Here is a 54,846-nt window from a genome sequence, read left to right on the forward strand (position 1 = left end):
TATGGAGAGCTCTGTTTAATGGACAGGGAATTTTAAACCATTTACTGTTCATGCTGTCCCTGAAAAACGTGGACTGGATGAATACAGGCGCCTCCTTTGGCGTGCTTGTGATCAGCTATATCTGGAGAAACCTGGGGTATGACATTGTTCTCTGGCTGGCGGGGCTGTCTGCCATTCCGGAGTCCCTTTATGAGGCTGCCCATGTGGACGGGGCAGGAACCTGGAAATGCTTTACCTGTATCACCATGCCAAACCTTCTCCCCTCCCTTTTTACCATTGTGGTACTGTCTCTGCTAAATGGCTTTAAGGTGTACCGCGAGGCCTATCTGGCAGCAGGAGACTATCCACAGGAAAAAATGTATCTTCTTCAGCATCTGTTCGATAACTGGTACAGAGACCTTTCCATAGACAAAATGTCCGCGGCAGCTGTGATCACGGGACTTGTGATCATGGCACTGATCCTGCTTTTGCAGAGGGCCTGGGAAGGGGATGCATAAGGATGAAAAAGATAACCGCATTTTTGCTTACCCTTTTGGCCCTTGTTTTCGTATTCCCGGTTCTGTTCCTTGCAGTGGGCTCCCTGATGGGAAAAAACGAGCTTACGGATCTGCTTCTTCCTGTTTTAAAAACAGGAAGCACAGGCTATGCCTCCTGGAAGCTGTTCCCGGAGTATCCTACTTTAAGATCCTACGTGGAGGTGCTATTAGATTCCCCGGAATTTTTCGTCATGTTCTGGAATTCCGTGAAGATCACATTAGGAGCACTTGCAGGCGAGCTTCTTGTAGGAATGCCTGCGGCTTGGGGATTTGCCAAGTTTGATTTTCCAGGAAAAAAAGGATTGTTTACTTTGTATATCGCACTGATGATGATGCCATTTCAGGTTATGCTTCTTGGCAATTATCTGGTGCTGGATGATTTACGGCTTTTGGACTCGCTTTTGGGGATTATTTTCCCGGCGGTTTTCTCTACATTCCCCGTATTTATTATGTACCGCTTTTTTGAGGGAATCCCTCTGGCGCTTCTGGAAGCGGCAAGACTTGACGGCGCAGGTGAGCTTCGGCTGTTTTTTATGATTGCCATCCCCTTAGGTTCACCTGGCGTCATTTCTGCCATGGTTCTTGGATTTCTGGAATACTGGAACCTGATCGAGCAGCCTATGGTATTTCTGAAGACAAAGGAGCTGTGGCCCCTGTCTTTGTATCTGCCAAATATTGACATGGATCATGCAGGCACTGCTTTTGCTGCGTCTATGGTTGCCCTGATTCCGGCTGTACTGGTGTTTTTTGCCGGGCAGGATTATCTGGAGCAGGGAATTGTCTCTACGGCTGTGAAAGAATAAAAATGGAAAAGGAAGATTGGAGATTGACATGAAGAAAAAATTGATTGGTGCGGCGGGGATGTATTTTGCCGTGATGCTGATTTTTACTATATTATCAAGAGCGGCGGATTCTGTGAATGTGATACAGATCCAGGTAAAAAATCCCCAGAATCAGATGGTGACCCATGAGGTGACAGGCACCGGAAAAGTGGAGGGCAGCCAGGAGATGGCTGTATTTGTCCAGGAAAACCTGCAGGTGGAGCAGGTTTTGGTCCATGCCGGGGAAACGGTGAAAAAAGGGGATGCCCTTATGAAGCTTTCAGGCGAGAGCATTTCATCTGCCGCAAAGGAACTGGAAAATAAGATCAAAACCCTGGAAGGCCAGGTGAAGGATCTGGAAAGCCAGAAAAGTGTGGATAACCAGAAACAGGCGTCTGAGCAGTCCTGGGCGGAGAATTCTTATGCGCTTGCTGCGCAGAGCGGAAATGTTTCTGTGGATAATGCCAGGGCGGAGGTGAATGTTGCCAGACAGCGCCTGGAGGAATTTTATCAGGAGAGAGAAGCAGCTGCGCAGGAAAAAAATGAAATGGCAGGCTTTACCTCCGGCGATACCGGGGAGGCAGAGGACGGGGCTAGAGAGTCAGAAGCTTCTGTAAATAGCTTTGAGAGCGGAGGCGAGACGGAGACCGCTCGGGAAGAAGCACAGCAAGATAATACCGATTATAGCATCGCGGCGCAATCTGGCAATGAGACTTTAGATGGCAGTTCACAGCTATCGGATAACGGCGAGTTAGAGGAAAACTCCGGGACAAGTTCAAGCTCCGACGCTGCTTCCACCCAGGATGATTCCGCCACAGAAAAAGCCCTCCAGGACGACCTTCGCGGGAAACAGGAGGCTTTAAACGAGGCAATCGCAGGAAGAAACCAGACTCTTGCCAGTGCCGGCAAAAATATATCCGATGCCAACGCACCCCAGGCCTCTGACAGTACTCTGGAAAATACAAAGCGGGAGCTGGAAAACACAAAGGAAGATCTGGAAAAAGTGACCCTGCTTCAAGATACGGGAGGAATCATAACATCACCCTCCGACAGTGTCCTGAAAAGCCTGTCCGTACAGACGGGAGACATTACCGGGCAGGGCGCTGCTGCAGTCCTCTATCTTCTTGACGATGATTTCCGAATGACCGGAAGCATTTCCAAAGAAAACCTGAAATACATTGATACCGGCATGGATGTTCAGATTACAGATAATAACAATAATGACATATCTGGTGCATCTGTGGAGAGTATCACAGAAGATGAAGAAGATTCTGATATTCGGAAGCTTTCCATTTTACTTCCAAAAGACAGCTTGTCTATCGGACAGACTGCGCAGTTTTTCATATCAAAGGACGCTGGCCCTTATGACTGCTGCGTTCCGCTGACTGCACTTTATGAGGAAAACGGCCAGAATTACGTGTATGTGACAGACACGGAAAACACCGTGCTTGGAACTGTGATGGTTGCCCGGCAGGTTTTTGTGACGGTCAAGGACAAAAACCAGACAACAGCAGCCCTGGAGAGCGGAAGCATATCCTCCGGGCAGCAGGTGATCGTTTCTGCAAATCGGGAGCTGAAGGATGGCAGCCGTGTAAGGCTGGTGGAAAATTAAAGAAGGAACGAAAGTGAATAAAGGAAAAATTAATTTTAAATACTGGAAAAACATCTGCCTGTGGATCATCGCAGCCCTGCTTTTTTATTCGGGAATTCAGAATTATGCATCTATGGAAGAAAGCAATGCAGCTGTGATCGAACTCTACGGTACATACCCCGATCAGAAACGGGCAGAAGAAATCCTTTTGTCCGGTGCAAAAGCAGAGGAGTTCACAGATCTTTGTTTTGTATGGAATGGCGGAATGACAGATCTGCAAAATCCCGAATACGTTCGCCAGACACAGGTGGCAGTTACTGGTGTTCTTGGAAAGGCATCTCTGTACGACCGGGAGGGCATGGCCCTGGATGAGAACGACCAGGAAGGCTGCATTATAGATGAAAAAACAGCAGTGGAGTTATTTGGAAGCAGAAACTGTGTTGGCGGAGCAGTGGTTTTGAACGACAAAACCTATCTGGTTCGCCAGGCGGCATCCTGGAATATGCATCGGATTCTCATTCACCCCGATGCAAAGGACACCATTTACACCCAGGTGCTGGTCCGTCCGGCAAAAGGACAAAGTAAGGAAAATGCAGCTTCCGGATTCCTCATGAGCAACGGCTATTTTGGAACACTGGTGGATGACGGCTGGCTTGAAAATCTGACTCCATGGTTTCCCGCCGCGTTTGTTCTGCTTGCAGCCTTTTGTATTCAGGGAATCCTTGGCAGGCTGGTAAAAGGCAGCCGCTATTTAAGATGGATCCTGACAGCTTTTTTGTGGGGAGGATGCCTGTTCTTTCTCTCAGGCTGGATTACCTTTCCCTACGACTGGCTGCCGGATAAATGGTCCGACTTCTCTTTCTGGCCGGAAAAAATCCAAAAAGAAATGGAACTTTTCCGGTGGTATGTGATGCTTCCCAAAACAGCTGCCCAGGCAGAGCGTCTGTGCGCAGGCATGGGATGCATGCTAAAATGTGCGGCAGCAACTGTGATCATGCTGATTGCGGGCGTCTGGTAGGGCATACACAAAATGCTGTACCAGACGTCCTTTTCCTGTTTTGTCAAAAGAATTTTCCTGGAAAAGGAATATTTTGGTACATTTTTTCGTGAGAGATTTCTCTAAAGTATTTGCCAGAAGGGACCAGAGGTATTATAATGGAATGTAAGACCCTGGATCCCTTTTCAAACAGGCTTCAGCAGGGATGAGGATTTACAGTTGCTGTTTTATCTGGAAAATCAGAGCCGAAAGGGCAGGACAGTGACGACTTTTTATAAGAGATAAGGAGAGATTGAATGAGTAAAATTGCCATTGTAACGGACAGTAACAGCGGCATTACGCAGGAGGAAGGACGCAGACTTGGAGTGTCTGTGATTCCCATGCCTTTTTTTATTAATGAGAAAATGTACCTGGAAGGAATCACCTTAAGCCAGGAGGAATTTTACCAGTGGCTGAAAAGCGACGCCTCCATTTCCACATCCCAGCCAAGCCCGGGAGAGACTATGGGACTTTGGGATACCCTTCTGAAGGAATATGATGAGATCGTACAGATCCCTATGTCCAGCGGACTTAGTGCTACCTGCGCCACTGCAATGGGACTTGCCCAGGAATATGAGGGCAGAGTGCATGTGGTAGATAATCAGCGAATTTCCGTAACCCAGCGCCAGTCTGTGGAGGACGCCATTGCCCTTCGTGAGGCAGGCAGAAGCGGTGCAGAGATTAAGAAGATCCTGGAGGAGGAGAAATTCAATTCCAGTATTTATATTACCCTTGAGACTTTGAAATATCTGAAGAAGGGCGGAAGAATCACCCCGGCGGCAGCCGCAATCGGTACGGTTCTGAACCTGAAGCCGGTACTGCAGCTCCAGGGAGAGAAGCTAGATGCTTTTGCCAAGGTAAGAGGCAAGAAGCAGGCCAGACGTACTATGCTGAAGGCCATGAAGGCAGACTTCGAGGGACGTTTTGCCCAGTTTGTCCAGAATGGAGAGATGTGTCTTCAGGCTGCTTACACCGGCAACCCGGAAGAGGCACAGGAGTGGAAGCAGGAGATGCAGGAGGCATTCCCGGGAATGGAGATTCACATGGATCCGCTGTCCCTTAGCGTGGCATGTCACATTGGACATGGTTCCCTGGCAATTGCATGTTCACGTAAAGTGACCGTGTAATATACAGACAGGAGTTACAGAGTCAGAAATAGTTCTGTGAATGAACTTTTTTGAACTGCCGGGTGACAGAAATTGCAGAAATGATAACAGAAATAACATCCCCTCGGGGAATTTAGGAGGATTTATGAAAAAACTTACAGACTATATGGCGGAAGAGCTTTCTTCTGCATTCGAGAAAGCAGGATATGATCCGTCCTACGGAAAAGTAGGCGTATCCAACCGTCCGGATCTTTGCGAATACCAGTGCAACGGTGCCATGGCAGGAGCTAAAGCCTATAAAAAAGCACCGTTTATGATCGCTGACGACGTAGTAGCCAACCTGGCAGACTCCAAAGTCTTTTCCATGAAAGAAATGGTAAAGCCTGGATTTATTAATCTGAAGGTCAGCGAGGAGTTCCTTGCAGATTATCTGAAGGAGATGGAGAAGGACGAGAAGCTTGGTGCAGACACAGCCAAAGAGCCGAAGACCATCGTGATCGACTACGGCGGACCAAACGTTGCCAAGCCGCTCCATGTAGGACATCTTCGTTCTGCCATCATTGGCGAGAGCATTAAGAGAATCGGCCGTTTCGTGGGACACAAGGTGATCGGTGACGTTCATCTTGGGGACTGGGGACTTCAGATGGGACTGATCATCACCGAGCTGAAGCACAGACAGCCGGAGCTTGTATATTTTGATGACAGCTTTACAGGAGAATATCCAACAGAAGCGCCATTTACCATCAGCGAGCTGGAAGAAATCTATCCATGTGCAAGCGGCAAATCCAAAGAGGATGAGGCATACCGCCAGGAGGCACTTGAGGCCACTCACCTTCTTCAGCAGGGCAAGCCAGGATACATGGCTCTGTGGAACCACATTATGAATGTTTCTGTTACAGACCTTAAGAGAAACTATGCCAACTTAAACGTATCCTTTGACCTCTGGAAAAAGGAATCCGATGCCCAGCCATACATCCCGGATATGGTAGAGATGATGAAGGAAAAAGGCTTCGCATACCAGGATCAGGGCGCACTTGTTGTAGATGTAAAGGAAGATACCGATACCAAGGAAATTCCGCCTTGCATGCTTCTGAAATCTGACGGAGCTTCTCTTTATACAACTACAGACCTTGCTACCATTGTAGAGCGTATGAAGCTGTTCCACCCGGATGAGATTCTTTACGTTGTAGATAAGCGTCAGGAGCTGCACTTCATCCAGGTATTCCGCTGTGCAAGAAAGACCGGACTGGTAGAGGATGACACCAAGCTTTCCTTCCTTGGATTTGGTACCATGAACGGTAAGGACGGCAAGCCGTTTAAGACAAGAGAAGGCGGCGTTATGCGTCTTGAGAACCTGATCGCAGACATTGACGAGGAAATGTTTAATAAGATCGTGGAGAACAGAAGCGTCCGTGATAAGGATGCCAAAGATACTGCCAAGATCGTAGGTCTGGCTGCAATCAAATACGGTGATCTTTCCAACCAGGCAACCAAGGATTATATTTTCGATGTAGACCGTTTCACTTCCTTCGAGGGAAATACAGGTCCGTACATCCTTTACACCATCGTTCGTATCAAATCCATCCTGAACCGCTATGTGGAAGCAGGCGGAAACCTTGAGGCTGGAGAGCTTCTGAAGGCTTCCAATGGAAGCGAGAAGAACCTGATGCTTCAGCTTTCTGGATTTGGCAGCATGATTGAGAGTGCATTTGAGGAGAAGGCACCTCACAAGATCTGCGCTTATATTTACGAAGTATCCAATGCATTCAACAGCTTCTATCACGAGACCAAGATTCTCAGCGAGGAGAACCAGGCACAGAAGGAATCCTATATCCGCCTGCTCCAGCTGACCAAGAGAGTGCTTGAGACAAGCATTGATCTTCTGGGATTTGAAGCACCGGATAAGATGTGATGGGATTTGTAAGGAAAATTTCCTGAGATTATTTCGCATAAAGAAAACGTATTTTACAGGGCTGTGTATCTGCCAAGTTATTTCGGCAGGGCACAGCCTTTTTCAGACAGGCTCTAGTTCTTGACAGAATAATTTAGTTGTACTGTCATCTAACTGGTTGAACATACAACTAATTAATTTGAAATAAGTAATCGGGAAAGGAGAAAACCATGGACAGCACGCAGCGTAAAATGACAAAAATTGCCCGTGAGATCAGCAAATTCACCGTACAGATGATGAAGGAAGACGGCATCGGGACAGCGGAATTTGATGTGATACATTTTATCCGGCACAATCCAGGAGTGACCCAGACTGTGATGAGAGAGTCCCTGAAAATTGACAAAGGGGCAGCAGCCAAGCGGGTGGCAAGCCTGGAAAACAAAGGCTACCTGATCCGAAAGCACAATCCGGAAGACGGAAGAAGCCAGCTTTTATACGCTACACCCAAGGCAGAAGAACTGAAAAATTCCAAAGCACAGATCGAGACCATTTTTTATGAATGGCTTTTATCAGAGCTTCCAGAAGAGGAAAAAGAAGCGTTTTGCAAAACTTTAGATACCCTTTACTGGAAATCAAAGCGGCAGCGCCAGGCTGGATTCCCGGATGTGACACAAAAGGTAATGGAACACAAAGATGAGGGAGCAGAAGATGGAGAAAAGTGACAAAACCTTTCAGCCGGACAGAGTGCTTTCCTATTTCAAAAAAGAATGGAAGGTTCTTCTGATCGTGACCATTTCCGGCCTGATCTATAACCTGGGACTTCTGGCAGGCCTCTGGTTTGAGGGAAAAATGACCGGCTGTCTGGTTGAAATTCTGAGAGGGCTGGGACAGTTTTCCGACATGCTGGTTCTGGTGCTTGGATATGTGACAGCCATTGCGGTTGTCCAGATTGCCAGATACATCAAACGATTTTATGTGCGGCGTTTTGCCAACAATGTAAACCGCCGGATGAAAGAAATCCTGTATGCAGGCCTGGTAAGGAAAAGCCGCGCAAGCCTTCGGAAAGAGGGCGAGGGAAGCATTATGACCAAGGCAATCCTGGACGTAGATGACTGCGTGGAAGGAATGCGTAAGTTTACCACGGAGATTTTTGATACAGGAGTGGCCCTGGCTGCTTATGCGGGAATGCTTTTGTGGTATGATTTCCGGCTGGCACTGCTTTGCATGATTTTCCCGCCAATTTCCTATATGACGGCGGAAAAGATGAAAAAGATGATTCAGAGGACAGGGGCTGCATACAAAGAGCAGTCCGGATATCTGAGCAATGCCACTTTGGACAGGGCAGAAAATGCCATTACATACCGTGTTTTTGGATGTGAACAGGAGCGGCAGCTTGCATACGAAGAGAACCTCACTTCTTATGAAAAATCAGCAGTAAAGGCCAATATCTGGAATTCCGTAATGCCGCCGGTGTATCGGATTATTTCCATGGTCGGAGTTTTGTTTATCCTGTATTTCGGCCAGAAAAATGTTCTTGGAACAGGCTGGAGCACCTGGACCATTGCGTCCTTTACGACTTTCCTGGCATGTTTTGTGAAGATGTCCGTAAAGTCCTCCAGTGCGGCGAAGCTGTTTAATGCAGTGCATAAGGCACAGGTTTCCTGGAAAAGAATCAAGCCGCTTTTGACAAAGCAGGAAGAAGAGAACGGGGCCAAGGCAAGGGAAAATTCTGAAAGACAGGATACAGAAGGAAAAGAAGCTGGTTTAGAAAATGTAACTCAATTACAGATCGGCCATTTGAAGTTTGCTTACCCGGATGGTAAACAGATTTTGAACGATATTTCCTTTCAGATCAAAAAAGGCCAGATGATCGGAATCACCGGTCCGGTGGCCTGCGGAAAATCTACTTTGGGAAAAGCTTTTTTGTGCGAATATCCCTATGAGGGACAGATCCTGGTGGATGGCGAAGAACTTCAAAAGATGACACCATCAAAGCGTACGGGTATCATAGGCTATCTTGGTCATGATCCAGAGTTGTTTAATGACAGCGTGGAAAATAACGTTCTTATGGGAACAAAGAAAAATGCAGAAGATTTCCTTAAAATGGTTTGCATGGATGAGGAAGTAAAGGAAATGGACAACGGCATACAGACTTTGGTTGGAAATGGCGGGGTACGTCTTTCCGGCGGTCAGGGAAAACGTCTTGCCCTTGCCAGAACCCTTTGCTATCAGAAGCCTGTGCTGATTCTGGACGATCCTTTTTCTGCCCTGGATAAAAGCACGGAGAAGCAGATTTTTGCAAATCTGAAAGAGCAGTCTAGGGAGAATATGGTTCTGTTGATTTCCCACCGTCTGTATCTGTTCCCACAGATGGATCAGATCATCTGGATGGAGGATGGAAAAACAGTGACAGGCACCCATGAGGAACTTCTGAGAAAGGTGCTGGAATATGAAAAATTGTTTATGGAGGAAGGAGGCGCAGGCAATGAAGAAAAATAAGGAAGCTATGGGAGCCCCAAAAAGACAGGTAAAAACCGTCATCTGGCAGACTGTGAAAAAGCAGAAATGGCTGTCCCTTGGAATTATTCTGGCCGTTGTCGGCGCTGTTGTGACTGCGCTTATCCCGCCTCTGATCCTGGCCCGGATCGTGGATACCATCACAGGCGGAAATAAGGCAGCCGTTTATATCCTGGTCCTTTATTTTGCAATGCTTGCATTTACCGGGTTTATGGAATCTGCAAGGGAAGGGCTTCTGACTGTATTCGGACAGAAGATTACCCATGCTCTTCGAAGCAGTCTTATGGAAAAATTCGTAAGCCTTACCTCTGATAACCTGACCAGGCAGGAACCCGGCACCCTGGTTTCCCGTTTTGTAGGGGACGTTGATACGGTAGAGAATCTTTTTACATCAGGAATCATTAGTATGTTTGCAGATGCCTGCAAGATTATCAGTATCCTGGTGGTAATCTGGTTTGAAAATAAGGGACTTACAGTGGTGCTTCTTGTAATGCTGCCCTTCCTGTTTGGGTTCACCAGACATGTGCAGAAAAACATGCTGACCGCTCAGATTGAAAACCGAAAAGCAGTGGGAAGAGCTTCCGGCCATGTTCCTGAGACCCTGCACAACATCCGCACCATCCACTGTCTTGCCAGGGAAAAATATATGGAAGAGCGTTATGACACCTATATTGGTGAGAGCTATCAGGCAATGGAGCGGACCAATTTCTATGATGCGGTGTATTCTCCGGTAATTCTGATCTTGAATGCGATTGTGGTTGCGGTTGTGATGCTGCTTTCTGCGTCCGGAAATCAGTCTGTACTGACCTTCTTTGGAATGTCCGCGGGAACTGCTGTGGCTGTGATCAATTACATTTCCCAGATTTTTACTCCGGTAGAAAGCCTTGGAATGGAGATTCAGACCATTCAGTCGGCTGTGGCTGGTATTCACAGGATCAATGAATTTCTGGCATTGGAAGAGAAGAGCCAGGTTGCGGCTGAAGGAAATATGGAAGTGCTGAAGGATGAGAAATTTGCAGAGCATGCAGGAGATAGGGAAAACCTGTCAGATTTTTCAAAGAAGTCTGTTTCTAAGAGTGGAGTTCCATTCGTAGAATTCAAAGATGTGACCTTTGGCTATGATGAGCATGTGGTGCTGGAACACCTGAATTTTAAAGTTATGGACACCGACCAGGTTACGCTTCTTGGCCGTACCGGTGCAGGAAAAAGTACCATATTAAAGCTGCTGCTTGGACTTTACCAGCCGGATCAGGGAGAGGTGCTGATCCACGGTATGCCGGCAGCTGCAGTGCGGGCAGAGGAAAGACGAAAGCTTTTTGGCTATGTGGAGCAGTCCTTCCACATGGTTCCAGGAACGGTTCGGGATCAGATCACTCTGTATGATAACCGGATTTCTGACCGTCAGGTGAAAGCAGTTGCAGAGCTTACCGGATTAAAGGAGGCAATTGAAAGACTGGAAAATGGGTATGACACGATCTGTACACCGGAGATTTTTTCCAAGGGCCAGTGGCAGCTGCTGTCCATTGCCAGGGCAGCTGCGGCCGAACCTAAAATGCTGCTTCTGGATGAGATCACCGCAAACCTGGATGCCGAGACGGAGAAAAGTGTGCTGGCGGCACTGAAGCGTGTGGCAAAGGATCGCACGGTGATTTCCATTTCCCACAGAACATCGGCGGAGTTGGGAAGAACTATCAGTATTTAAGAGAAAGCTATAACTGCTGTATGAAAACAGAAGTTAAGGAAGAGCTTATTCTGTGATCATATAGCAGTTTTTTATGGAAAAATAGTTGGAAAGGAATGTATAAATGGTCGGTTGCTGAGATTTTATGCAGTTCTGAAATTTTTATAAAGTACTTTTCAGATGAGGATTCTAGTGTTATAATTTCGATTACATTCTTAAATGCCCAGATGGAAAACGCGGGCATTTCATAATCTCTAATTTTATCTGATTTATCATTGGTTTTATTCACTTAATTTTTATTTCCAGACAGTTTTTTACATAAAAAAGAGGTGGTCATGATCAGTCTTACAGGCATGATTTTAAAAATGCGTTACTGCGTTGTGGAGGAAATCGGCTCCGGGGGAGAGGGACATCTGTACCTTGCCAGGGATATGGAGCTTGGAAATTACTGGGCAGTGAAGGAACTTCCCATCTCCAAAAAACGGGAAGCAAAGCTTTTGCGTCTGCTGGAACATCCTTTTGTTCCAAGGATGGTGGACTATATTGAGACAGAAGAAGCCTGCTACCTTGTGATGGAATTTATCCGGGGAAAGTCCCTGGGACAGTTGCAAAGAGTGGGGCATGTATTTACAGCAGAGGAAATCCTGAGTTATTCAGATACGGTGCTTCAGGTGCTGGAATATCTACATAATCAGAAGCCGCCCATTTATTATGGGGATTTGAAGCCGGATAACCTGATGCTGTCGGAGACTGGCAGGCTGTATCTGGTGGATTTTGGAAGTGCAGTACTGGGATTTGGAAATGAGCCCAGAATCTGTATGGGAACGGAGGGCTTCGCCGCGCCGGAGCAGTATCAGGGAAAAGTCAGTGAAAGAAGTGATCTTTTTGCTCTTGGAAAAACCATCCGCTCTTTGGCCGGGCAAAACTGGGGGAGAATTTTGTGGAAGATTCCGGGGCTGTGGCTGTTTGTGCATCGCTGTGTGCAGCCGCAGGAAGAAAAACGTCTGCAAAGTGCGGCACAGGCAAAGAAAATGCTTCTTAACATAGGGAAAAGAAGAGGGCGGACCAGAAAGAATATGGCAGTAGTGCTGGGAACGGCCGCAGTTCTGCTTGCTGGCGGCATGTTTTTTGCAGTGCGGGAGAGAAAGCCTTCCTTTAAGGAAGCGCTGACAGAAGTAACGACGCTTTATTATGACACTTTGGCAGAAAAAAACACTGATGAAAATGCGCAGGTAGGCAAATCCTGGGAAAATTTGTGCCAAAGGGCTGAGACAGAATTGCAGAAAATACAAAAAGAATATAAAGAAGACAGAGAGCAGAGGCGTATTTTACTTTTGCTGGCGGCGAATGCAGAACTGCAGAAAGAGTGGGAACGGGCAGCGGTATATTATGAACAGCTGCTTTTATACGCACCGGAATATGCAGAAGGCTATGGAAAATATGGCCTGTTTCTTCTGCGAAGAGGCCAGCGAAGCTCCAGCAGAAAGCTTCTGGCTTTATACAAAACAAGCGGGGCAGACGGAACGGACTGTCAAAGCGTGAAAATATGGGAAACGCAGCTGGAAATTGGTTGAAGCGTGAAGCTATGGAAAAATAACTGGAAGGCAGTTGAAGTGTGAAGATATGAGAAAAACGGTTGAAAAGAAAGTGAAACGGTGGAGAACTGGAGCGATTGTGATTATTATGGCTGGTATCATATGCGGCGGTATTCACAGCCAAATCTATGCAGGAGAGTTCGGCGGATTCGATATTGACATTGGAGGGGATGGGGGTACATTTGATGACTGGACAGAAGAATCGGAAGCGCCCCAGGAACCAGCGAAGCCAGAGCAGAGTCCAAATGGAGGCAGCAGCGCAAGCAGCCCTGAAACAAATAATAACAATAGCACAAGCAGTCCTGGAACAAATAATAATAGCAACGCAAGTGGTTCTGGAGCAAATAATAATAGTAGCGTAAACAATCCCGAAGCGAGTAATAACAGCAGTGAAGGCAGCCAAGGGGAGAATACCAGCAGCAATGAAGGCGGCTCCTGGGGGAATCCTAATGGTAATGAAAACAGCTATGGGGGAAATAATGGCAGTGGTGAAAGCAGTTATGGGAATCATAACAACAATAGTCCTACAGAAAACTATGAGCAAAATGCGGGTGCCAGTGAAGGATACTGCGCCAGCAACGACAACAGCAGCGGGGCGGGAAATAATGAGAATACCAACCCCAGCTACGCTCTAAATAGTCAATCGAAAAAAAGCAGTGATGGTACAGGAAATAAAGCTTCCAAAGAAAAAAAGTCAGCTTCAACTACAGATGAAAAAGCAAAAGAGAAGCCAGAGGAAAATCCAAAAGAAGATTCAAAAGAAGATTCAAAAGAAGATTCCAAGGAAATCAGTCCCACAGCCGCTCCCTCTGTGCATAAGATCACAGCACTTGGCACGGTTTTTTCAGCAGTTGGCATGGCAAAAAACTCACCGGAACTTAAATTTTATAACAGTAATCATGAAAATAAAGAAGAAACACAAAATACGGATGAAAATTATAACAAAACCATATATTTTCATCACGCAAAAACTGTCCCTATCAATGAATATCCCGAAATAAAGCTTGTAAAAACAGAAGAGAATCAGGATGTCACAATTTTGTCCTTACGCTTAAACGGGGAAGAAGCTTCCTGGCACCAGGAGGGGGATGCTCTTATCCTGGATGAGCCAATTACGAAGAAAACCAATTTCATAGAACTGCTGGCTGTCTTAGATGGAAAGAAGATCGTGAAAATGCCAGTCTGGACGATAGAATAAAATGATGATATAATAAACAACCATATAAGAAAAAGCGTAACCGTCTGGTACATTGGCAGTCATACGCTTCAAAATACTTGATAAACAGGAGGCTGACATATAGATGTATAAAGCAATTTTCTTTGACTTAGATGGAACCCTTACAGATTCCGGTGAGGGAATCACCAAATCTGTACAGTACGCACTAGAGAAAATCGGCAAGCCGGAACCGGATCTTCAGAAGCTGCGTATTTTCGTAGGACCGCCCCTTCTGGAGCAGTTTGAAGAATATGCAGGAATCGATGAGGAAACTGCAAGAAAGGCAGTGGAGATTTACCGGGAGAGATACGCTCCCATTGGTATTTTCGAAAACGAGCTGTACCCTGGAATCGAAGAAATGCTGTCCGGGCTGAAAAACAGGGGATATAAACTGGCCATTGCCTCCTCAAAGCCAGAGGTTTTTGTGAAAATCGTAGCAGAGCATTTTCACATTGATTCTTATTTTGATGAGATGGTAGGAAGTGAGCCGGAGGGCGGCAGAACCAATAAGACGGAAGTGATTGAGGAAGCACTTAAACGGCTGGGGCTTTCTGAACATAGGGATCAGGTAATGATGGTTGGCGACAAAGAGCATGACGTGTTTGGCGCAAGACGTGCAGGGCTTGAGTGCATTGCGGTTTCCTACGGCTATGGCACCGAAGAAGAACTGGAAAACGCTCATCCCTATAAGATTGTAAATTCCGCAGAAGAGATCCTGGATTTTTTCGCCTAAGCCCCAGAAGAAAGCAAAAACCTCCTGTGCTGGCATGGAAATGCCTGTACCCAATAGGAATCCATTTTGCTATTTCCCAGGTTTTGTCCTATCTGGGAATGTATCTTCTGGTGTGGCGGACAGGAGCTGATATTACGGCTTATTACCAACAGGCACTTCTGCTCACCGGGCTCACTGGAATCCTGGCATCTGTGCCCTGCATCTGGCTATACCGGGGGGATTACAGGAGAAGAAGCCTGACTGGAATTTTGGGAAGACTGGGAAAAGAACTGACGCCTGCCAGCATTTCAGATGGCAGAATACAGGACTTTGGTGCTGGAAGCGGAAAGAATGTATCTTGCTCCAGCCTCATAGGCGGACATCTTCACATTCCGGAAATGATCATGTTCCTTGTGATCGGTGCATTCCTGGGACAGTACGGAAATATTCTCATCGGACTTTTCCAGCAGTATTTAAACCCGGAAGTCTACCAGGAAACTCAGTCCCTGATCTCTGATGGAAAAAGCATCTGGAGCTTAATTTTCTGGATGGGTATTATCGCGCCTCTTGCGGAGGAAATTATTTTCCGATGGCTGGTATTTCTTCGCATGCGTGACAACATGCGCGTGGTAACCGCCGCGCTTTTGTCCGGCCTTTGCTTTGGAATCTACCACATGAATCTGCTCCAGGGCGTTTACGCCACGATATTGGGAGCACTTTTCGCGCTGCTTCTGGAATGGAGCGGGAAGCTGTTCACCAGTGTGCTTCTTCACATGGGCGCAAACATCTGGAGCCTGATCGTAAGTGATGTGATGCTGTACATGCTGGATCACACAGGAACTATGTCCGTTATGGTACTGAATGTGTTCCTGGTTCTGGCGGGAACTTACGGAATCTGGTATTGTTACAGGAAGTACCAGAAGAGAGGTTGTACTAGAAAAATATAAAAATCATACAGAAACTCAGAAAAACTTTCCTGCCGTTTCGCAGCCATCGCAGCTGCGTTCCGCCAGAAAGCTTTTTCTGAGTTTTTGTGTTTATAAATATTTAATAACTGTACCTATTGAACAGTACCAGCAAATATGTTATCTTAAGTGTACTAAACGTATTAATACACATAAGCACACCGAGACTTTATTAAAAAGAGAAAAAGGAGGCAGCCTGTCTATGATCGTTTTGGATTATCAGGACAGAAGACCGCTGTACGAACAGATCGTGGAGAAATTCCGGCATCTGATCCTGAACGGGGCGCTAAAGCCTGGGGAGAAGATGCCCTCTGTCCGGCAGCTGGCGATGGATTTATCCATCAACCCCAACACCATACAGCGGGCTTATATGCAGCTGGAGCAGGAAGGCCTGATCTACCCGGTGAAAGGGAAGGGGAATTTTATTGCAGACAGCCAGGAAGTGCGAAAGGCCAGCGTAAATGCTTACAAAAGAGAACTGAAATCCCTGATCCAGAAAGGAAAAGCAATGGGAATGGAAGAAGAGGAGCTGATCTACATTATCAGGGAATGTTACAAGGAGGGAATGTCATGATAGAAGTCAGGGAATGCAGCAAGGCCTTTGGTCAGACAAAGGCTGTGAATCAAGCAACTCTTGACATTGGAGACCGGGAAGTATTCGGTCTTGTAGGGAGCAACGGCGCCGGGAAAAGCACTCTGCTTCGGATGATGGCAGGGATTATCCGACCGGATCAGGGAGAAATTCTTATCGACGATCTGCCTGTGTACGAGAATGAGGAAGCCAAGAAGCTGTTTTTCTATATCTCAGATGACAGCTATTTTCCACCGAACTATACAGCGGTGGATATGGTACGGTTCTACCGGAACTTTTACCCGGAGTTTCGCATCAAGCTTTTCCATGAACTGATGGATCAGTTCCATCTGGAAAAGAAGCAGCGGATTTCCTCATTTTCCAAGGGAATGAAGAAGCAGCTTCTTGTGATCATCGGCGTTTGTGCCGGCACCAAATATCTTCTTTGCGATGAGACCTTCGACGGTCTTGATCCGGTGATGCGCCAGGCAGTGAAAAGCCTTTTTGCATCAGAGATCATGAACCGGGAATTTACTCCTGTGATCGCATCCCACAATCTGCGGGAGCTGGAGGATATCTGTGACCATGTGGGGCTTTTGCACAAGGGAGGAATCCTTCTTTCCAAAGACCTGGAGGATATGAAATTCCATATCCACAAGATCCAGTGCGTTCTTGGAGGCAGGCAGCAGGAGAAGGAACTGGAAAAAGAACTTCAGGTGCTGAAGGTACAGCATCAGGGCTCCCTTCTTATGATCACGGCAAGGGGAACCAGATCAGAAATCGTGGAGAAAGTCCAGGCGAAAAATCCTCTTTTCATGGAGGTGCTTCCTCTGACTCTGGAGGAAATTTTTATCAGCGAAACGGAGGTGGCTGGCTATGAAATCAAAAATTTATTCTAGCCGTTATATGAAAATTTCATCGAAAGGAATGATCTGGATTCCGGCATTTGTCACCATCGGCTTTTTGCTGGCGTTTCCGGTGACGGAGCTGATCATGCTGGGAAATTGGTTCGGAATGGAGTACACCGCCGAGCAGATCAGCCTCCTCTATGAAAATTTATGGCGGAATGGCTTTATGGTGAGTGGTCTTGCGGTGGCTGCTCTTGCGGCGCTGTTTAACGGGATCAGCCAGTTCTGGTATCTGTATTCCCCTAGGAAAATTGATTTTTACCACAGTCTTCCGGTGAAGCGCTCCAGAATGTTCTGGTACAAAAGCCTGCAGTCCCTTTTGTACTTTCTGCTCCCTTATCTGGTGATGGAATTTTTCAGCGTGTGTATCGGGGCAATGCGGGGATTTTTCAGTTTGCATCTGATGAGAATGGCATTTGTTATGCTGGTATTTCATCTGCTTCTGTATCTGCTGCTGTATTTTTCTGTTGTGCTGGTGATCTGCATTACAGGACATCTGCTTATGGGAGCGTTGCTTCTGGTGGCTGCGGCAGCTTATGGGCCAGTGTTTTCTGTGCTGCTGGATCTTTATGAAAGGGCATTTTATTATACCCGCAGTGAGAGTTCCTATTGCCTTGTGAAGGTGCTGAAAGAACTGATTTCACCAGTTGCCCTTGCCTATACTTTTGTGAAAAAATATGCAGAAGGAAATTATGGCGGGATGCTGATCGCGGTGCTTCTGGTGACAGCTGTGCTTGGCGGCCTTGGATACTGCGCTTTTGTACACCGAAAATCAGAAAGAACGGGGATGGCATTTGTTTTTCCCTGGGCAGGCACTGCTGTAAAATTCCTGGTGGTGGTTTCAGGCGGTCTTGGAATCGGCTTTGTTTTCTATATGCTGTCAAATGACAGTTCCAGAACGATCTGGTGGATTTTTGGATTGATTCTTGGAACGATTCTTTCTGGCGGTATTATGGAAATTATTTATTACAGGGATTTCCGGAAATTCTTTTCCCATAAGCTTCAGTTTGCAGTGAATGGAGTTTGTGTAGCCCTTGTGGCATGTGTGTTCTTTTTTGATCTGACTGGATATGACGAATATATTCCTTCCTATGATAAGATTGAAAATATAGCGATCGGATCTGCAGATAACAGTTGGGAAATTGCTTATAACGTGAAAGTAAATGAGGACGGCACTGTCACCATGCTGGATTCAGGGGATTCTGTGGGAAATGATCTGGGTGTTGACCAGAATATTTATGAAATCATGAAAAAACTTGCAAAAGAGAGCAAGGCAGCCTACAAAGAAATTTTGCAGGACAGCCATTCCATGTGGTCCAGTAATCTGTGGGATCCTTCTGGAAATACATTAGGAATCAAGGTGCGGTATGATCTGAAATCCGGAAGTGTTGTTTATCGTAAATATATGGTGGGCCTGGATGATATCAAGAATTTGTGGAAAGAGGGCATGACTGAGGGAACCCTGAAGTCAGAGTACTATTCCATTTTGGAACTGGATGACAAATATGTGGATGAGGTGAAATGTGATTTTATTACGGGACAGTCGATTTCCCTTTTCCAGGATAATAAGGCGAAGAAGCAGCTGCTGGTGGATGCTTTGAGACAGGATATCAAAGAAGCGGATTCAGAGGTGCTGACAGGGGAACCTTGTGCAGGCCTGAGTATTGGCTATTCTGGTGTGCCGTTTGTGGAAAGTGTGAACGCTATGGGAACGGGGCAGACAGGAAATTATTATTTTTCCCCATGTTTCTATGTATTTCCGCAGTTCAAAAGGACAGTTGAAATTTTGAAGGAAACAGGGTATCCTATCTCTATGGATGATGTGGATCTGAGTTCTGTGGAAGTACAATATTATATGGATGAATACCACAATGAAGTTTCATCCCCAATCGTTTACGATCAGCCAGAGCAGCTGAAGGAACTGAAAAAAGTTCTGAGATGTTATCAGCTGGTACCATTCTGGGAAAAAAGAGAAGAGGAAAGTTGGGACAGCCTGAAGGTTGTGATTGGTGGTGTGGAATCGGAGGCATCCTGGGCAATTCTGGAAAAGGATGTTCCGGAATTTATGAAAGAAGATTCACAGAGGGCATTGTCTTTTGAAGTTTTAGAAGAGGAATAAAGGATAGAAGGTAAGGGATAATAAATGGGAAAAGCAGTGAGACTGGACAAATTTCTGGCGGATTCAGGAGCCGGCACGAGAACAGATGTGAAGAAGCTGATCCAGAAGGGAATGGTTCAGGTAAATGGTGAGAAGGTGAAAAAGCCGGAACTGAAGGTGGACCCGGAGAACGATGTGGTGGAGTTGGGCGGAGAGCGCCTTGGGGCACGGGCAGAGTTTATGTACTATCTTTTGCATAAGCCAGCCGGGTATGTGAGCGCCACAGAGGATACCAGGGAGAAGACGGTTCTGGAGCTGGTTCCAAAGGATAGCAGGCGGAATCTTTTTCCAGTAGGGCGCCTTGATAAAGATACGGAAGGATTGCTTCTTATTACAGATGACGGCCAGCTGGCCCACCAGCTGCTTTCCCCGAAAAAGCATGTGGACAAGACTTATTTCGCTGTGACGGAAGGTAAAGTGGTGCCGGAGGATATAGAGAAGATCCGGGAAGGCGTGGATATCGGAGACGAGGAGCTGACCCTTCCGGGAAAGCTGGAGATCCTGAAAACCTGGGAAGTACAGATGCCTTCTGCATCGGTGAAAAGCACAGAATCAGAAGCTAAGTGGCGTTCCGAGATTCTTCTTACCATCCACGAAGGCCGTTTTCACCAGGTGAAGCGCATGATGGAAGCGCTTGGCAAAACGGTGATCTATTTGAAGCGAATGTCCATGGGGCCGCTGGTGCTTCCGGAAGATTTCCCGAAAGGTCAGTGCCGGGAATTGACAAAAGAGGAACTGGCAGCTCTGAAAGAAGGCAGATAGTCTGCCCGGCAGAATATTTGCATAAAAGGAAAAAAGCCTGAAAATAGCGGAAAATTTTGCAAAAACCCTCTTTACACGGAGGGTTTTGTCATGTTATAATGCAAAAGTTGTAAACCATCAAACACGCATAGAGATTCCCATGGATGGTGCCCTGACGGTGTGAGGTTGGGTCCGATAGGAAAGAGATCTGTGCGGAAGAATTTAACCAAAAGGAGAAAAAGACATGAGCGTTATTTCAATGAAACAGCTTTTAGAGGCAGGTGTTCATTTCGGACATCAGACAAGAAGATGGAACCCTAAAATGGCTCCATACATCTACACAGAGAGAAATGGTATCTACATCATCGACTTACAGCAGTCTGTAGGAATGGTTGACGATGCTTACAATGCAATCGCTGATATCGTAGCTAACGGAGGAAACATCCTTTTCGTTGGTACTAAGAAACAGGCTCAGGACGCTATCAAGACAGAGGCTGAGCGCTGCGGACAGTTCTATGTAAACGAGAGATGGTTAGGCGGTATGCTTACCAACTTCAAGACTATCCAGAGCCGTATTGCAAAGCTGAAAGAGATCGAGACCATGGAGTCTGATGGAACATTCGATGTTCTGCCTAAGAAAGAAGTAATCGCTTTAAGAAAAGAATTAGACAAGCTGCAGAAGAACCTTGGCGGTATCAAAGAGATGAAGAGACTTCCAGATGCTATCTTCGTAGTAGATCCTAAGAAAGAAAAGATCTGCGTACAGGAAGCTCATACACTTGGAATCCCGCTTATCGGAATCTGCGATACAAACTGTGATCCAGAAGAACTGGATTACGTAATCCCGGGTAACGATGATGCTATCCGTGCTGTAAAACTGATCGTTTCCAAGATGGCTGACGCAGTTATCGAAGCAAACCAGGGACAGACAGACGCTGAGGGCGAGATCCAGGCTGAGTCTGAAGAGTTCGCTACAGAGGAATAATTTAAGAAACTCCCGGATGACAGCCATGAGTGATTTATGGCTGCCTGCCGGATTCTTACCACACATTATCAATCAGGAGGAAATGTAAAATGGCTATTACAGCAGCACAGGTAAAAGAGTTAAGAGAGATGACCGGCGCTGGTATGATGGACTGTAAGAAAGCTCTTACAGCTACAGAAGGCGATATGGATAAAGCAGTAGAGTTCCTTCGTGAGAAAGGTCTTGCTACCGCTCAGAAGAAAGCAAACCGTGTTGCAGCAGAGGGTCTTTGCAAGACACTTGTTGCTGAGGACTCAAAGAGCGCAGTTGTTGTTGAGGTTAACTCCGAGACAGACTTCGTTGCTAAGAACGAGAAATTCCAGCAGTATGTTGCAGATGTTGCAGCTCAGGCTCTGACAACTACAGCAGCTGATATCGAGGGATTCCTTGCAGAGGCATGGACACTTGATACCACTAAGACTGTTAAAGAAGCTCTTGCAGCTCAGATCGCAGTTATCGGCGAGAACATGAACATCCGTAGATTTGCTCAGATGAAAGAGGAGAATGGTTTCGTTGCTTCTTACACACATATGGGCGGAAAGATCGGCGTTCTTGTTGACGTTGAGACAGACGTTGTAAACGACGCTGTGAAAGAGATGGCTAAGAACGTTGCAATGCAGGTTGCAGCTCTGAAACCTCTTTACACAAGCGACAGCGAAGTAAGCGCTGAGTATATCGAGCATGAGAAAGAAATCCTTATGGCTCAGATTCAGAACGATCCTAAGGAATCCCAGAAACCGGAGAAGGTTATCCAGGGAATGATCCAGGGACGTATCAAGAAAGAGCTCAAAGAGATCTGCCTTCTTGACCAGGTTTACGTTAAAGCAGAAGACGGAAAACAGTCCGTTGGAAACTACGTAGCACAGGTTGCTAAAGAGAACGGCGCTAAGATCACTATCAAAGGATTCGTTCGTTACGAGACCGGCGACGGAATCGAGAAGAAGGAAGAGAACTTCGCTGAGGAAGTTGCAAAGCAGATGGGTATGTAATCCATTAGCTTAAGTTTTCATTATATTATTTTAATAAGTCTAAATTTAAGTATTTAAAGGCCCTGAAAGCCTTATAAACACTACGTTTCACAGTGATTATAAGGTTTTCGGGGTTTTTTTCTATATTTTTCTAAAAAAATCCTAAATACCGCCAAGCATCGCTGGAAATCACTAAGAATCTTCTAAAATTGAGTATTGAGTAAGGAAAAACTGAGTAAAAGCAAAGGCTTGCAATCTTCAGCGAAGTTACTCAAATTATCAGCGGTTTCATCAGATCACCATAATTTTCAAAAAACAAATTATAAACTTAAAAACCAATTTTATAAGGAGGAGATCAGTATGGCAAGTACAGCGATAGGTGCAGCTGGCGAGGATGCTCGCACAATAACTTTTATGAACAAAGAACATAAGGAGTTCTATTTGGAATATCTGCCAAAATGCAGATGGAAAGATGTATATCACAAAGCATTGGTATATTGTCTTGGAATCGACAGAGATACACGAAAACACGTTAACAGAATTTATGATTTTAAAAATGGCAGTGTGAAGCCAGAATGTCTGCAGGAAGGATGGCAGACAAGTGGTAGTGTCAGAGTTGTACGCATGGCATTTAATCTCTACTGCAACGGTACACCCAGTGTCTATGACTATGAAGATGCGGAAAAGCAGTTATCGGAGTGCAGCTGTTATACAGTAGAAGATCTGTTTTGCTGTGGGTATGCAAAATTCTTTTGGGAGGCAATAAAGATACGTTATCCGGAATATTGCTCCTAAAAATGATTGGAGGTCAAAAATGCTGAAAATCAGATTACAGGGAACAACAAATGAACTGAAATGGTTTCGAAAAATATTGGAAAAGAATAGTAACTTTGAAATTTTAAGTATATCAGAGCCTTATCCAAATAAGGGGACAAACAAATATTTTCGTGTGTATGTAGACGTCGAAAGAATCAGACATTAGGAGGAAAAGTTATGCGCAGAGTAATCGCAATCGCAAATCAGAAAGGTGGAGTGGCAAAGACCACTACCACTATCAATCTTGGAGTAGGACTGGCCAAGGAAGGAAAGAAAGTTGTACTGGTTGACGCAGATCCACAGGGACATTTGACAATGGGACTTGGATTTCCAAAGAATTTGAGAGTGACACTGAAAACAATGATGGAAAATATTATCATGGGATTAGAGTTTGATCCCAAGGAGGCCGTTTTACATCATGCAGAAGGAATAGATGTGATTCCATCTAACAAACTACTTTCGGGAATGGATATGTCATTGTTCACAGTAGAGGACAGAGAAAAAGTTTTAAAGGAGTATTTGGAACTTCTGGAACAGGAGTATGACTATATTTTAATTGACTGTATGCCCTCATTGGGAATGTTGACAATCAATGCCCTTACTGCAGCTGACAGTGTATTGATTCCGGTACAGCCACAATATTATGCGGCAGATGGACTTATGGAATTGCTGAAAGTTGTGAAAGGAATTCATCAGAGATTCAATCCAGCTTTACAGATTGAGGGAATTTTGTTTACTATGGACAGTTGTCATTATAACAACTCAAAGAGAAACAAGCAGGCAGTGCGAGATGCTTATGGAGCAGAGATTAAAATTTTCAATCAAACGATTCCAAGAACAGAAGCTCTTGCCGAAACTGCATCAGAAGGTGTCAGTATTTTTTCTTACGATGCAAAAGGAAAAGGTGTGTACAGTTATCAGGCACTTGTCCAGGAGGTGCTGAATCATGCGTAAACCTAAGAAAGAAATTCAGCTTACTTCTTATGATGAATTGCTTGGAATCAATGAAGCTGAACAAAATAGCTTCAATCAGGTGGTTGAAGTGTCACTAAACGAGTTATATCCGTTTAAAAATCATCCATTTCATGTAAATGATGATGAAAAAATGGATGAAACCGTAGAAAGTATTAAGAATTATGGAATTTTGAATCTGGCACTGGTACGTCCTCGTCCAGAGGGTGGATATGAATTAATCGCTGGTCACAGGAGAAAACGTGGTTGCGAACTGGCTGGAAAAAGTAAAATGCCAGTACTCATACGGAACTATACCGATGATGAAGCCGTAATCGTTATGGTGGATTCTAATATACAGAGAGAAAATTTGCTTCCAAGCGAAAAGGCATATGCTTATAAGATGAAGATGGATGCAGTAAAACATCAGGGCATAAAAGAGGAAAACGCAGTTTCTGTTGACAGTGCAGATCTGGTTGGACAGGCTGCAGGTGACAGTGGAAGAACCGTTCAGCGTTACATACGTTTGACCTGTCTTATTCCGGAATTGCTGAAATTGTTGGATGAAGGAAAGATTAATTTTACAGTAGGTGTTTCATTAACCTATTTATCAGAAATGGAGCAGATTTGGGTGAAAGACTGCATAGTGTCTGGAGCAAGCTCTGTTACAGGTTCAATGGCAACAAAACTGAAGCAATACAGCGATGAAGGTAATCTGACAGAATTAGCGGTACAGCTTATTCTGAATGAAAAGAAAACAGAGACAGGAAAAGTTACTTTAACTGAAAAGAAAATACGAAAGTATTTCCCAAAGGAATATAACAGAGAACAGATTGAACAGGTTATCTATGAACTGCTTGATAACTGGAAGAAAAGCCAATAACGAGGGAAGGAGGGAAAGCAAAATGGCAAAATCCGAAAGCACAAAAATAGAGTTTGGTTATTTTCACGATTATGAATCGGAACAGTTTGCTTTTTACCGTATTCCCAAAGTATTATTCACAGATGAATATTTCCGTAATCTGTCCAGCGATGCAAAGGTTCTTTATGGGCTGATGCTGGACAGAATGGCTTTGTCTATCAGAAATAATTGGGTGGACAATGAGGGGAAAGTTTATATCATATTTACATTGGAACAAGTGATGGAATATATGAATTGCGGAAAAGACAAAGGTGTGAAAATTCTTGCAGAATTAGATACTGATAAAGGAATTGGTTTGATTGAAAGAGTAAAGAGAGGATTGGGAAAACCAACAATTATTTATGTAAAGAGCTTTGTATATAGAAAAGAAAAAGTATTAGATTCAGCAGAGAATGATAACCGAAGTCAAGAAGTCGGAAAAGCCGAAGTCAAGAGTTCGGAAAAACCGAAGTCTGGAGTTCTGGAAAGTCGAAGTCAAGAGTTCGGAAAAACCGAAGTCTGGAAGTCGGAAAAATCGAAGTCAAGAGTTCGGAAAAACCGAACTACAGAAGTCGGAAAAACCGACCCTAATAATACTAATTATAATTATACTGATATTAGTAATACTGACAGAAGTAATACTGATCTTATCAATCTTTCAGATTCTTCCGAACAGCAATCAATGGATTTGATGGAAGAGATGGAGTTATTCCAGATGAATACTGCACTTGTAAAAAGAAATATTGAATATGACTGTCTTGTACAACGATGCAGACTAGGGGAACAGCAACAGTTGGATGAAATTGTGGCACTAATTGTGGAAACAATCAGCATAGAACGGGAGAATATTACGATCAGTGGAGTGAAATACCCATATCAGTTCGTAAAAAGCAGATTATTGTTGCTGGAAGAAAGCCACATAGAGTATGTACTTGACTGTCTGCATGAGAATACCAGGGAAGTAAAGAACATAAAAGCGTACTTGCTTACCTGTCTTATGAATTCAATAACGACAATAGGCAATTATTACCAGGCAAAAGTAAATCATGATATGTACGGAGGTGGCATATGAGAGGAAAAGGAATTATAACAAAATTGATAATTCCTGGTGCAATAGCTATGATTATCTGCTTAATTGTTCACCCTATGTGCATGAATGGTGAAATATTAGACTGGAGAAAATTATTGCTTTTTGTGGGAATACCTTTCGGAATCCAGAAAATGTTTTTGTTGGTCGTTCCAAGAAATGTGGGGACAGGGGAAATGCTTGGTTTGGTGGTACTTAAACTGATGGTAGGAAGTTTGATTGGAATAGGGGTTCTTGCCTGGAGATTATTAGCTGTAGCAGGCATTTGGCTAAAAAACGGCATTTCTGGAATTATATGGATCATAAAAAGACTGAAAGAAATGGTGATCAAAAATGAGCGAAAAGCAACTGGAAAAATTGTATTATAGCATTTATCCAATGAATCAATGTGAAACACAAAGTAAAAGTTATGAAGAGACAAAGGAACTGTGTGAAACATTAGAAAAGGAAATGATAAGTCTAATGAGTCCGGATCTGCAGGCAATGTTTGAGGATTACAAGGAATATACTTTAAATCTTAAACAAACAGAACAGAGAGACGCTTACATAGATGGATTAGCGTTTGGGATTCGCACAATTTCGGAAGCCTTTTTACATGAGAACAAAAATAGAATATGGTGATTGAAAAAGCAGTCTGTCAAGGCTGCTTTTTCTGTACCGCTTACATAGGAGAATGAGATGTGATTGATTTGATAATTATTATTATGGCAGGAATAGTGCTTTTGTTTTTGCTGTGTTGTTGCTTTATGGTTGCAAGGCTGTTGGATGAGGAAATATCTATGTATGGATATGAAGGAAAAGAAAACTGGGAAAGGGAACAACTTCCCGACAAATTGTCGAGAAGTTCAACAGATGAAAGACATGGAGATAAATGAAAAGATTCGTTATTTTCGGAAACAGAGAGGGCTATCGCAGGAGCTGCTTGCAGAACGAACAGGAATTAATGTGAATACAATTCGGAAGTATGAAATAGGCATACGAAAGCCGAAAGTAGAACAATTAAAGAAAATTGCGAATGGACTTGAAATTAGTGTAATAGAATTTTTGGATATTGAAATAGAAAATGAAGCGGACTTGATTGCTATGCTGAAAAAAATCAGTCCGTTTTTTAAGTGGGACGGATTGCTTCATGTATTGGAGGGGGAAAAGTTTTTATGATTGGTGTAGGAAGTGCATTGATATCGCTGTTTCTGGTTTTGGTTTGTTATTCATTAACACTGACAGCGAAAAGAGCAGATGAAAACTTATTGATGATCTGTGAACAGAATCAGAAAATTGAAGAAGAGAAAGGAAAGCAAGAAATGGAATCAAAGAGAGACATTTTGAGAGTGATTGAAAAAGAAATCAAAAAAGGAAGTGCGCCAGTTGCATTTGCGGGTTTGGAGTTTTCCGAAGAATGTTATCATTTGGTAGATAGTCAGGCTAAGATGAACCAACTTTTAGATTATTTTTTTCGCAATGAAGAATACGCAGCTTTGGCAGATCGGCAGGTGAAAAGTAATATCTATGCAGAAATGGGCAAAAGGCTGAATTTCCGTAGTGCCAGATCTGATCGAGACAGAAAGAATATGGAGGTAGCGGCGAAACGATGGATTAAGAAAAAGCATCCAACATTTGATGGTGATGTATATGTCGAAAATATCCGGTGTTTTCTGGATATTTCCCAGGAAGAGTTAGAAAAACGTAAATGTACAGTCAATGAACAGGATACGACAGCACTTATTTTCAGCCAGAAACATCTTGAAGCATTATACTTGCAATGTCTTATGCACAGACGAAACGCAATGCAAGAGGTTCTGGAATTAAAAGGTTTGTCAGAAACGTGCAATCGGATTTATAAATTGCAGGATGTAGATGTATTATTTCAGTGTTTACTGATGGATCAGATGGATTGGGAAGAAGGAAAGTTGTATGTGCAATTCAGTACTGTATATTTATTACTGAGTTTAAGAAATAAATGACAGAATAAGTATGATTGGTTATAATAAAATAAATTGAACAAATAAGTAGAGGGAGGGTCTGATGAATAAAGAAGATCATTTTATAGATACAGATAAATTGGGTGATGTGTTACTTGAGTTTTCAAAAAAAATAAGTCGTTTCTCACAAAATATACCAGATACTTTATTTGGAAGTTTGACAGAATTTTTAAAAAATATACCAGATGATGTTAAGAATACGCAACTTTTTGCAAACGTTCAAAAACTAAGTAATTATGATTTGAATTATGAAGATGTCTGGTGGTTGGTAGACAGTTATGGGCTTATTGATAAAGAAGATGCGGAAGAAGAACTTATGGAGTATTATGAGCAAGAAAATAAATTACATTGTTATATAAAAAGTATTATAAGCAATCCGTCCATAAGTGAACGTGAAAAATTAGTAATATTGTTATCACATATAGAACCGTTAATATATAATACTTTAAATTACACGAAACAGCCTTATTCAAAAGTGAAACAAATAGTAAAACGAATGTCTATAGATGAAAATGAGGGAATGTCTTCTGAGAGTGTGGGAAAACTTTACGTTATGGGAATTACATATGTAGTGTTTGCAAATACTGACGCTTATACAAAGGAAATTGATAAAAGAATTCCGTTTAGAAATAATATTCTGCATAATGGGATTGTTGAATATGGAACGGATGATATACATAGTGCATATGAGTTGTTAGTTGAGTTCATTTCAATGCTGGTATTCATAAAAAAACAGCTTATTAATGAAAAAACAAAATAGAGAATTTGTAGCCGGTTGCTCCATTTTATTAGAAATTGGAATCAGCCGGCTTTTTATATTTTAAAGAATACTTCTCGACAATTTGTCGGGAAGTGGAAAGGAGCCAAATTCCGATGAAAATATATCTCCCCCATCTGTTAGTTCCACCATAATTTGCTGATCAGAATCGAAAGGAGGCGTGCAAATTGCAGGAAGAAGTTACTCAGAAAACAATCGCATTGTCGGTTAAAACTGCAAGAGTGACTGCCGACGTGTTAAAAAATATGCTGCGGAAGTATCTGTCAGGACAGAAACAAAAAGGAAAGAATCCTTATAAGGTTGGAAAACAGTCATACAAAGAACTGAAAAGCCAGGGTTCTGGTTTATCCAATATTGAAATCACAGATGGAAATATCAAGTCCTTTGAGCGTGTGGCGAAGAAATATCGCTTAGATTTTGCCTTGAAAAAAGACAGTTCGACCAAGCCACCGACTTACTATGTGTTCTTTAAAGGGCAGGATACAGAAATGATGAATCTGGCATTTAAGAAATATTTGGGTGTACAGATGAATAAAAAGGATAAACCATCTATTATGAAAAAACTTATGCACTTTAAGGATGCTGTGTCTAAAGGAAAGAACAGAGAACGAGCAAGAGAACAGCAGAAAGACAGAGGGCAGAGTTTATGACGGAGAAAAAACGGCAGCATAAGAAGAAAAGAAGAAAAGTTCAGCATATCAGAGGCTCTCCGAAAAAGAGAAAAATATCTGGAAAAGCTTTTTTTTCTTCAGAGAGTATCCCAGGAAAAATGCTTGCGGATGTGAAAAATCAGATTACGGATAAGGCAAGTGAATTGAAGAGGACAGATCAGAAAAAGCTGTTTTTAGCTAATTTCCCCTATCTGATGTTTGCTTATTTTTTCAATAAGATTGCCTGGCTGTATCGGGTAAACACCGGAGCAACTTCCTGGGATAAATTTATGAACACTATTACTTATTTTGAACTGGCGTTTCGGAATCTCTGGCCAAGTTTGAATTATATGGATCTGTTTTGGGGAATCGCAGGAGGCGTGGTTGTAAAATTTGTTATTATTTACCGCACGAAAAATGCCAGGAAATATCGGCTGGGTGTGGAGTATGGTTCTGCCAGATGGGGAACAGAAAAAGATATACGACCATATGCGGATCCAGAATTTGAAAATAATATTATTCTCACAGAAACAGAGAGTCTTACTATGTCAAGCAGACCAAAGAATCCGAAATACGCCAGGAATAAAAACATTCTGGTAATTGGCGGTTCCGGTTCTGGAAAAACCAGATTTTTTGTAAAGCCTAACATTATGCAGATGCACAGCTCTTATGTGATTACTGATCCGAAGGGAACTGTGCTTCTGGAAGTTGGCAGTATGCTGGCAAAAGGCAGTCCGATGACGGATGAGAATGGAAAAATCGTGCGGGACAAAGAGGGAAAAATTATATACGAACCGTATAAAATCAAAGTTTTGAATACAATTAATTTCAAAAAATCCATGCACTATAATCCATTTGTATATATCCGCAGTGAAAAAGATATTCTAAAACTGGTAACAACCATTATTGCTAATACCAAAGGTGAAGGGCAGCAATCGGGTGAGGATTTTTGGGTAAAGGCGGAAAAACTCTATTATTGTGCCCTGATTGGTTATATCTGGTATGAAGGCAGGGAAGAAGAAAAAAATTTTAATACTCTGTTGGAAATGATCAATGCGTCAGAAGCCAGGGAAGATGATGAGAATTTCAAGAATCCAGTGGATCTGATGTTTGATGAACTGGAGCAGAAAGACCCGAACCATTTTGCGGTAAGGCAGTACAAAAAATACAAGCTGGCTGCAGGTGTTGTATGCTCTAAAAGACTTCTTAATCAGATGATTTGGAAGTCTCTTAGAACACACAACTTTACATACCGAAGAAAGGAGACAAAACCATGAGCAAAAGCGAGAAAATCACTGCTCTTTACGAGCGTTTGAGCCGAGACGATGATATGGATGGCGAGAGCAACTCCATATCCAATCAAAAAAGACAGTTGGAAGACTACGCTGCCCAGCATAATCTTCCTAATATCGTCCATTTTACGGACGATGGCATAAGTGGCACTCGATTTGACCGCCCCGGATTTCTTGCCTTGATGAAAGAGGTCGAAGCCGGGAATGTGGAGTATCTGTGCCTAAAGGACATGAGCCGTCTGGGGCGTGATTATCTGAAAGTCGGTCAAATCATGGAAATTCTGCGACAGCAAGGTGTCCGTCTCATTGCTATCAATGATGGCGTTGATACTGCCAGAGGGGACGATGATTTTACCCCTTTCCGAAACATCATGAACGAATATTACGCACGAGACACCAGCCGTAAAATCCGTTCCACTTTCCAAGCAAAAGGCAAGACAGGCAAGCATCTTACAGGCTTAGTAATCTATGGTTACCTCTGGAATGAGACAAGAGACCAGTGGCTTGTAGATGAATATTCGGCAGAGGTTGTAAAGCGTATCTTTTCAATGACGATTGAGGGCATGGGACCTTATCAGATAGCAAACAGGCTGAAAGAGGAAAAGGTACTCATTCCCTCTGCATATCTGGCACAGTTCAACGAGGGTGTGAACAAAAACAAGACTTTCAAAGATGTTTACGGCTGGGGTTCTTCCACCATCTGCAACATTCTTGATAAGCGTGAGTATTTGGGACACACCATCAATTTCAAGACCCGAAAGCATTTCAAGGATAAGAAAAGCCATTATGTGCCGGAGGACGAATGGACGATTTTTGAGAATACCCATGAAGCCATCATTGACCAAGAGACCTTTGACCTTGCACAGAAAGTCAGAAGCAAGGTACGCCGTTATCCCGATGGCTGGGGCGATGTTGCACCGTTGACGGGCTTGCTCTATTGTGCTGATTGCGGCGGCAAAATGTATGTCCACCGCTTTAACAACGGCAAACGCATTTCGCAATATACCTGTTCAAAGTACAGCAAAATCCCTGTTGGGACGCTCTGCAAGACCCAGCACCGTATCAATGAAAGTGTTGTGTTGGAGCTGGTAAAAGACCTATTGAAAGCCATTGCCGAGTATGCCAAGCATGAACGAGCCGAGTTTGTCCGAGTGGTGCAGGAGGCACAGTCCAGCCAGCAGACAGCAGAGGTCAAGAAACAGCGGACACGCCTTGCAACCGCAAAGCAGAGAATATCCGAGCTGGAAGTCCTGCTCTGCAAAATCTATGAGGACAACATCTTAGGCAAGCTCTCTGACAGCCGCTATGCCACCTTAGACGCTCAATACGAAAAGGAACAGAAAGAGTTGACCGCTGAAATCAGCACGCTGGAAAAGGCAATCAGTGACTATGAAAAGCACGAAAAGGACGCTGACCGTTTCATTGCTCTGATTGATAAATACGAGAATTTTGACGAGCTGACCATTACCATGCTCAATGAGTTTGTTGAAAAAATCCTTGTGCATGAGCGTGACCGAAAAGGCAGTATTCAGACCACGCAGGAGGTTGAGATTTACTTCAATTTCGTTGGGCGTTTCGTCCCTCCGAAGTTTGCGGAAGTAGAGCTGACCCCAGAGGAATTAGAGGAAATCCGCAAGCGTGAGGAACGCAAGGACAGACTTCATCAGAATTACTTGAAGCGTAAAGCCAGCGGTTGGCAAAGGCAGTACGAGGACAGAACAAAAGCAAAGAAAAAGGCTGAAATGGACGCAAAGAAAAACGCTCTCCGAGCCGAGGATATAGCAAAGGGCGTGTTCATTCCTGTCAGCAATATGCCGAAGTTAGAGCCGAAAATCGCACCACAGAAAGGAGCTTAATCATGGAACTGAATTTTATCAAATGTGGGGACTACTACATCCCAGACATCAAAGTGAAAAATCCGAATATCCGTCTTGGAAAATGGGGACGGATGCGGAAAGAGTATCTGCGACTGGCTAATCCGGTGCTGTTCTCCGACATGGTGCTGAATGAAACCCTCTATGAGCATTGTGCGGAGATTGAGGAAACAGCCAAGAAGCGTATGGAAATCATCGTGCCGCAGCTTGCAAAGGCATACGGTGTGACGGAGCAGCTCAAAGCAGAGAACCAAATCGAATGGGTTCGGCAGATGAACGCTTGTGTTGCACAGGCTGAGGAAGCTATCAAGGGCGAGTTGATTTACTGCTGAGAAAGGAGCATGAATTTATGATTTTAGAAGCAATCTTCAACGGAGAGATTTATCCGGCAGAAACGGTAGTACCGAAATCAGAGAAGTTTCGGGAAGCTGGACAGGCAATCGCAGACACCATGCGATACTTTGAGCAGACATTGAGCAAAGAAGATTATGCGAAGCTGGATAAGCTCAATGACCATTTTGCAGACTGCCAGACCATGCAGACCGAAGAACATTTCAAGTATGGTCTTTCAATGGGTGTTCTGCTAATGAAAGAGATATACGAACTGTCCGATTTTAAGTAAAAAAGTCAAGTGCAGAACCAACAATTTAATATCGTGAGCAAAGCGACAGGTATTTCTATTCTGAGTATCTGTCGCTTTTATTTTATCAACTATCAAGGAGGACTTTTGAATGAAAATGAACCTGAATGAAATGAAAACCCTGTATACCTTTGGTTGCCCGAACCGTGAAGCAACGGTTGAGCGTTTGCGTTATGTGGCTGCCCTTACACCTGATCCAGCGGCAAAGAAACTGTTTTATATGCTGTCGGTCAAGTTGAGTGACGAAAAGTGCGACAAATGGTATCGTTGTTTCTACTACAATCTGCGTTTGCAGATGCAGGAATACTACCAGCACAAGGCAGTCATTATGGATAGTTGCTGGAATCATCACATGGAGAGATGTTATGGCGAAGCTGACGAAGTATGAAAAAGAAACAATCATCCTCTTTAATGAGGGCGAGGACACAGCCAATATCTACACCTACAATGCCAGCCTGCGAAAGCGACTGGCATTGTTCAGTAAAAAGCACCCCGACCTCTGCAAGTTGGAAAAATCCCATGAGCAAGGCGGTGTGACTTATCTGCTGAATAAGTCCAGACTTTCTATCCGTCTGCAACCGCCGTACAGCGAGGAACGCAGACGAAAAGCAAGCGAGAACGCCAAGCAAAACGGTTTCAATAGCCAGATGGAATGATGTAGCATTTTGGGTTGATTTGCGGTCAAAATGTCGGGTCTGCACTTGATGTTTTCTTTGGCTGTTAGCTAAAAAATACAGATTATATGAGGTGTACAATGTTGAATTAGAAATACAGATATGATATACTTCGAGTAAGGACATAGTCCTGCAATTATAAATTATAAACATAAGCTGTATACGGAAAGAAGGATTTTGATATGAATTATAAGCATCCTAATTTATTCGTTATGATACCATACGAAGAACGCAATAGAGTATCAGGCTATTTTGATTTAAGCGTTGTTGGAGAAGAATATGCAAAGTTACTTGGTGATTTAACAGATGAATTATCAACATATGCCGTGTCTAAAAATGATGTTGGAGAAAATGCTGTAATTATCCCAATACTGAGAGCAGGAATGTCTATGTCAAATAGATTGACAAAAAGGTTGCCTAAAGCAGATGTTGCACGAATTAGCATGAGACGTAATTTGCATACATTAAAACCATTTGTTGCTTGGGATGAATTTGAACAGATAAAAGAACCAGAAAGTAAAAGAGTTTTTATCACAGATCCGGCACTTGCTACAGCTGGTAGCATTTTGAAAACACTGGAACACATGAAAAAGTATGGTTTCAAAGATGAAAATGTAGTTATTATGGCAATGTTCGGATGTCAATCTGGAATAGAACGAATTTTTAAGGAGCATCCAGAAGTGAAGCTATTTTTAGTCCATATGGCAGACGGAATTAGAGAAGATGGGTATTTACTGCCGTATAATGGAGATACCGGAGATAGATTATATGGAGTAAGAGAAAATGAATATGTAATTTGATAATGTGGAGGTAAAATTATGAATTCCAGAGAATTATTAAATGCGCTAAGTGTCGCTGAGCGTTTAAAAGATACGACAAGGCATTGCTATACATCGAAAGGAAGACACGAGAGTGTAGCAGAACATAGCTGGATGATGACGCTGATGGCTTTTTTTATGCGGGATGAGTTTCCAGATGTTGATATGGATAAAGTTATTCGTATGTGTATTATTCATGATTTGGGTGAATGCTTTACAGGAGACATTCCTACCTTTGATAAAAAGCAAGTGCATGAGGATATAGAAGAAAATTTACTATTTAACTGGATAGATACGTTACCGTCTTATTATGCAGAAGAAATGAAAGCTCTATATAATGAGATGACAGAAAGAAAAACTGTCGAAGCTAAGATATATAAAGCTATTGATAGCTTGGAAGCTTTAATTCAGCATAACGCTTCTGATTTATCTACATGGATTCCGAAAGAGTATAAATTAAATTTGACTTATGCAGATGACCGAGTGAGTTTTTCAGAATATCTTACTACATTACGACAAGCTATACGAGAGGATACACTTGCAAAGATAGAAAAATAGTTATAAGTATTGTCTAAGCCAAAGGCGATCAACCGTAAAAAGTTGGTCGCTTTTGTTTTATCCATTATTGAGAAAGGAGCTTGCCTATGAGTAAAGAAAAATTGGAAAAATTGGAGCGTGAGAAATATGTGGTCGAGCGAAAGCTGACCGCAGCCATGCACAAGGAAAAACGATTGCAGAGCGAACTAAAGCGTTTGACCCGAAGTGGGCGAACCCACCGCCTTTGCACTCGTGCCGGAATGTTGGAAACCTTTTTGAAAGAGCCAACCACTCTGACCGATGATGATGTGATGGAGCTTTTGACTTTCATCTTCCACAGCGAAGCGATTCAAAAGAAGCTGGACTTGCTGATTGAGAACCGAAAGGAAACGGAGCAACCGAACGGGAGCTAAAAGACCCTTTTGGAAAAAGGGCGCAATTATACACCACCTAAAGATGGTGATTGCGTTCTGCCGAAAGCCCCATGCTGGGAGCCGATGATTTCCGCAGTCTGCTCCAATCATCCAGGGGAAGCTACACTTCCCCTGCGTTGGCTTTGCCAACTACCCCTTTGTAGACTTGCCGCCGAGAAACGATTGCAAGCAATCATTCCCCGACAGCAAGTTTATATTCCACCACCTGACCGTTGCTGAAAAGTATCGGTCATTTTTTGTTGCACCGAAAGGAGGTTCACACAAATTGCCAGTACCACATTTTAATATCAAAATCACACAGCGAAGCAAAGGTAAATCTGCGGTTGCCGGAGCTGCCTACCAAGCCGGAGAAAAGCTGTTTTCCGAGTATGACCAGAAAACCAAGAACTACACTTGCAAGAAAGAAGTGGTCTATACGGAAATCATGCTGCCCCCAAATGCTCCACCCGAATATGCTGACCGAGCGGCTCTCTGGAACTCCGTTGAAGAAATCGAAAAGCAATGGAACTCCCAGCTTGCAAGGCGGTTTGTTGCCGCTTTGCCCAGAGAAGTCCCGATGGAGCTATTACCGCAGATGGTCAAAGAATACTGCGAGGAGCATTTTGTTTCTAAGGGAATGTGTTGTGATTTCGCAATCCATGACCCCGACCCACCGGGACACAATCCGCACTGTCATTTCATGCTGACCATGCGAGCCATTGATGAAAATGGAAAGTGGCTGCCTAAGAGCCGAAAGGTTTATGACCTTGACGAGAACGGCGAGCGTATCAAGCTCCCCTCCGGCAGATGGAAAAGCCATAAGGAAGATACCGTTGACTGGAACGAACAGTATCATGCCGAGGAATGGCGGCATGGCTGGGAAGTTGTTCAGAACAAATATCTGGAGCTTGCCGGAAGTCCAGAACGGATTGATATGCGTTCTTATGAGCGACAGGGACTTGACATTATCCCAACCGTTCACATGGGAACTGCTGTCTCTGCGTTGGAGCGAAAAGGCATTGCGACCAACATCGGCAATCTGAACCGAGACATTAAAGCCGCTAACCGCATGATGAACGCTATCCGCAGCACCATCAAAAATCTGCGTGACTGGATCGCTGACATTCTGGAAGCTACCAAAGAAGTCCTTGCAGAGAATGAAGCAGCAAAGAAAAATGCTTCTCCGAACCTTGCCGTTCTACTGCGTGATTATCTGAATCTGCGAAAGGCAGAGCGTAGCGAATGGTCGAGATACGGACAGCAGAAAGGCACGACCGATGATTTGAAAACCATTTCCCAAGCTACCGTCTATCTACAACGGCATGAGCTTTTCACGCTGGAAGATTTGGACATCGCTCTGCAAGGGGTGAGTGAAAAGGCTACTGCCATTCGTGAAGATATGCAGACAGCCGCTAACCGCATGAAAGCTATCACAACCATTCAGAACGCTGTCGCTGATTGTGAAAAGCATAAAGCAGTCCATGACAAGTATATCAAAATCGGCTGGAAAATCAGAAAGGAAGCCTATGCCGAAAGCCACAAGGACGAGCTTACCGCTTTTAACAAGGCATACCGCACTTTGAAAAAGCATGGGGGTGATTTGAATGTGGACTTGAAAGCCTTGCAAAAAGAATATGACGATTTGAAGATTTCTCATACTAATCTGAAAGCACAGCTTGCCGCAGTCAACGAGGAATTGAAGCCGATGAAGGATATTCGCTACTGGGTCGGTAAGGTTCTATCGCCGGAACAGACAGCCACGAAACAGCCAGAGCCGAAGCATTCTCTCAAAGAACGCTTACTGTACGAACAGGAACAGAAGAAACAGGTGCAGAAAGCACCAAAACAGAAAAAACAGGATATGGAACTTTAACAGGCACTTGCCGTTTTCACTATGAAAATGTCGAGTGCCTTTTTTGTTTCCCGAAAGGATGATGCAATGAATGTATTTGAAGCAGTAAAACAGAATGTAACTACCAGACAAGCGGCAGAGCTGTACGGTATTCGTGTGGGTCGCAATGGAATGGCGGTCTGCCCCTTTCACAATGATAAGAACCCCAGCATGAAACTTGACCGCCGCTTTCATTGCTTTGGCTGTCAGGCAGATGGAGACGCAGTTGACTTTGTTTCCCGACTGTTTGGCTTGCCGAGCAAAGAAGCCGCTATGAAGATAGCTGATGATTTTGGTATCAGCTATGACAGCAGACAGAAACCGTCAATCAGACCAAAGATACGAGAACCTACCCCGGAGCAGAAATATCAGCAGGAAGAAAATCATTGCTACAAGGTGCTGTCTGATTACTTCCATCTTCTGAGGAAGTGGGAAAAGCAATACGCACCACAACGGACGGATGAAGTGTGGCATCCGCTTTTTGTGGAAGCGTTGCAGAAGAAAAGCTATATCGAATACCTGCTGGATATTCTTCTCTATGACACTCCCGAAGAAAAGAAAGCTCTTGTAGCCGAACAGAGAAAAGAGGTGATGAAACTTGAACAGCGAATTGCAGGACACACAGCCGAGCATGACCGTGGAAGAAGTCAGAGGAAGTCTGGACTTGACCGATAACGGAGCGATCAAGAACAGCATACGAAACTGTCTGACCGTCTTTCAGAATGACCCTGTTCTGCAAGGTGCTGTCCGATATAACATTCTGACGGAGCGTATCGACATTGTGAAGCCGCTTTGGTGGAGCAAGCAGACAGCGACCTTGACCGACACGGACTTAAATTATCTCATGCTCTATCTGGAAGATAAATATAGTCTGACCAGCGAGAAGAAAATACAGAAAGCTCTTTCCATTATCGCTGACAGCAACAAATACCACCCCATTCGAGATTATCTGAACGGTCTGGAATGGGACGGAACAGAACGCATCCGCTATGCCTTGCCCCGATTTCTCGGAGCTGAGGAAAGCGAGTACACTTACCAGGCATTACGGCTGTTCATGTTGGGAGCAATCAGCAGAGTGTTCAAACCGGGCTGTAAGTTTGAAGTTATGCTCTGCCTTGTGGGTGGACAGGGTGCAGGAAAGTCCACTTTCTTCCGTCTGCTGGCAGTCAAAGATGAATGGTTCTCCGATGACCTGAAAAAGATTGACGATGACAATGTGTACCGCAAAATGCAGGGACATTGGATTATCGAGATGTCGGAAATGATTGCCACAGCCAACGCTAAGAGCATTGAAGATATTAAGTCCTTTATCAGCAGGGCGAAAGAAACCTATAAAGTGCCGTATGAAACCCATCCGGCAGACCGCTTGCGACAATGCGTGTTCGGCGGTTCTTCCAATACGATGGACTTTCTGCCCCTTGACCGAAGCGGCAACCGTAGATTTCTGCCTATCATGGTACACCCCGAAAATGCAGAGGTTCACATTTTGGAAGATGAAGCCGCATCCAGAGCGTTCATTGATATGATGTGGGCAGAAGCCATGTTCATCTATCAGAACTTTCCTCTAAAGCTGACCTTATCAAAGGATATGGACAAGGAGCTGAAAGAATTGCAAAAGCAGTTTATGCCGGAGGACACGAAAGCAGGACTGATTCAGTCTTTTCTTGATAACTTCAAGGGTACACAGGTCTGCTCCAAGCTGATCTATGCAGAAGCTCTGAACCACCCTTTTGACGAGCCGAAGCAATGGGAAATCCGAGAAATCAATGAAATCATGAACAACAGCATTGAGGGATGGAAACCGTTTTCCAATCCACGCAGCTTCGCCAAGTACGGCAGACAGCGAGGGTGGGAACGCATACCACCGCCCGACAACGAGCCATCGGCAACAGGCTCAAATCTGACGGATGGTTTTCGAGAACTGACAGAGGAAGAAGCCCGACAGATGGAACTTCCATTCTGAAAAAATGACCGTGTTGCCGAGTAAGTTGTTATCCCGTTGCCGACCCCGTTGCAGGGCAAATCTCTTAAAAGTCCTTTATTTTCAAGGGGTTTTCTTCTCTGACAACGAAAGCAACGGAGAAATCAAAGAAAAAAGTAAAAATAGTAAATAAGCCAGATAGGACTATGTTCGAGGTTTTTTGAAGCCCGTTGCCGGACTTCGTTGCCGACCACACACCCTGTCTGGCTTTTTTCATTTCAAGGAGGTATTCAATGAACGCAACAACAATTCAGAACACAAACACTAACACACAGCCTTGTTTCCGCAAGACCATCGACAAGACCACCTATATCGTGCGTGTCCATTTCAGCGAGACCGCAACAGAGACGATGGCGGACAAAATCAAGCGTATGCTTCGTGATGAAGTCCGTAAGATGTGAACTTTTTGTAAATTTGATTAAAAAGTCCTTGACAATTCGTTTCAGGTAAGACAGCAAAATCTATTCTGATCAGTTGTGGTGCAAGACTCGCACCCTTTGATATTGCGGAACTGCGGGAGCTTATGAGTTATGACGAACTGGAACTGGATCTGGTTGGTGACAGGAAAACTGCATTGTTTGTTATTATTTCAGATACCGATGATACCTTTAATTTTATTGTTTCTATTATGTACACACAGCTTTTTAATCTGCTCTGTGACAGAGCTGATGATGTATATGGAGGCAGACTTCCAATTCATGTGCGGTGTCTCCTGGACGAGTTTGCGAACATCGGACAAATTCCTAAATTCGAAAAACTGATTGCTACGATTAGAAGCCGGGAAATCTCAGCTTCTATTATTTTGCAGTCAAAGTCTCAGCTTAAGGCAATTTATAAGGATAATGCCGATACCATCGAAGGGAACTGTGATACGACCTTATTCCTGGGTGGAAAGGAAAAAACGACATTAAAGGAAATAGCGGAGATTTTGGGAAAAGAAACCATAGATCTTTATAACACATCGGATACGAGAGGCAGTCAGCGGTCTTATGGAATGAACTACCAGAAAACAGGAAAGGAGTTGATGAGCCAGGATGAAATAGCAGTCATGGACGGGGGAAAATGTATTCTGCAGGTGAGAGGTGTCAGACCATTTTTCTCAAATAAATACGATATTTGCAAACATAAAAACTACAAATATCTGTCCGATTATGACAAAAAGAATACCTTTGATATTGAAAAATATCTGAGTACTAATCTGATACTGAAACCAGAGGATGAAGTGGAATTGTATCAGATGTAACTTCTCGACAAATTGTCGGGAAGTGGATCATGGGAGGAAATCATGAATAATTTGGAAAAAAGGAACAGTCGGTATCCATCGACGAAAATGAATATACCGACTGTACGTGTGAGGGATTTTCCAAGTAGAAAATCCTATGCTTAGTGTAGCACAAAAGGCAGGGTTTATATAGTGTTTTCTTCCCTTTCTGGAAAAAATCTAAGAAAGGACTGGAAAATGTAAGTTTTCCAAAGGTACACTTATGGCATTTTTTACAACGGCAATTACGACCTTAAAAACATTGGTTTGTGCAATCGGAGCCGGACTTGCAGCCTGGGGAGTGATCAATCTGCTGGAAGGATATGGAACGGACAATCCGGGTGCAAATGCTCATGTACAGTAAAGAAGCAAACAACCGAAAACAAGAGATAGACCGCCAGCACCACACTATTCCGAACCAAAGAGCAAACGACAAGCACCATGGAAATGTGTATAACTTGCTATTCCGTTATGGAAAAGTCCGTTCACAGAACATGGAAAAGCTAAAGAGCAGCTTTCCCACATTCTGCAAACGGACTTTCCCACAACTCCATAAGATAGCAAGTTATGCACATTACGCACAGTGCCGACTGCTGCGGAAGCCCTCTCATTTCATTATCTATTCAAGAAAATAAATTATGAATTTTTTCTTAACACTACTGCGGTAGTGTTGACAACCGATTAAGAAAGGTGTAATGTGTAATCAAGCAGAAACTACTGCGGTCTTGTGGAAAGGAGGAAACAAATGGATATTAAACTTTTCGATTCAGAATTGAAAGTAATGTGTGTGCTTTGGAACGAGGGCGACACCACTGCAAAACACATATCCGACGTTCTGAAAAAAGAAATTGGCTGGAACATGAATACTACCTACACACTGATAAAAAGGTGTATCAAAAAAGGGGCGATTGAACGTTCCGAGCCTAATTTCATGTGCCATGCCCTTATTCCCAAAGAAGAAGTACAGGAAGCGGAAACAAAAGAATTGGTTGACAAGATTTATGACGGTTCAGTTGACAAACTGTTTGCAGCCCTGTTAGGCAGAAAAAAGCTTTCCGCTGAACAGATTCAGAAGCTCAAGCAGATTGTGGAAGATTTGGAATGAGGTGGTGTAAATGAATTTACTGCAAATGAGCTTTTCGGGGGCTGCTTTCATTACTGCGGTAGTGATTATCCGTGCGGTGGCAATCAATAAACTGCCGAAAAAGACTTTTCTTGTTTTATGGGAATTGGTGATATTAAGACTGCTTATCCCGTTTTCGATTCCGTCAATGTTTAGTGTTTATACGTTGGTAACTCATAGCATATCTTCTACAACATTGCCGGAAGCTGGAACAGATTACAACATTCCCACTATGCAAGGGCTGTTTGTTACGACACAGGGAGCAGAACAGCCGCCAGAGAATATTTTATCATCTGTTTCCATGTGGTTTATTGTATGGTGTGCAGGAATAATACTTATCGCATTGTTTTTTGTAATATCCTATTTGCGTTGTCTGATTGAATTTCGGACAGCTTTACCCGTCCACAACCATTATGTAGAAAAGTGGCTGGCGGAACGCCCATTGAAACGTCCAATTTTGGTAAAGCAATCTGATAGGATTTCCGCCCCATTAACTTATGGCATTTTCCGTCCTGTTATTTTGGTGCCGAAAAAAATGGACTGGAAAAATGAAAAACAACTGCAATATGTCCTCTCACATGAATATGTGCATATTTATCGCTATGATACTGTAACAAAGCTGATTGCGACACTTGCCCTTTGTATTCATTGGTTCAACCCCTTTGTGTGGGTGATGTATATTCTTTTTAACCGTGATATAGAACTGGCTTGTGATGAAAGCGTCATACGACAATTTGGAGAAAAATCAAAATCTGCCTATTCGCTAATGCTTATCAACATGGAAGCAACGAAAAGTGGGCTATTGCCATTTTGTAACAGCTTTAGTAAAAATGCTATCGAAGAAAGGATAACTGCTATTATGAAAACAAAAAAAACAACTATTTTTTCGCTGGTACTGGCGTGTCTGATTGTTGTCGGGGTAGCTACAGCATTTGCAACTTCCGCCCAAGCTAATAATAATCCAATTTTTGAAGAACAGGAGTACAAACCAATACATGCTTCCGAGAATGCTTCAGATTACGATACGGCGGCAGAACTGCCCGGCGGTAATATTGACTATGGGATATATGAAGAATATGGATTGATTTATGATAAGAATAGCAAGTGCTACACTTACAAGGGAAATGTTGTCCGATTTTTTAATGACCCAGTGGGCGGCGCAAGTTTTACCAATTTCTTTACGGGAACAGTGGATATTGAAGCGGAACGGGATACAAACGATAAACTTATTGGTATTCGGGAATGCACAAAAGAAGTTTATGACAGGCATACAGAAAAGTATGAAAATTCAGGACTTAAATCAATGCCCGCTGGCACTTCTACAGAAAATGGAGATATGATTAGAAATCATGAATCTTACAGCATGGAATCTGGAGATAAGACAGAAAACATGAATACGCTCCAAGATTATGAATCCTATGGCATAGTTTATCACCCAAAAGATGGGTATTGGTACTACAACGACCAGATAATTGGTATATTCATTGATACTAAAAAACCCATCATCTATTTTAATAACAGTGGCAGTATATATCTTTCCATTGCTGAAAATAGTGAAAATGGAGTTATGGAGATTAAGGAAATTTCCGAAGCGGAAGCACAAAAACTTTTACGGGATAATAATTCGGGCAATTCTGCTTCATTCACAGTAGAAACCTTGAAATAACAAGTGTCTTATAAACCATACGCCGTATTATGTGGGAGAAAGGGGGAACTATTTATGCCTTGCACAGAAGCATATAAGGAGCATATCGAGTACACCTTTAATGCCTTTTGCAGAGTTGTCATACACTATGCAGCAATCAACGCATGGCGTGACAGGGATAAACGGCGGCAAAGGGAAATATCCTTTGAATATCTCACAGAAGAAAAGTTTTATCCATTTTGTACGTCAGACACATATTTCATAGACCCTTACAAGCAATACCCTGTTACGATATGCGGTCAGAGGGTTATCCTCACAAATGGAAATCTTGCCGAAGCCCTGTCCTCTCTGCCAGAGAAAAAGAGGGAAATCATTTACCTTTATTTTTTCGGGCGTTACACACAGCAGGAAATCGGGGAACTGTACGGACGCTGCCGGAGTACGGCGTGGCATCACATACACAGTGCCTTGCAAATGCTGCATGAAGAAATGGAGGTGCTTTTCCATGAGGAATCCTAAACTTGTACCGTATGAAACCATTGTCCGGGCGACCAGCGGAGAGCCGGAAGCCATTGACGAGGTTTTGCGGCATTACAGCAAGCGAATCTGGCTTGCTTCCCTTGAAAACGGACAGGTCAACAAGGACACAGAGGACAACATTAAACGGCGGCTTATCGCTGCCCTGTTCCAGTTCCGCTTTGACGGACAGCCTACCTAACAGGAGGTGAGATTTGTCGCAAAAATAGTCATGCTTATATTTAACGACACAGAAGAAAAAGCGGTTGAGAAAGCCATAGCCGCCCTTGCTGATATGATACCGCTGGAAGCCATGCAGCCGCCCCACTCCCCCGTACTTACTTTTCCGGGATTGGAAATAAAATTGCACCAACGCCGGGTATTAAAAAACGGCACAGACATTCCCCTCACACGTTTAGAGTACGGCGCACTCTGCTGCCTTGCCACCAGTCCGGGGAGGGTATTCACAAAGGCGCAAATCTTTGAAGCCGTGTGGAGCCTGGAAAGCGAAAGCTGCCAGTCAAACGTGGCAAATGTGATATGCAATCTACGGAAAAAGATAGAGCCGGACAGCGGCAAGCCCACTTACATAAAGACCGTTTTAGGCGTGGGCTACAAGTTTGCTTCCGGGGAATGATAACAGAATAACCGCCGCCCATCAGCGGCAGCCAAAGACAGGAAATCAAGAAAAGGTTTCCTGTTTTTTTGCGCCCAAAACCAAGCCGGATTTTGCACCGCAATAAAATAATTCAAATACTTTTGGAAAACATTGCCTAAATTTTCTTTTTTCCCGTAGTAGGTAGTAAGGGGAAAAATAATTGCCGGAAAGTTTGGCATTTTTTGAAACCGTCCGTATATCACTGCAAAACGGAACTGATTCTTCCGTTTTTGTCAAATTCTGTTACGAAAACACGAAAAGAAATTCCGGGGAACTTTGCCAGATTTGCCTTGCCGTGCGTAGTAAGTAATAGAGGGAGAAATCCCGCCGCATAGCTGGCAGAATCCACGCCCCGCCCACCGGAGGTATCAGCAAAAGCCCACACAGAGGAAGCCGTCACTTTCTTAGAGCAAGATTCTACCACAGTACCAAATTTCGCTAATCGCTCATTTTGTCCTATGGGAATCTTGTTGGGGTTGCCACCCCAAGCCCGCCTTTTTGCGGCTTGCGCCGCTTGAAAAATCCCCGAAAAAATATTTTCGGATTTTTCAAAAAACACTTCCGCTTTGCCCCCTGTTTTTCTCCTATTGGTGAGAGGGCAAACCATAAAAAGAAAGGAGCTGAAAGCCATGAAAAGATACAACACGCCCCACCGCCACCGGGTAATCAAGACACGCTTGACCGAGGAAGAATACGCCGAGTTTTCCGAGCGTGTCACCCTCTGCAAAATGAGCCAAGCCGAGTTTATCCGGCAAGCCCTTATTAAGTCAAGCATACGCCCGGTTATCACCGTTTCCCCGGTCAATGATGAACTGCTTTCTGCCGTTGGGAAACTCACAGCCGAATACGGGAAAATCGGCGGCAACTTGAACCAGATTGCCCGCTGTCTGAATGAGTATGGCGCACCTTATAACGCCCTCTCCCAAGAAGTGCGAGCCGCCACAGCGGAGCTTGCCGCCTTGAAGTTTGAAGTCTTGCAGAAAGTAGGTGAAGCCGTTGGCAACATTCAAACATATCAGCTCTAAAAATGCCGATTACGGAGCTGCCGAGCAGTACCTAACCTTTGAGCATGACGAGTTTACCATGAAGCCCACACTGGACGGAAACGGGCAGCTTGTTATCCGTGATGATTACCGCATTTCCTCTTTGAATTGCGGTGAGGAAGATTTTGCAATCGCCTGTATGCGCTCCAATCTGAAATACGGCAAGAACCAGAAACGGGAGGACGTAAAGAGCCACCATTACATTATCAGTTTTGACCCCCGTGACGCACCAGACAACGGCTTGACCGTAGACCGGGCGCAAGCGTTGGGCGAGGAATTTTGCAAGACACATTTCCCCGGACACCAAGCCCTTGTATGCACCCACCCGGACGGGCATAACCACAGCGGCAACATTCATGTGCATATCGTAATCAATTCTCTACGGATTGCGGAAGTGCCGCTACTGCCCTACATGGAAAGACCAGCGGACACAAGGGAGGGTTGCAAGCACCGCTGTACGGACGCAGCTATGGAGTATTTCAAAGCGGAAGTCATGGAGATGTGCCACCGGGAAAACCTCTATCAGATTGACTTATTGCATGGGAGCAAGAACCGCATTACCGAGCGTGAGTATTGGGCGAAACGGAAAGGACAAGCCGCACTGGATAAAGAGAACGCTTTCCTTGCCGCCACAGGAGAACCGCCCAAACTTACAAAATTTGAAACCGACAAGGAGAAATTAAGGCGCACAATCCGAGCCGCCCTGTCCTCTGCTATCTCTTTTGAGGACTTCTCCGGGAAGCTGTTACAGCAAGGCGTAACTGTCAAGGAGAGCCGGGGGAGGTTGAGTTATCTCACGCCGGACAGGACGAAGCCCATCACCGCCCGGAAATTAGGTGATGATTTTGACCGTGCCGCCGTACTGGAAACACTCACCATAAACGCACAGAACGCCGCCAGAGCCGCCGAAACGCCCGCACCCAAACAAGAATACCCCCGCAGTATAAAAGACCGTTTACAGCGGAATAAAGCCGCTGTAAACACCCCGAAACAAGACAGCGTACAGCGCATGGTAGACATAGCCGCCAAGAAAGCCGAGGGCAAGGGGAAAGGATATGAGAAATGGGCGACCTTACACAACTTGAAGCAAATGGCGGCTACCGTGAGCGTTTACGAGGAATCCGGCTTTTCTTCCCCGGAAGAACTGGAAGCCGCCCTTGCCGCCGCCAGCGCAGAGCTGTCAAACGTCCATGCGGAACTGAAAGCCGTGGAAAGCACTTTGCGTGAGAAAAAGGACTTACAGAAACAGCTATTGGCGTACATCAAGACCAAGCCAGCCCGTGACGGATTGCGGGCGCAGAAAACGGAGAAAGCCCGGAGAGCTTACCGGGAGCAGCACGAAAGCGAGTTTATCATTTCCGAATCTGCCGCCCGGTATTTCAAGGCACAGGGAATCTCCAAGCTGCCAGCGTCCAAAGCATTACAGACCGAGATTGAGCAGCTTACCAAAGAGAAAAACGCCCTTTACAACGAGTACCGGGAGAAGAAAGCGAACGTCCGGGAATTGCAGACCGTGAAAAGCAATCTTGACAAGATATTACGCCGTGAGCCGGAACGGGGAAAGGGGCGGGAAAATGAACGGTAAACGCCCATACATGGACTACCCACAGTACAGAGCCGCCCGCCGCCTTGTGCATGAGTGCTGCAACTACGATAACGGCAACTGTATCTTGCTGGATAACGGCGAGCCTTGCGTATGCGTCCAGAGTATCAGCTATTCGCTTATATGTCGCTGGTTTAGGATAGCCGTGCTGCCGCTGGACGGGAAACTGGAAGCCGCCCTACTCCACCGGGCAGACAGGAAACGCTGTACCGAGTGCGGCGGCTATTTTCTCCCCAAATCAAACCGGGGGAAATACTGCCCGGATTGCGCCGGACGCATGAAAAGAATCCATGCCACACAGCGCAAGCGAAAACAGAGGGATAAATGTCACGCTTTAGGATATTCCAGACCCCCGTAAATCAAGGCTTTTTTGACCGCCCTCAAAGGGTATGCGATACATTTATCCTTTATCCCCGAAAATGCCGTTTTAACTGCGTAACAGAAGCCACAGACAGGAGGTGAGAACCATAACCGAATACATCACAGCCGACACCATCATGCCGCCGTTTTTCCGATACCCCCGTTTTCTGCTGAAAATGGACTTGTCACAGACCGCAAAGCTGCTTTATTCGCTGCTCCTTGACCGTTCCGAACTCTCACAGAAGAACGGCTGGCAAGACAATGAGGGCAGGACATACATTGTCTACCCTGTTTCGGAGATAGCGGAAATGCTGGATAAAGGCAGCACCGCCATAAAAGCCGCACTGAACGAGCTGGACGCTGCCGGGCTTCTGGTGAGGGAACGCCGGGGCTTTTCCGCACCGAACCGCCTTTATGTGAAAATACCGCAAGTGCCAGTGGTACAGTTTTCCGACCATATGACCGCCATACAGTCGGAAAAGCGACCCTCTGATAGCCGGAAAAGCGACCCTCATAAGGACGGAAAACCGACCTTTGCGTTGGACGGAAAACCGACCCCTAACCAACTTACTATAAACAAACTAAAAGAGAACCAACTAAAAGGAGCGAGTGGGAAGCCGCCCGCCCCGTTTGGCAGATACCAGAATGTTTTACTCTCTGAAAGCGAATATGCGGAGCTGAAAGAGGAATACCCGGACAGGCTGGAACGGCTCATTGAGGAAATGAGCGAGTTCATAGCTGCCACCGGGAATGATTATGTGTGCCATGCCGCCGCATTGCGCCGCTGGTTAAACCGGGAGAAAAAGGAGAACCCGAAAAAGGGAATCCCCGATTATTCCTACAAAGAGGGCGAGAGCCTTTGACCGCATAGACACAACGCCCCGTAAACAGGGCGTGAAAGACCATGAACAAGGAGGAACGATTTTATGTGTGATTACGATAACGCTATTTTCCGGCTTGCCACGGCACAGGAAGCAGAGCTGGAGGACTACACGGGCGAGGACGGGCTTTTGTATTGCGGGAGCTGCCGCCAGCCCAAAGAAGCCTACTTCCCGGAGGGCAAAACCTTTTTCGGACGTGACCGCCACCCCAAAGAATGTGACTGCCAGCGGAAACGCCGGGAAACGCTGGAAGCCAGCCACCGGGAACACAAGCACCAGGAGGAAGTGGAACGGCTGAAACGGACAGGCTTCACCGACCCGGCTATGCGGGAATGGACGTTTGAAAACGACAACGGGAAATGCCCCCAAATGCACAAAGCCTATTCCTATGTGGAACAATGGGAACGGGTAAGCACCGGGAACTATGGATTGATTTTGTGGGGGAATGTCGGCACAGGGAAAAGCTATTTTGCCGGGTGTATCGCCAATGCCCTCATGGAGAAAGAGGTTTCCGTGTGCATGACAAACTTTGCCCTTATCCTCAATGACCTTGCCGCCAGCTATAAGGACAGGAACGAGTACATAGCCCGCCTTTGCAGCTTCCCTCTGCTTATCCTTGACGATTTCGGCATGGAGCGTGGCACGGAATACGGGCTTGAACAGGTTTACAACGTGGTTGACAGCCGATACCGCAGCAGAAAGCCGCTGATTGTCACAACAAATTTGACACTGGAAGAATTGCAGAACCCGGAGGACACCGCCCATGCCCGGATATATGACCGCCTTACGGAAATGTGTACCCCCGTCCGCATTACCGGGGAGAATTTCAGAAAAGCCAGAGCACGGGAGAAAATGGAACGCCTTAAAAAGCTGCTGAACGGAAAGGAGATTTGCCTATGACCGACACGCCCAAGAAAAGCACCACCACCACCGCCCACCGCCCGGATTGCGTGACAGAAGTACGCCGGGGGAACACCGTCCTTGTGGTTTCCGGCTATTTCAAACAAGGAACTACCGCCACCGCCGCCGACAAGATGATGAAAGTGCTGGAAGCGGAAAGCGCAGCCGGGGGAACAGCCGCACACGCTATGTAATGCGATAAGCCTTAATAAAATAATGTGATATTTTTCGACATAAAGTAGCAAAAAGGACTGTACAGCAAGCCCCGCCCTATGGTATAATAAACCTACGGAATAGTGGGGCTGGCTGTCGGAAATGGAGGAAACCATGACAAGACAGACCACCCAAAAACTGATTACCGCCCTATATCCGAGATTGTCGCACGAGGACACGCTCCAAGGCGAATCCAACTCCATAAGCAACCAGAAGCGAATCCTTGAAGCCTACGCAAAACAGAACGGCTTTTCCAACCTCAAATGGTACACGGACGACGGATTCTCCGGGGCAAATTTCCAAAGACCCGGCTTCCAGTCCATGCTTGCCGACATTGAAGCGGGGCTTGTGGGAACGGTTATCGTAAAGGATATGTCAAGGTTAGGGCGGAACTACTTACAAGTGGGAATGTACACGGAAATGATTTTCCCACAGAACGGCGTCCGTTTCATTGCAATCAATGACGGCGTTGACAGCGCACAGGGCGAGAATGACTTTGCGCCTTTGCGAAATATTTTTAACGAATGGTTGGTGAGGGATACGAGCAAGAAAATCCGGGCGGTAAAACGCTCAAAAGGCATGAGTGGGAAGCCTGTCACAAGCAAGCCCGTGTACGGCTACCTCATGGACGAGGACGAAAATTTCATCATTGACGAGGAAGCCGCCCCCGTGGTGAAGCAGATATACAGCCTTTGCCTTGCCGGGAACGGTCCGACCAAGATAGCCCGTATGCTCACGGAGCAGGAAATCCCCACGCCGGGAACGCTGGAATACCGCCGGACAGGGAGAACCCGCCGCTACCACCCCGGCTATGAGTGCAAGTGGGCGGCGAACACCGTGGTACATATCCTTGAAAACCGGGAATACACGGGCTGCCTTGTGAACTTCAAGACCACCACCCAATCCTACAAATGCAGCAAGATTATCTACAACAGCGAGGACAAACAGGCAATCTTCGAGAACCACCACGAGCAGATAATCGACAGGGACACATGGGAGCGTGTGCAGGAGCTACGCAAGCAGCGCAAACGCCCTAACCGCTATGATGAAGTGGGCTTGTTCTCCGGCATACTCTTTTGTGCCGATTGCGGAAGCGTCATGTACCAGCAGAGGTATCAGACGGACAAGCGGAAACAGGACTGTTACATATGCGGCAGCTACAAGAAGCGCACGGCAGACTGTACGGCGCACTTTATCCGCACCGACCTGTTGACCGCCGGAGTGACCGAGAACCTACGGAAAGTCACCAGCTACGCCGCCAAGCACGAAGCCCGGTTTATGAAGCTGTTGACCGAGCAGACCGAGGACGGGAGCAAACGCCGGAACGCCGCCAAGAAGAAAGAGCTGGAAGCGGCAGAAAAACGGATTGCGGAACTCTCCGCTATCTTCAAGCGGCTGTATGAGGACAGCGTGGCGGGGCGCATATCGGACGAGCGTTTCACGGAACTTTCGGCAGACTACGAAGCCGAGCAAAAGGAACTGAAAGAGAAAGCCGCCGCCTTGCAGAGCGAGCTTTCCAAGACGCTGGAAGCCACGGCAAACGCTGAAAAGTTTATGAAAGTAGTACGCAAGTACACCAGCTTTGAGGAACTCACCCCTACCCTGCTGCGGGAGTTTGTGGAGAAAATCGTAATCCATGAATCGGAAGCACTGGACGGGAAACGGCGGGGGAAGCTCCGCAGACAGGAAATCGAAATCTATTACTCTTTTGTCGGCAAGGTAGAGCTGCCCGACTAAAGCCCGACCCGTCCGGCAGTCAGCCGGACAGGGAACGGCAAAATTTTTTACACTTCTTTTACTTCTTTATCTCACATGAGCAAAGTCACAAGGAATAAAACAGTTCATGGCTAATTAAAGGGAACAAAAAAGAAAGGAAAACCAATCCAGACGGTATCAGCGGCAGGATACAAGAATAAATTGTGATTTCACAAGATTGGTGCTATAATAAGAGAAAAGTTCCTGCCGGGGCAGCCGCCCCGGTGGTATGGATAGAAAGGCAGGAAAACAATATGCACATCAGCTATAAACCACTCTGGCACACACTGTTAGAGCGTGATATGAGGAAAGAGGATTTAAGGCTTGCTGCTGGTATGACAACAAATATGATTGCCAACATGAGCAAAGAGGGAAAGCACATCAGCATGGATACATTAGCCCGTATCTGCGAAACGCTGAATTGTGAGATTACCGATGTGATTGAGTTAGTACCAGACGAGCCTGCTTCCACAGGAGGTAAGGAACATGAGAGAATTGAAACCAAGAATAACGGAAAACGGAATTGATTATATCCTTGTCGGAGATTACTACATCCCGGACTTGAAACTGCCGGAGGAACACCGCCCTATCGGAAAGTACGGACGGATGCACCGGGAATATTTAAGGGAAGTCCACCCAGCCAGATTGAATACATTGATACTGACCGGAGAATTGTGGACATATCTTGCAGACCTGAACGAACAGGCACAGGAACGGTTAGACACTATCATGGAGCAGATGAAAGCCACCGAGGGCGTGACAGAGGAATTGAAGCGAACTCAACAAATGGAATGGGTGCAGCGTTGTAATAACATTCACAACCGGGCAGAAGAAATTGTTTTGCATGATATAATTTATTCATACGGGAGTAATTAAATCGGAGGTATATAAGATGATTGAAATTGTATTTGGTGAAAGTGCCTGTGGAAGTTTGAAAATTGCCCAAACTTATGGTAAGGGAAAGTATAGAGGAAGTGCAGTTTCGGTCTTTATGAGGCACGAAGATGGGAGTGTTCCATCTTCAGATGAAATGAAAGAAGCACAAATTCAAGCACAGGAACAAGAACATATTGCTTGGGAGAATGCTATTCCATTGGGAGGCAAGAGCAGTGATGTTTATTGTTTTGATATGGCTCTTAGTGTGGGAGATATTTCTGATAATGGAATTGGCGAACAGCGGAAAAATGTTCTCAAGAAAATGCTGTCTGTCTGGTTTGTAGAGGATTTAGACTATCAGGTTGAAGAAAAAATACAGAAAATTAAAACTACATTGTCTTCGGTTATTGAACGATATGTAGCTGGGGAAGAAGTTCGTATTTGGTATAGCTATAATCCGGATGAACTTTGCGGTATGTACTGGCTTATGAAACAACTTCGACCATTAAACTGTCAGACAACAATTTATTTGGTTAAGTTACCTGCCTGGGAATATGGAAAAGAAAATACTATGACATCCAAAATAGCATGGGGTGAGGTTTCTCCTGGCGAATGGGGAAAATATATAACTCTACAAGAAAAAGCTAAGCCTGTATTTCTTTCAGCTTGTGCTATGAAATGGAATCAACTTCAAAATGAAAATGCACCTTTGCGTGCAATGCTAAATGGTAAATTGCAAAGTGTTTCAGAAGATATATATGATAGTTTCATTCTTCGTGAAATTGCGGAACAGCCAGAGCAATTCAAAATGGCTATTGTTATAGGTAATGTTTTAGGAAAATATCAACTTGGAATTAGTGATGTATGGATTTCTAATCGCATTGATAAAATGCTTGAAGATGGTGTGTTGGAAATTATACAGGACGCACCAAAGGGAGAAACAAATTATCGCCGGATATTAAGAAAACGAATGAAATAATAACCACAGCAAGAACCGCTGCTACATGGAAGGCACCCCAACCATGCAACAGCGGTTTTTTTTACCGTTTTTTCCTCTGGCTGATAGGCGTTCCCATTTTCTTTGATTTTTTGAGAATCCGAATCAGCCAGCGAAATTCTTCGTCTGACAGATTTTTATAGTTGATACCGAGCTGCTTGCAGTAAAGGACAACCAGCTTTTCATCCCGGCTGCCCTTGAAATTTTCGACTGCTTCGAGATTTTCTTTCAATTCATCGGCAACGGTGGTCTGGGGCGCACTCTCACTGTCCTTTTTGTGGGCTTCCCGAATATCCCGGATAATCAGGTTGAGGTCATCCAGAACCATGTGACTGAAATACTCATCATCACTGATATGTGCGGCTTGCAGCACCTTCAAATGCGGGTCATCTTCGCCGGGGCGATACCGTTCAATGATTTCATGCCGGACGGTATCGACAAGGGCATTGAGGTTTTGAATCTGCATGGTGGCAATCCCGTCCACATAAATCTCAATGTCTGCAAGAAACTTGATAAAATCTTTATGTGTGGCAAGCTCACAGAGCAGACGGTTGTTAATCCGACCACTTTTCAAAAGTGCCACCATCTCATCATTCAAATGCAGCTCCGTTAATGGTATGTTGATCTGCTCCCGGTTCTCTGTCCGGCACAGTAGATAATCAACGGAAACCCCATAGAAGTCTGCCAGCGTGATAAGGTTGCCATGATTGATTTCCTTATAATCTTCTTTTTCATAATTTCCAAGAGCTGATTTGGAAATACCCGTCAGTTCTGATAATTCTTCCAGATTTAAGCCTTTGTCCTTGCGGAGTTCCCAAAGGCGTTCCTGTATGCTTGTTGCTCCTTTCATGGGCGCACGCTCCTTTCCGGCGGTTTCATTGCTGCCGCTTAACTGGATTATATCACACTTTCCGCAATCGTGGAAATTTCTGATTTTTACCCTTAATTCCTACTTTGTGGACATACGGCACAGGGCACAAAAATGTTCTATGATACAGGTAGTTCATCGATGGATTATTCCAATCGAATGACCAGCCTGTGTGGGATATGCTTCCCCGGCGATGTAGCGCCATGACTTTTGGCAGGGATATGGAGGAACCCTGACCGAAACGAGCGTACCAAAGGGAGCGATACGCCGCTGTGAGATTCAGGGGAGGAACGACACCGGGGAGAACTGGCGGACTGACACCGAAATGATACCGAAACACGACAATCTGATAGGGGGACAGTCTACCCTATCGCTGATACTTCGGGAGATTTTAGGCGGCTCTATGACCGTAATTTTGTCGAAAATCGCCCCGAAACCATACACTAAAACAGGAGGAAGCGCAATATGCCGAGAATGAGCAAAAAGAGGAAGCATGAGCTTTCCTTTTACCTCAATGACCGGGGGCGTGTCACTTACAACGAATTATGCCGGAAATGCCAGCATGGGTGCAAGCAGAGCTTCCGGGCGGTTGTGGTTGACTGCCCCCGTTATTTATCCAAACGAGCAAAGAAAAAGGAGGAACACACCGAATGAATTTTGAATTTATGACGATAGACACACCATTGCCGCCCTGTATGCCCTTTCCCATAGCGTTGACAGGATTTCCAGTCAGCAGCACCGCAAAGGTCATGTACTGCCGGATGCTGGACGCTATGCTATCCAAAGGGCAGGAGGACGAGAACGGAATCCTGTTTGTCTGCTTCCCTG

At 44.8% G+C, this 54,846-nt stretch carries 60 protein-coding genes and 3 pseudogenes (1 of these 63 cut by a window edge); 61 read left to right on the forward strand and 2 right to left on the reverse strand.

The window, feature by feature from the left end:
* The 49 genes and pseudogenes from H8S54_RS12355 to H8S54_RS12595 form a co-directional block, all read left to right on the forward strand.
* A protein-coding gene (locus H8S54_RS12355; protein ID WP_243176810.1) for a carbohydrate ABC transporter permease crosses the window boundary here: on the forward strand, positions 1–497 show its 3' portion. 349 nt of this gene lie to the left of the window's left edge; 497 of the gene's 846 nt are visible here — the last part of the coding sequence; the start codon falls outside the window, past its left edge; its stop codon occupies positions 495–497.
* A gap of 2 nt (positions 498–499) precedes the next feature.
* Positions 500–1,339 carry a carbohydrate ABC transporter permease gene (locus H8S54_RS12360; RefSeq protein ID WP_186901589.1) on the forward strand — a complete coding sequence of 280 codons (840 nt, stop codon included), beginning with the start codon at positions 500–502 and terminating at the stop codon, positions 1,337–1,339.
* 28 nt (positions 1,340–1,367) lie between these two features.
* A complete protein-coding gene (locus tag H8S54_RS12365) occupies positions 1,368–2,969 on the forward strand; it encodes an HlyD family efflux transporter periplasmic adaptor subunit (protein WP_186901590.1) in 1,602 nt (533 codons plus the stop codon).
* A gap of 13 nt (positions 2,970–2,982) precedes the next feature.
* Complete coding sequence (locus H8S54_RS12370) at positions 2,983–3,966, forward strand: hypothetical protein (RefSeq protein WP_186901591.1); 984 nt, start codon at positions 2,983–2,985, stop codon at positions 3,964–3,966.
* A 275-nt stretch (positions 3,967–4,241) separates the two neighbouring features.
* The gene (locus H8S54_RS12375) at positions 4,242–5,111 is read left to right on the forward strand and encodes a DegV family protein (RefSeq protein WP_186901592.1); all 870 of its coding nucleotides are present in this window, start codon (positions 4,242–4,244) and stop codon (positions 5,109–5,111) included.
* 124 nt (positions 5,112–5,235) lie between these two features.
* Positions 5,236–7,002 carry an arginine--tRNA ligase gene (argS, locus tag H8S54_RS12380; RefSeq protein WP_186901593.1) on the forward strand — a complete coding sequence of 589 codons (1,767 nt, stop codon included), beginning with the start codon at positions 5,236–5,238 and terminating at the stop codon, positions 7,000–7,002.
* Between the two features lie 209 nt (positions 7,003–7,211).
* The gene (locus H8S54_RS12385; protein WP_117854382.1) at positions 7,212–7,703 is read left to right on the forward strand and encodes a MarR family winged helix-turn-helix transcriptional regulator; all 492 of its coding nucleotides are present in this window, start codon (positions 7,212–7,214) and stop codon (positions 7,701–7,703) included.
* Complete coding sequence (locus tag H8S54_RS12390) at positions 7,690–9,480, forward strand: ABC transporter ATP-binding protein (RefSeq protein ID WP_186901594.1); 1,791 nt, start codon at positions 7,690–7,692, stop codon at positions 9,478–9,480. Before H8S54_RS12385 ends, H8S54_RS12390 begins: the two co-directional genes overlap by 14 nt.
* Positions 9,467–11,200, forward strand: coding sequence for an ABC transporter ATP-binding protein (locus tag H8S54_RS12395; protein ID WP_117854380.1), 1,734 nt, complete (start codon positions 9,467–9,469; stop codon positions 11,198–11,200). The genes H8S54_RS12390 and H8S54_RS12395 overlap by 14 nt, the downstream gene beginning before the upstream one ends.
* 314 nt (positions 11,201–11,514) lie before the next feature.
* Entirely contained in the window at positions 11,515–12,753 is a 1,239-nt protein-coding gene (locus tag H8S54_RS12400) for a serine/threonine protein kinase (RefSeq protein WP_186901595.1), read from the forward strand.
* 49 nt (positions 12,754–12,802) lie between these two features.
* Positions 12,803–13,972 (forward strand): hypothetical protein, encoded by a 1,170-nt coding sequence (locus H8S54_RS12405; RefSeq protein WP_186901596.1) that lies wholly within the window; start codon positions 12,803–12,805, stop codon positions 13,970–13,972.
* Positions 13,973–14,075: 103 nt separating this feature from the next.
* Positions 14,076–14,723: an HAD-IA family hydrolase gene (locus H8S54_RS12410; protein WP_021926613.1), complete on the forward strand. Its 648-nt coding sequence runs from the start codon at positions 14,076–14,078 to the stop codon at positions 14,721–14,723.
* A 26-nt stretch (positions 14,724–14,749) separates the two neighbouring features.
* Positions 14,750–15,649, forward strand: coding sequence for a CPBP family intramembrane glutamic endopeptidase (locus tag H8S54_RS12415; protein WP_021926612.1), 900 nt, complete (start codon positions 14,750–14,752; stop codon positions 15,647–15,649).
* A 220-nt stretch (positions 15,650–15,869) separates the two neighbouring features.
* Positions 15,870–16,241: a GntR family transcriptional regulator gene (locus H8S54_RS12420; RefSeq protein WP_186901597.1), complete on the forward strand. Its 372-nt coding sequence runs from the start codon at positions 15,870–15,872 to the stop codon at positions 16,239–16,241.
* A complete protein-coding gene (locus H8S54_RS12425) occupies positions 16,238–17,137 on the forward strand; it encodes an ABC transporter ATP-binding protein (RefSeq protein ID WP_021926610.1) in 900 nt (299 codons plus the stop codon). The genes H8S54_RS12420 and H8S54_RS12425 overlap by 4 nt, the downstream gene beginning before the upstream one ends.
* Positions 17,115–19,265 carry a DUF6449 domain-containing protein gene (locus tag H8S54_RS12430; RefSeq protein ID WP_186901598.1) on the forward strand — a complete coding sequence of 717 codons (2,151 nt, stop codon included), beginning with the start codon at positions 17,115–17,117 and terminating at the stop codon, positions 19,263–19,265. The genes H8S54_RS12425 and H8S54_RS12430 overlap by 23 nt, the downstream gene beginning before the upstream one ends.
* Before the next feature lie 24 nt (positions 19,266–19,289).
* Entirely contained in the window at positions 19,290–20,066 is a 777-nt protein-coding gene (locus tag H8S54_RS12435; protein WP_117854374.1) for a pseudouridine synthase, read from the forward strand.
* A gap of 223 nt (positions 20,067–20,289) precedes the next feature.
* Positions 20,290–21,030, forward strand: a complete 741-nt coding sequence (rpsB, locus tag H8S54_RS12440; protein ID WP_117854373.1) for a 30S ribosomal protein S2 — start codon at positions 20,290–20,292, stop codon at positions 21,028–21,030.
* Between the two features lie 89 nt (positions 21,031–21,119).
* Positions 21,120–22,058 carry a translation elongation factor Ts gene (gene tsf, locus H8S54_RS12445; RefSeq protein ID WP_186901599.1) on the forward strand — a complete coding sequence of 313 codons (939 nt, stop codon included), beginning with the start codon at positions 21,120–21,122 and terminating at the stop codon, positions 22,056–22,058.
* Between the two features lie 339 nt (positions 22,059–22,397).
* Complete coding sequence (locus H8S54_RS12450) at positions 22,398–22,832, forward strand: DUF6075 family protein (RefSeq protein WP_118608517.1); 435 nt, start codon at positions 22,398–22,400, stop codon at positions 22,830–22,832.
* A 19-nt stretch (positions 22,833–22,851) separates the two neighbouring features.
* On the forward strand, positions 22,852–23,019 hold the full coding sequence (locus H8S54_RS12455) for a DUF3970 family protein (RefSeq protein ID WP_173765543.1): 168 nt from the start codon (positions 22,852–22,854) through the stop codon (positions 23,017–23,019).
* An 11-nt stretch (positions 23,020–23,030) separates the two neighbouring features.
* Positions 23,031–23,807 carry a ParA family protein gene (locus tag H8S54_RS12460; protein ID WP_186901600.1) on the forward strand — a complete coding sequence of 259 codons (777 nt, stop codon included), beginning with the start codon at positions 23,031–23,033 and terminating at the stop codon, positions 23,805–23,807.
* Entirely contained in the window at positions 23,800–24,687 is an 888-nt protein-coding gene (locus H8S54_RS12465) for a ParB/RepB/Spo0J family partition protein (protein ID WP_186901601.1), read from the forward strand. Before H8S54_RS12460 ends, H8S54_RS12465 begins: the two co-directional genes overlap by 8 nt.
* 22 nt (positions 24,688–24,709) lie before the next feature.
* Positions 24,710–25,777 (forward strand): DUF6017 domain-containing protein, encoded by a 1,068-nt coding sequence (locus H8S54_RS12470; protein ID WP_186901602.1) that lies wholly within the window; start codon positions 24,710–24,712, stop codon positions 25,775–25,777.
* Positions 25,774–26,160 (forward strand): DUF6050 family protein, encoded by a 387-nt coding sequence (locus tag H8S54_RS12475; protein WP_186901603.1) that lies wholly within the window; start codon positions 25,774–25,776, stop codon positions 26,158–26,160. Before H8S54_RS12470 ends, H8S54_RS12475 begins: the two co-directional genes overlap by 4 nt.
* On the forward strand, positions 26,126–26,413 hold the full coding sequence (locus H8S54_RS12480; protein WP_015541255.1) for a DUF6809 family protein: 288 nt from the start codon (positions 26,126–26,128) through the stop codon (positions 26,411–26,413). The genes H8S54_RS12475 and H8S54_RS12480 overlap by 35 nt, the downstream gene beginning before the upstream one ends.
* Before the next feature lie 162 nt (positions 26,414–26,575).
* Positions 26,576–26,950, forward strand: coding sequence for a helix-turn-helix domain-containing protein (locus tag H8S54_RS12485; RefSeq protein ID WP_186901604.1), 375 nt, complete (start codon positions 26,576–26,578; stop codon positions 26,948–26,950).
* On the forward strand, positions 26,947–27,753 hold the full coding sequence (locus tag H8S54_RS12490; protein ID WP_186901605.1) for a hypothetical protein: 807 nt from the start codon (positions 26,947–26,949) through the stop codon (positions 27,751–27,753). Before H8S54_RS12485 ends, H8S54_RS12490 begins: the two co-directional genes overlap by 4 nt.
* A gap of 61 nt (positions 27,754–27,814) precedes the next feature.
* A complete protein-coding gene (locus H8S54_RS12495) occupies positions 27,815–28,531 on the forward strand; it encodes a hypothetical protein (RefSeq protein ID WP_015541258.1) in 717 nt (238 codons plus the stop codon).
* 185 nt (positions 28,532–28,716) lie between these two features.
* Positions 28,717–29,199 (forward strand): PcfB family protein, encoded by a 483-nt coding sequence (locus H8S54_RS12500; RefSeq protein ID WP_117457903.1) that lies wholly within the window; start codon positions 28,717–28,719, stop codon positions 29,197–29,199.
* A gap of 119 nt (positions 29,200–29,318) precedes the next feature.
* Positions 29,319–32,347, forward strand: a pseudogene (locus tag H8S54_RS19050) (recombinase family protein).
* 2 nt (positions 32,348–32,349) lie between these two features.
* Positions 32,350–32,697, forward strand: a complete 348-nt coding sequence (locus H8S54_RS12510) for a TnpV protein (RefSeq protein ID WP_118208749.1) — start codon at positions 32,350–32,352, stop codon at positions 32,695–32,697.
* Positions 32,698–32,714: 17 nt separating this feature from the next.
* A complete protein-coding gene (locus H8S54_RS12515; protein ID WP_054332353.1) occupies positions 32,715–32,987 on the forward strand; it encodes a DUF6809 family protein in 273 nt (90 codons plus the stop codon).
* A 109-nt stretch (positions 32,988–33,096) separates the two neighbouring features.
* Positions 33,097–33,393, forward strand: a complete 297-nt coding sequence (locus H8S54_RS12520) for a ferredoxin (RefSeq protein ID WP_243176811.1) — start codon at positions 33,097–33,099, stop codon at positions 33,391–33,393.
* Entirely contained in the window at positions 33,371–33,661 is a 291-nt protein-coding gene (locus H8S54_RS12525; protein ID WP_054332354.1) for a hypothetical protein, read from the forward strand. The genes H8S54_RS12520 and H8S54_RS12525 overlap by 23 nt, the downstream gene beginning before the upstream one ends.
* A gap of 200 nt (positions 33,662–33,861) precedes the next feature.
* Positions 33,862–34,479 carry a uracil phosphoribosyltransferase gene (gene upp, locus H8S54_RS12530; RefSeq protein ID WP_004612916.1) on the forward strand — a complete coding sequence of 206 codons (618 nt, stop codon included), beginning with the start codon at positions 33,862–33,864 and terminating at the stop codon, positions 34,477–34,479.
* Between the two features lie 18 nt (positions 34,480–34,497).
* On the forward strand, positions 34,498–35,055 hold the full coding sequence (locus tag H8S54_RS12535; RefSeq protein ID WP_004612915.1) for an HD domain-containing protein: 558 nt from the start codon (positions 34,498–34,500) through the stop codon (positions 35,053–35,055).
* An 86-nt stretch (positions 35,056–35,141) separates the two neighbouring features.
* Complete coding sequence (locus tag H8S54_RS12540; RefSeq protein ID WP_054332355.1) at positions 35,142–35,447, forward strand: DUF3847 domain-containing protein; 306 nt, start codon at positions 35,142–35,144, stop codon at positions 35,445–35,447.
* A 286-nt stretch (positions 35,448–35,733) separates the two neighbouring features.
* Positions 35,734–37,320 (forward strand): MobQ family relaxase, encoded by a 1,587-nt coding sequence (mobQ, locus tag H8S54_RS12545; protein WP_186901606.1) that lies wholly within the window; start codon positions 35,734–35,736, stop codon positions 37,318–37,320.
* Positions 37,321–37,386: 66 nt separating this feature from the next.
* On the forward strand, positions 37,387–38,013 hold the full coding sequence (locus H8S54_RS12550) for a CHC2 zinc finger domain-containing protein (protein ID WP_054332357.1): 627 nt from the start codon (positions 37,387–37,389) through the stop codon (positions 38,011–38,013).
* Entirely contained in the window at positions 37,949–39,301 is a 1,353-nt protein-coding gene (locus H8S54_RS12555; protein WP_174884193.1) for a virulence-associated E family protein, read from the forward strand. Before H8S54_RS12550 ends, H8S54_RS12555 begins: the two co-directional genes overlap by 65 nt.
* A gap of 251 nt (positions 39,302–39,552) precedes the next feature.
* Positions 39,553–39,720: a transposon-encoded TnpW family protein gene (locus tag H8S54_RS12560; protein WP_082398699.1), complete on the forward strand. Its 168-nt coding sequence runs from the start codon at positions 39,553–39,555 to the stop codon at positions 39,718–39,720.
* A 32-nt stretch (positions 39,721–39,752) separates the two neighbouring features.
* Positions 39,753–40,562: pseudogene (locus H8S54_RS12565) on the forward strand (VirD4-like conjugal transfer protein, CD1115 family); the annotation flags it as partial.
* 241 nt (positions 40,563–40,803) lie between these two features.
* A complete protein-coding gene (locus tag H8S54_RS12570; RefSeq protein ID WP_118582610.1) occupies positions 40,804–40,944 on the forward strand; it encodes a Maff2 family mobile element protein in 141 nt (46 codons plus the stop codon).
* 381 nt (positions 40,945–41,325) lie between these two features.
* Positions 41,326–41,685 (forward strand): BlaI/MecI/CopY family transcriptional regulator, encoded by a 360-nt coding sequence (locus H8S54_RS12575; RefSeq protein ID WP_008704785.1) that lies wholly within the window; start codon positions 41,326–41,328, stop codon positions 41,683–41,685.
* A gap of 10 nt (positions 41,686–41,695) precedes the next feature.
* Entirely contained in the window at positions 41,696–43,369 is a 1,674-nt protein-coding gene (locus H8S54_RS12580; RefSeq protein ID WP_020993729.1) for a M56 family metallopeptidase, read from the forward strand.
* A 54-nt stretch (positions 43,370–43,423) separates the two neighbouring features.
* The gene (locus tag H8S54_RS12585; protein WP_008704783.1) at positions 43,424–43,867 is read left to right on the forward strand and encodes an RNA polymerase sigma factor; all 444 of its coding nucleotides are present in this window, start codon (positions 43,424–43,426) and stop codon (positions 43,865–43,867) included.
* Entirely contained in the window at positions 43,854–44,066 is a 213-nt protein-coding gene (locus tag H8S54_RS12590) for a helix-turn-helix domain-containing protein (RefSeq protein ID WP_186901607.1), read from the forward strand. Before H8S54_RS12585 ends, H8S54_RS12590 begins: the two co-directional genes overlap by 14 nt.
* 30 nt (positions 44,067–44,096) lie before the next feature.
* Positions 44,097–44,501, forward strand: coding sequence for a winged helix-turn-helix domain-containing protein (locus H8S54_RS12595; protein ID WP_044952027.1), 405 nt, complete (start codon positions 44,097–44,099; stop codon positions 44,499–44,501).
* Positions 44,502–44,721: 220 nt separating this feature from the next.
* On the opposite strand, the gene H8S54_RS12600 is transcribed toward H8S54_RS12595, so the two are convergent.
* Positions 44,722–45,081, reverse strand: coding sequence for a hypothetical protein (locus H8S54_RS12600; protein ID WP_147371180.1), 360 nt, complete (start codon positions 45,079–45,081; stop codon positions 44,722–44,724).
* A gap of 70 nt (positions 45,082–45,151) precedes the next feature.
* Here H8S54_RS12600 and H8S54_RS12605 point away from each other — a divergent pair, with 70 nt between their 5' ends.
* The 10 genes from H8S54_RS12605 to H8S54_RS12650 all read left to right on the forward strand — a co-directional run bounded on the left by H8S54_RS12605 (position 45,152) and on the right by H8S54_RS12650 (position 53,132).
* Positions 45,152–45,547, forward strand: a complete 396-nt coding sequence (locus H8S54_RS12605) for a plasmid mobilization protein (protein WP_004068264.1) — start codon at positions 45,152–45,154, stop codon at positions 45,545–45,547.
* Entirely contained in the window at positions 45,519–47,150 is a 1,632-nt protein-coding gene (locus tag H8S54_RS12610; protein ID WP_118797137.1) for a relaxase/mobilization nuclease domain-containing protein, read from the forward strand. Before H8S54_RS12605 ends, H8S54_RS12610 begins: the two co-directional genes overlap by 29 nt.
* Positions 47,140–47,526 carry a cysteine-rich VLP domain-containing protein gene (locus tag H8S54_RS12615; RefSeq protein WP_118796995.1) on the forward strand — a complete coding sequence of 129 codons (387 nt, stop codon included), beginning with the start codon at positions 47,140–47,142 and terminating at the stop codon, positions 47,524–47,526. The genes H8S54_RS12610 and H8S54_RS12615 overlap by 11 nt, the downstream gene beginning before the upstream one ends.
* A 121-nt stretch (positions 47,527–47,647) precedes the next feature.
* Positions 47,648–48,391, forward strand: a complete 744-nt coding sequence (locus H8S54_RS12620) for a replication initiator protein A (protein ID WP_330600184.1) — start codon at positions 47,648–47,650, stop codon at positions 48,389–48,391.
* A 63-nt stretch (positions 48,392–48,454) separates the two neighbouring features.
* Positions 48,455–49,309 carry an ATP-binding protein gene (locus H8S54_RS12625; protein ID WP_118796996.1) on the forward strand — a complete coding sequence of 285 codons (855 nt, stop codon included), beginning with the start codon at positions 48,455–48,457 and terminating at the stop codon, positions 49,307–49,309.
* The gene (locus H8S54_RS12630) at positions 49,306–49,503 is read left to right on the forward strand and encodes a transposon-encoded TnpW family protein (RefSeq protein WP_186901608.1); all 198 of its coding nucleotides are present in this window, start codon (positions 49,306–49,308) and stop codon (positions 49,501–49,503) included. Before H8S54_RS12625 ends, H8S54_RS12630 begins: the two co-directional genes overlap by 4 nt.
* Before the next feature lie 133 nt (positions 49,504–49,636).
* Entirely contained in the window at positions 49,637–51,259 is a 1,623-nt protein-coding gene (locus H8S54_RS12635; RefSeq protein ID WP_118796998.1) for a recombinase family protein, read from the forward strand.
* A 272-nt stretch (positions 51,260–51,531) separates the two neighbouring features.
* Positions 51,532–51,804 carry a helix-turn-helix domain-containing protein gene (locus tag H8S54_RS12640; RefSeq protein ID WP_002593556.1) on the forward strand — a complete coding sequence of 91 codons (273 nt, stop codon included), beginning with the start codon at positions 51,532–51,534 and terminating at the stop codon, positions 51,802–51,804.
* A complete protein-coding gene (locus H8S54_RS12645) occupies positions 51,764–52,153 on the forward strand; it encodes a TnpV protein (RefSeq protein WP_009296082.1) in 390 nt (129 codons plus the stop codon). Before H8S54_RS12640 ends, H8S54_RS12645 begins: the two co-directional genes overlap by 41 nt.
* Positions 52,154–52,169: 16 nt before the next feature.
* Positions 52,170–53,132 (forward strand): DUF3658 domain-containing protein, encoded by a 963-nt coding sequence (locus H8S54_RS12650; protein WP_014078537.1) that lies wholly within the window; start codon positions 52,170–52,172, stop codon positions 53,130–53,132.
* A 61-nt stretch (positions 53,133–53,193) separates the two neighbouring features.
* Here H8S54_RS12650 and H8S54_RS12655 read toward each other — a convergent pair whose 3' ends face one another.
* A complete protein-coding gene (locus tag H8S54_RS12655) occupies positions 53,194–54,000 on the reverse strand; it encodes a helix-turn-helix domain-containing protein (RefSeq protein ID WP_117505910.1) in 807 nt (268 codons plus the stop codon).
* Positions 54,001–54,483: 483 nt separating this feature from the next.
* Between H8S54_RS12655 and H8S54_RS12660 the strand changes: the two genes are divergently transcribed.
* Both H8S54_RS12660 and H8S54_RS12665 read left to right on the forward strand, forming a co-directional pair.
* The gene (locus H8S54_RS12660) at positions 54,484–54,672 is read left to right on the forward strand and encodes a hypothetical protein (RefSeq protein WP_025544156.1); all 189 of its coding nucleotides are present in this window, start codon (positions 54,484–54,486) and stop codon (positions 54,670–54,672) included.
* Positions 54,669–54,846: pseudogene (locus tag H8S54_RS12665) on the forward strand (DeoR family transcriptional regulator); the annotation flags it as partial. The gene H8S54_RS12660 and the pseudogene H8S54_RS12665, both read left to right, overlap by 4 nt.

The organism is Blautia segnis, from assembly GCF_014287535.1.
In the GTDB taxonomy this organism is placed as follows: Bacteria; Bacillota; Clostridia; order Lachnospirales; family Lachnospiraceae; genus Blautia_A; species Blautia_A acetigignens.

Excerpts from the sequence above, each read along its gene's own strand:
- rpsB (WP_117854373.1), top strand. The coding sequence starts at position 20,290 with ATGAGCGTTATTTCAATGAAACAGCTTTTAGAGGCAGGTGTTCATTTC.
- H8S54_RS12410 (WP_021926613.1), top strand. The coding sequence starts at position 14,076 with ATGTATAAAGCAATTTTCTTTGACTTAGATGGAACCCTTACAGATTCC.
- H8S54_RS12465 (WP_186901601.1), top strand. The coding sequence starts at position 23,800 with ATGCGTAAACCTAAGAAAGAAATTCAGCTTACTTCTTATGATGAATTG.
- H8S54_RS12365 (WP_186901590.1), top strand. The coding sequence starts at position 1,368 with ATGAAGAAAAAATTGATTGGTGCGGCGGGGATGTATTTTGCCGTGATG.
- H8S54_RS12385 (WP_117854382.1), top strand. The coding sequence starts at position 7,212 with ATGGACAGCACGCAGCGTAAAATGACAAAAATTGCCCGTGAGATCAGC.
- H8S54_RS12400 (WP_186901595.1), top strand. The coding sequence starts at position 11,515 with ATGATCAGTCTTACAGGCATGATTTTAAAAATGCGTTACTGCGTTGTG.
- H8S54_RS12430 (WP_186901598.1), top strand. The coding sequence starts at position 17,115 with ATGAAATCAAAAATTTATTCTAGCCGTTATATGAAAATTTCATCGAAA.
- H8S54_RS12450 (WP_118608517.1), top strand. The coding sequence starts at position 22,398 with ATGGCAAGTACAGCGATAGGTGCAGCTGGCGAGGATGCTCGCACAATA.
- H8S54_RS12550 (WP_054332357.1), top strand. The coding sequence starts at position 37,387 with ATGAATGTATTTGAAGCAGTAAAACAGAATGTAACTACCAGACAAGCG.
- H8S54_RS12645 (WP_009296082.1), top strand. The coding sequence starts at position 51,764 with ATGAGAGAATTGAAACCAAGAATAACGGAAAACGGAATTGATTATATC.
- H8S54_RS12560 (WP_082398699.1), top strand. The coding sequence starts at position 39,553 with ATGAACGCAACAACAATTCAGAACACAAACACTAACACACAGCCTTGT.
- H8S54_RS12525 (WP_054332354.1), top strand. The coding sequence starts at position 33,371 with ATGGCGAAGCTGACGAAGTATGAAAAAGAAACAATCATCCTCTTTAAT.
- upp (WP_004612916.1), top strand. The coding sequence starts at position 33,862 with ATGAATTATAAGCATCCTAATTTATTCGTTATGATACCATACGAAGAA.
- H8S54_RS12360 (WP_186901589.1), top strand. The coding sequence starts at position 500 with ATGAAAAAGATAACCGCATTTTTGCTTACCCTTTTGGCCCTTGTTTTC.
- H8S54_RS12540 (WP_054332355.1), top strand. The coding sequence starts at position 35,142 with ATGAGTAAAGAAAAATTGGAAAAATTGGAGCGTGAGAAATATGTGGTC.
- H8S54_RS12595 (WP_044952027.1), top strand. The coding sequence starts at position 44,097 with ATGCTTATATTTAACGACACAGAAGAAAAAGCGGTTGAGAAAGCCATA.
- H8S54_RS12420 (WP_186901597.1), top strand. The coding sequence starts at position 15,870 with ATGATCGTTTTGGATTATCAGGACAGAAGACCGCTGTACGAACAGATC.
- tsf (WP_186901599.1), top strand. The coding sequence starts at position 21,120 with ATGGCTATTACAGCAGCACAGGTAAAAGAGTTAAGAGAGATGACCGGC.
- H8S54_RS12405 (WP_186901596.1), top strand. The coding sequence starts at position 12,803 with ATGAGAAAAACGGTTGAAAAGAAAGTGAAACGGTGGAGAACTGGAGCG.
- H8S54_RS12585 (WP_008704783.1), top strand. The coding sequence starts at position 43,424 with ATGCCTTGCACAGAAGCATATAAGGAGCATATCGAGTACACCTTTAAT.
- H8S54_RS12490 (WP_186901605.1), top strand. The coding sequence starts at position 26,947 with ATGATTGGTGTAGGAAGTGCATTGATATCGCTGTTTCTGGTTTTGGTT.
- H8S54_RS12605 (WP_004068264.1), top strand. The coding sequence starts at position 45,152 with ATGAAAAGATACAACACGCCCCACCGCCACCGGGTAATCAAGACACGC.
- H8S54_RS12520 (WP_243176811.1), top strand. The coding sequence starts at position 33,097 with ATGAAAATGAACCTGAATGAAATGAAAACCCTGTATACCTTTGGTTGC.
- H8S54_RS12635 (WP_118796998.1), top strand. The coding sequence starts at position 49,637 with ATGACAAGACAGACCACCCAAAAACTGATTACCGCCCTATATCCGAGA.
- H8S54_RS12535 (WP_004612915.1), top strand. The coding sequence starts at position 34,498 with ATGAATTCCAGAGAATTATTAAATGCGCTAAGTGTCGCTGAGCGTTTA.
- H8S54_RS12390 (WP_186901594.1), top strand. The coding sequence starts at position 7,690 with ATGGAGAAAAGTGACAAAACCTTTCAGCCGGACAGAGTGCTTTCCTAT.
- H8S54_RS12650 (WP_014078537.1), top strand. The coding sequence starts at position 52,170 with ATGATTGAAATTGTATTTGGTGAAAGTGCCTGTGGAAGTTTGAAAATT.
- H8S54_RS12575 (WP_008704785.1), top strand. The coding sequence starts at position 41,326 with ATGGATATTAAACTTTTCGATTCAGAATTGAAAGTAATGTGTGTGCTT.
- H8S54_RS12395 (WP_117854380.1), top strand. The coding sequence starts at position 9,467 with ATGAAGAAAAATAAGGAAGCTATGGGAGCCCCAAAAAGACAGGTAAAA.
- argS (WP_186901593.1), top strand. The coding sequence starts at position 5,236 with ATGAAAAAACTTACAGACTATATGGCGGAAGAGCTTTCTTCTGCATTC.
- H8S54_RS12515 (WP_054332353.1), top strand. The coding sequence starts at position 32,715 with ATGATTTTAGAAGCAATCTTCAACGGAGAGATTTATCCGGCAGAAACG.
- H8S54_RS12435 (WP_117854374.1), top strand. The coding sequence starts at position 19,290 with ATGGGAAAAGCAGTGAGACTGGACAAATTTCTGGCGGATTCAGGAGCC.
- H8S54_RS12655 (WP_117505910.1), bottom strand. The coding sequence starts at position 54,000 with ATGAAAGGAGCAACAAGCATACAGGAACGCCTTTGGGAACTCCGCAAG.
- H8S54_RS12640 (WP_002593556.1), top strand. The coding sequence starts at position 51,532 with ATGCACATCAGCTATAAACCACTCTGGCACACACTGTTAGAGCGTGAT.
- H8S54_RS12470 (WP_186901602.1), top strand. The coding sequence starts at position 24,710 with ATGGCAAAATCCGAAAGCACAAAAATAGAGTTTGGTTATTTTCACGAT.
- H8S54_RS12660 (WP_025544156.1), top strand. The coding sequence starts at position 54,484 with ATGCCGAGAATGAGCAAAAAGAGGAAGCATGAGCTTTCCTTTTACCTC.
- H8S54_RS12510 (WP_118208749.1), top strand. The coding sequence starts at position 32,350 with ATGGAACTGAATTTTATCAAATGTGGGGACTACTACATCCCAGACATC.
- H8S54_RS12580 (WP_020993729.1), top strand. The coding sequence starts at position 41,696 with ATGAATTTACTGCAAATGAGCTTTTCGGGGGCTGCTTTCATTACTGCG.
- H8S54_RS12485 (WP_186901604.1), top strand. The coding sequence starts at position 26,576 with ATGGATATGAAGGAAAAGAAAACTGGGAAAGGGAACAACTTCCCGACA.
- H8S54_RS12375 (WP_186901592.1), top strand. The coding sequence starts at position 4,242 with ATGAGTAAAATTGCCATTGTAACGGACAGTAACAGCGGCATTACGCAG.
- H8S54_RS12630 (WP_186901608.1), top strand. The coding sequence starts at position 49,306 with ATGACCGACACGCCCAAGAAAAGCACCACCACCACCGCCCACCGCCCG.
- H8S54_RS12495 (WP_015541258.1), top strand. The coding sequence starts at position 27,815 with ATGAATAAAGAAGATCATTTTATAGATACAGATAAATTGGGTGATGTG.
- H8S54_RS12570 (WP_118582610.1), top strand. The coding sequence starts at position 40,804 with ATGGCATTTTTTACAACGGCAATTACGACCTTAAAAACATTGGTTTGT.
- H8S54_RS12480 (WP_015541255.1), top strand. The coding sequence starts at position 26,126 with ATGAGCGAAAAGCAACTGGAAAAATTGTATTATAGCATTTATCCAATG.
- H8S54_RS12615 (WP_118796995.1), top strand. The coding sequence starts at position 47,140 with ATGAACGGTAAACGCCCATACATGGACTACCCACAGTACAGAGCCGCC.
- H8S54_RS12425 (WP_021926610.1), top strand. The coding sequence starts at position 16,238 with ATGATAGAAGTCAGGGAATGCAGCAAGGCCTTTGGTCAGACAAAGGCT.
- H8S54_RS12475 (WP_186901603.1), top strand. The coding sequence starts at position 25,774 with ATGAGAGGAAAAGGAATTATAACAAAATTGATAATTCCTGGTGCAATA.
- H8S54_RS12460 (WP_186901600.1), top strand. The coding sequence starts at position 23,031 with ATGCGCAGAGTAATCGCAATCGCAAATCAGAAAGGTGGAGTGGCAAAG.
- H8S54_RS12455 (WP_173765543.1), top strand. The coding sequence starts at position 22,852 with ATGCTGAAAATCAGATTACAGGGAACAACAAATGAACTGAAATGGTTT.
- H8S54_RS12590 (WP_186901607.1), top strand. The coding sequence starts at position 43,854 with ATGAGGAATCCTAAACTTGTACCGTATGAAACCATTGTCCGGGCGACC.
- H8S54_RS12625 (WP_118796996.1), top strand. The coding sequence starts at position 48,455 with ATGTGTGATTACGATAACGCTATTTTCCGGCTTGCCACGGCACAGGAA.